A 53,388-nucleotide genomic window follows, 5' to 3' on the forward strand; every position below is an offset into this window, starting at 1 on the left:
GAAGCGCGGGCACGCGGCCCTTTCCGTAAAGGCCGAAGAAGGCCATGAAGAAGGCTAGGATGATCGCCACGATGACCGCGACACCGCGCCCCTGAAGATCGTAGAAGCCTTCCGGCAGCCCCTCGAACTGCGACAGGTGGAAGTAGCCGAGCCGACCGCCCAGCATCGCCGCCGCCCCCGCCACCAGCGCGATCAGCATCACCACCGCATTGCGCGACGATTCCCGGCTGCGCCGCGCCTTGGCGCCGAACTTGTGTTCGTACTTCTTGTGGAACTTCCGCCCGACGACACCCTCGGGTTCGATCTGCTTGCCCTTGTCGATGCGCTTCAGGCGCTCGGCGAAAACCGCCTTCTGGTCCATGGTCCCCGTCTCCCCACGCCATGGGCGTGTACTCCATGCACCCAGTCCCTAGAGGGGGTTTGTGGCCGAATTCGGAACGCGGAGGCAGGAAAATCACGGGGGTGGCGCCACGAAATTGCCGCAAAGCCCGCAGGTCGCGCGTCGGCGCGGCCAGCCGTGGCGCGGGGCCATGGCCACGCCGGGGGGCGACTGCGGGAAGTGTCGGGAAATGCGCCAAAGTCCTAGTCCTTCCCGCCCCAGCGCCAGCGCCATTGGCCGTCGGTATTCCTGCGCACCCACCAGAGGAAACCCAGCGTCAGGACGACGCTGATCCCCATCCAGACGACGAAGCGGGCGATCGACGGCTCCCCCCCGCGCGCAATCGGCCAGAGCAGCCCGAGCCCGACGACCAGCGCCTGCGCCAGCCCGAAGGCCAGGATCGCCGCCCATCCGCGCCAGTCCGCGGGAGCCGCGCCGTAGCCGTGAGTCTTGGGCTTGAAAAGGCTCATCCCTCGGCCCTCGCCAGACTGACCGCCGTGCCCGAGGCCGAGACCATCAGCATGTTGTTGATCACCTCGTAGTCGAGATCGACACCGACGATGGCACCGGCGCCAAGCTGCGCCGCCCGCTCCTCCATCTCGCGGAGCGCGGTTTCCCGCGCGCGGGCCAGTTCCTGCTCATAGGCCGCCGAGCGGCCGCCGACGATGTCGCGCACCTGCGCGAAGAGATCGCGGAAGATGTTGGCGCCCAGGATCGCCTCGCCGGTCACGATGCCGTGGTAGCGGGTGATGCGGTGGCCTTCGACGGAGGGGGTGGTTGTGACGATCATGGACCCGCCCTCAGCTCAGGAGCATCGCGGTGGCGACGCGGCGCACGAAGTCGGCCATGCCCTCCGGCCCCGAGGAGCGGTCCTTGAGGTGGATCGACACGTCGGGCCGCACCGCCGCGATCACGCCGACGAGATCGCCGCGGATGGCATCGTCCAGCCCCGCCCCCATCACGACAAGCGCGATCCCCGGCTCCTTCTGGAGCTGGTCCACCACCTCGCCGTGATCATGCGCACCAAGCCAGCGGATCGGCAGATCCTCCAGCTCATCGGCCAGGTGGCCGACGATTCCGGGCAGCTTTCCCACCAGCAGGACAACCGGTTTCATCACCCGACACTCCCCTCCAGCGAAATTGCGACAAGGCTTTGCGCCTCCATGGCGAATTCCATCGGCAGCGCCTGCAACACCTCGCGGCAGAAGCCGTTGACGACCAGCGCCACCGCCTCTTCCTCGTCCATGCCGCGTGAACGGCAGTAGAAAAGCTGGTCGTCATCGACCTTGGAGGTGGTCGCCTCGTGCTCCACGCGGGAGGAATTGTTCTTCACCTCGATGTAGGGCACCGTATGCGCCCCGCACCGGTCGCCGATCAGAAGGCTGTCGCACTGGGTGTAGTTGCGCGAGTTCTTGGCCTTCGGGTGCATCGACACCAGCCCGCGGTAGGTGTTCTGCGCCCGGCCCGCCGAAATGCCCTTGGAGACGATGCGGGACCGGGTGTTCTTGCCAAGATGGATCATCTTGGTGCCGGTGTCGGCCTGCTGCATGTTGTTGGCGATGGCGATCGAGTAGAACTCGCCCTGCGCACCGTCTCCCCTGAGGATGCAGGAGGGGTACTTCCAGGTGATCGCGGATCCGGTCTCCACCTGCGTCCACATCACCTTGGCCCGCGCCTCGCGGCAGTCGGCGCGCTTGGTGACGAAATTGTAGATGCCGCCCTTGCCCTCCTCGTCGCCGGGGAACCAGTTCTGCACGGTCGAATACTTCACCTCGGCATCCTCGAGGATCACGATCTCCACCACCGCCGCGTGCAGCTGTGCGGTATCGCGCTTGGGCGCCGTGCAGCCCTCCAGATAGCTGACGTAGGACCCTTTGTCGGCGATGATCAGCGTGCGCTCGAACTGGCCGGTGTTCTCGGCGTTGATGCGGAAATAGGTCGAAAGCTCCATCGGGCAGCGGGTGTTCGGCGGGATGTAGACGAAGGAGCCGTCCGAGAAGACCGCCGAATTCAGCGTCGCGAAGAAGTTGTCCGATTGCGGCACGACACTGCCCAGATACTTCCGCACGAGCTCTGGATGCTCCCGGATCGCCTCGGAGATCGAACAGAAGATGACGCCCGCCTTCTTCAGCTCCTCCTTGAAGGTGGTGCCGAGGCTGACGCTGTCGAAGACGGCATCGACCGCGACCTTGCGGCCTTCGGCCGGCGCGGCCGATCCCTCGACGCCGGCGAGGATCATCTGCTCCTTGAGCGGGATGCCCAGCTTTTCGTAGGTCGCCAGAAGCTTCGGGTCGACCTCGTCGAGCGATTTCGGCTTCTCGGCCATGCTCTTCGGCTTGGCGTAGTAGTACTGCGACTGGTAGTCGATCTCGGGATAGTGGAGCATCGCCCAGCGGGGCTCCTCCATCTCCTTCCAGCGGCGGAAGGCGGCAAGGCGCCAGTCGGTCATCCACTCCGGCTCGCCGTTCTTGGCGGAGATGAGCCGCACGATCTCCTCGTTCACGCCCATCGGCGCGAACTCCATCTCGATCTCGGTCTCCCAGCCGTACTTGTAGGCGCCCATGCTCTGGACGGTTTCGACCGTCTCGCGATCGACGCCTTCGCGAACCTCGAGTGCCGTTGCCGCGTCCTGACCCTGAGCCATGTTGATTTCCCGTTCTTTTTCCATGTGTTTCGCGCCTTTCTTCATGCCGCCCGAACGCGCTGCCGCGCCCGCGCCGCGATCCAGGCCTCCGCGAAACGGTCGACCTCTTCCGTCGTCGTCGTCACCCCGAGCGAGACGCGGATGGCTGATGCCGCCTCGCTCTCGTCGAACCCCATCGCCTGCAATACCCGGCTCGCCCGGACTTTGCCAGACGAACAGGCCGACCCGGCCGAAATGGCAAAGCCCGCGAGGTCCATCTGCATGACCTGCGTCTCCCCCTTCCAGCCCGGCGTCATCAGGCAGGTGGTGTTGGGCAGGCGCGGCCCCTCGCCGCCCACCACCCGCGTCTCCGGCGAGGCGTCGCGGATGCGCGCCTCCAGCCGGTCGCGCAGGGCGGCAACCTCCTGCCAGCGCCCGGCCTCCAGATCGGCGCCCGCCGCCCGCGCCGCCGCGCCGAAGCCCGCGATGGCGGCCACGTTCTCGGTTCCCGACCGGCGGCCCTTTTCCTGCCCGCCGCCCCGCAACAGCGGCTCGATGTCGACGCCGTCGCGCACGATCAGCGCCCCCGCCCCCTTCGGCCCGCCGATCTTGTGCGCCGAGAGGATGGCGAAATCCGCCCCCGACCAGGAAAACGCAAAGGGGATGCGCCCCACCGCCTGCACCACGTCGAGCAGCAGCCAGTCGGCCCGGCGCGCGCCGAAGGCCCAGCCCGCCCCCGGCTTCTCGCCCGGATCGGTGATGACGCCGGTCTCGCCGTTGGCCAGCCCCATCGCCAGCGTGTGCCCGTCTGGCCGCCCGCCACCGCTTTGCCAGTGCGCCACGAGGCAGTCATGCGCGGTCGGGTCCACCAGAACGTCATGCCCTTCCGGCAGCCGCGACAGGACCGAGGCCGCCTCGGTCGCGCCCGAGGTGAAGACGACCTCCTGCGGGCGGCAGCCGGCCAGTTCCGCCACCTCCTCGCGCGCGGCCTCGACCAGCGCCTTCGCCGCCCGCCCCTCGGCATGGACCGAGGACGGGTTGCCCACGACATCGAGCGCGCCGACAACCGCCGCCCGCGCCTCAGGCCTGAGCGGCGCGGTCGCGTTCCAGTCGAGATAGACGCGCCCGCTCACCCCCGCCCCCTCTTCTTCTTTTCCCAAGTATCCCCGCCGGAGGCCCGCCGAGCCGGAGCCGCAAGGCGCAGGCGAGAGGAAAGGAATGGCGCGGAACGCGCCGCGATATGGCCCCGGCCGGTCATTCGTCCACCACGTGGAAAAGGGCCGGCACCGCCGGACATGGCTTCAGCTCGTTGCCGATCACATCGGACAGCCGGGTCTGGTGCAGGAAGACATAGACATGCGCAGACAGGCTTTCCCAGAGCCGGTTGGTCATCGACTGCGCGCGGCTGCCCGACACCCCGCCCGAGGCCCCGGCCCCGGTGTGCATGGCGCTCACCGTCTCGTCGACCGCCTGCAGCACCTCGCTCACCCGGATATCCTCGGGCGCGCGCGCCAGCCGGTAGCCGCCGCCGGGCCCGCGCACCGAGTCCACAAGGCCGGCGCGGCGCAGCTTGACGAACAACTGCTCGAGATAGGGCAGCGAGATGTCCTGGCGCTTCGAGATCTCGGCCAGGGAGGTCATCTGGTCGGCCCGCGCGGTGGCGAGATCGGCCAGCGCCACCATCGCGTAGCGTCCCTTGGTCGAGAGTTTCATGCGCGATACCCCAAGAAGATTCCGCAAAGACGTTGACGCGGGGCAAACGGAGCCTTAACTCCCTTTCACCCGGAACCCGGCTCCTTGCCGGTCTTTAGAACAATTCTAGGGTGCCTGAGAGAAACAGTCAAGAAAGGTCTTCCTTCCTGACGCTCCGGCCCCGGTAGGAAAGCAGGCGAAGAACGCGATGCCCGAAGTCATTTTCCCCGGCCCCGAGGGCCGTCTGGAAGGACGCTATCACCCGCAGAAATCGCCCGATGCGCCAATCGCGATCATCCTGCACCCGCATCCCCAGTTTGGCGGCACGATGAACAACCGTGTCGTGCACCGGCTGCACTATGCCTTCCACGAGATCGGATTCACCGTGCTCCGGTTCAACTTCCGGGGTGTGGGCCGCAGCCAGGGCGAATACGACCAGGGCATCGGCGAACTCAGCGATGCGGCCTCGGCACTCGACTACCTGCAGGCGATGAACCCCAATTCCAAGCATTGCTGGGTCGCGGGCTTTTCTTTCGGCGCCTGGATCGGCATGCAGCTTCTGATGCGCCGGCCCGAGATCACCGGCTTCATCTCGGTCGCACCGCCCGCGAACATGTACGACTTTTCGTTCCTGGCCCCCTGCCCGTCTTCGGGGCTGATCATCAACGGCACCGCCGACCGCGTGGCACCGCCAAAGGATACCGCCTCGCTCGTCTCCAAGCTGCGCGAGCAGAAGGGCATCACCATCAGCCACGAGGAGATCGCCGGGGCCGGCCACTTCTTCGAAAACGAGGAAGAGCACATGGCGCCGATGATCGGGCAGGTGCAGGACTACGTCCGCCGCCGGCTGGGCGAAGGCACGCGCTGACATGGGCGTGGTCGAGGACCTGGGCGACGATCTGGCGCAGCGCACGCTGGCCGCGATGGAGGAGATCGGCGACGACCGGTTCTATTTCCAGGTCGCCAAGGTCATCGGCGCGTCTTCCCCCACCCTCGAAGAAGCGTTCCTGACCGCGATGCGCGTCCGCCTGGCCGCGGCGCGCGGGCGCAAGTTCCTCGACGATGCGCTGAAGGCGCGGCGCGGCGGCGGCCCGATCCCGCTCCCCCCGCCGGATGGCGCGGGCGCGGCCGCGGTCTAGCCGCTCCGCGCGAGGCGCGCCGGCGCGCGGAAATCGCGCCCTGCGCAGGCCGCATCGGCGCTGTCGGCCGCGTCCCCGGCAAAGCAGCTTCGCACCATCCACCGCGTCAGGCCCTGCGCCAGGGCCGCATCGCCGATCAGCTTGATCCGGCCGGCGTCGATCTCGGCCTCGAACCGGCTGTGGCCCATCCAGGCCGCCGTGAAATCGCGCAAGGATGCGACGATGTAGAGGTCGACGTCAAATTTCGGATCGACCGAGCAGAGGTCGGTTTCCTCGCCCGGCCGCATGATCAGCCAGTATTTCGCCTCGCTCCCGTCCTCCCGCCGCAGCATGAACTCGACCACGGTGCGGCGGGCAGGCAGGGTGGCGCGGATGATCTTCCGGCGCACGTTCCACATCAGCATCTTGTCGTCGAGCCGGTCGAGCGCGACCCGCGAATCGAGGTTCCGGTGCGCCCATGTCCCCAGGTCGTTGATGATCGGCAGCAGCTCCTGCGCGGCAGGCGTCAACCGGTAGCGGGATTTCCGCGTGCCGGGGATCTCCTCCCGCGCGAGAAGGCCCGAGGCCTCCATCTCGCGCAGCCGTCGCGCCAGAAGCGACGGCGACATGCCCGGCACGCCGCGCTGGATGTCCGCGAACTGGGTCGAGCCCGATCCCATCTCGCACAGGATCAGCATCGTCCAGCGCGGCTCAAGCAGTTCCGCCGCCATCGCCGTCGGGCAGAACAGGTTGTAACTGTGGCTTGCCATGGATCCCCCGCCGATCCTGCGATGGTGCGCCATATGCGTCCGCGCGTCCACTTCTGAAACTGTAGCGATTGCTACAGCCCCTGCACTGGTGCGAAACCTCGCCCTTCTGGCACTCCCCTCCACGGCAACCATAAAGGAGAAGGATATGCCTCTTGTTGATATCGAAGTGATCGAAGGCGTCTTCAGCGCCGAGAAGAAGAAGGAGCTTATCGCGAGGGTTACCGACGCGATGGTCTCGGTGGAAGGCGAGGCGATGCGCGGCGTGACCTGGGTCCGCTTGAAGGAAGTGGGAAGCGGCGACTGGGCCATCGGCGGCCACTGTCTGACCGCCGCGGATGTGAGGGCAATGGCGGCGGAGTAGCGCCGCACCCGGGGCGAGCCCCACCCGAGGCTCGCCCCGCTCGTCCCGCTGGTCTAAACCGGACCGGCGGGGCGAGTCGCCGCGGATCAAGGGGAGGCGGCGAATGGAGACGGGAACACCGGCCGGCGAGGCGGCGGACGACCGCTCTGGCCGTCTGGACGCGCAGTTCGCCTTCCTGATGGAGGCCGACCGGCTGAAGCAGGTGCTGCGCGCGACAACGCTCGCCGACGGGTCGCGGCGGGAAAACTCGGGCGAACATTCCTGGCACCTCGCGCTCTATGCGCTTGTCCTGTCCGATCAGGCCGCGCCGGGCGTCAGCATCGACCGGGTGGTGAAGATGCTGATCCTGCATGACCTGGTGGAGATCGACGTGGGCGACGTGCCGATCCATTCGGCAAACGGCGAAGCCCATGGTTCGGCCGAGGTCGCCGAGGCAGAGGCGCGCGCGGCCGACCGCATCTTCGGCCTCCTGCCCGCCGACATCGGTGCCCCGCTCCGCGCGCTGTGGGAGGAGTTCGAGGCCGCCGAAACCCCCGACGCGGTCTTCGCCAAGGCGCTCGACCGGGTGCAGCCGGTCCTGCACAACATCGCGTCGGGCGGCGGGACCTGGACCGAATACGACGTGACGCTGGAGCAACTCGAAACCCGTGTCGGACGCAAGGTCGCCCTCGGCGCGCCGGGGGTCTGGCGCCACCTTCAGGCGCGCATCGGCACCTTCTTCGGGGGCCGGTAACCTTCGCGCGAGCGGCGCGGTATGCAATGGCATACTGTCTTTCCCGTCCCTGCCTTTTCCGCTAGAAGGCGGTGGACCCCAAAGGCAGCGGAGCGACCCATGTCGAAGATCAAGGTTGAGAACCCCGTCGTCGAGCTTGATGGCGACGAAATGACCCGGATCATCTGGGACTTCATCAAGAAGAAGCTGATCCTGCCCTATCTCGACATCGACCTGAAATACTACGACCTCGGGATCGAGGAACGCGACCGCACCGAGGACCAGGTCACCGTCGATGCGGCGAACGCGATCAAGCGCTACGGCGTTGGCGTGAAATGCGCCACTATCACGCCCGACGAGGCGCGCGTCGAGGAGTTCGGGCTGAAGCAGATGTGGCGCTCGCCCAACGGGACGATCCGCAACATCCTTGGCGGCGTGATCTTCCGCCAGCCGATCCTCTGCCGCAACGTGCCGCGACTGGTGCCGGGCTGGACCAAGCCCGTCGTCGTCGGCCGCCACGCCTTCGGCGACCAGTACCGCGCCACCGATTTCCGCTTTCCCGGCAAGGGCAAGCTGACCATGAAGTTCGTGGGCGAGGACGGCACCGTGATCGAGCGCGAGGTCTTCGACGCGCCCTCGGCCGGGGTGGCGATGGGGATGTACAACCTCGACGACTCGATCCGCGACTTCGCCCGCGCCTCGCTCAACTACGGGCTGAACCTTGGCTGGCCGGTCTACCTGTCCACCAAGAACACCATCCTGAAGGCCTATGACGGCCGCTTCAAGGACCTGTTCCAGGAAATCTACGAGCAGGAGTTCGAGGCCGATTTCAGGGCGAAGGGCATCCATTACGAGCACCGGCTGATCGACGACATGGTGGCCTCGGCGCTGAAATGGTCGGGCGGCTATGTCTGGGCCTGCAAGAACTACGACGGCGACGTGCAGTCCGACACGGTGGCGCAGGGCTTCGGCTCGCTCGGCCTCATGACCAGCGTGCTGATGACGCCGGACGGCAAGGTGGTGGAGGCCGAGGCCGCGCATGGCACCGTCACCCGCCACTTCCGCCAGCACCAGCAGGGCAAGGCGACATCGACCAACTCGATCGCCTCGATCCATGCCTGGACCGGGGGCCTCAGGCACCGCGCCAAGCTCGACGGCAACGCGGAACTGGCACATTTTGCCGAGACGCTGGAGCGGGTGACGGTCCAGTGCGTCGAGGACGGGTTCATGACCAAGGACCTCGCGCTTCTGGTCGGGCCCGACCAGGCCTGGCTGACGACGATGGGATATCTCGAGAAGGTGGACGAATACCTGAACCGAGCGCTGGCCTGAGAGGTTTCGCCGCCTGACGGCGGCGATCCGCCGGGGGGCGCTGCCCCCCGGACCCCCCGGGATACTTGGAAAAAGAAGAATGGGGCTGGGATCAGAGCCGGCGATCGCCGGGGCCCCGGCGCATGCGCTCGAAGCTCATGGATATGTGGGCGCGCTGGATCAGCGCGGCGGAGTGGAGATCGCCCACCTCGAGCGCCATGACGATGTCTTCGACCTCGCGGCGAAAGATCGCGATCTCGGCGGCGAGGTCGAGGCGGTCGGCGAAGACCGACTTCAGCCAGATGCGTGTGGTGCGGAAGTAGAGCCGTTCGCAGATCTCGCGCAGGGGTTCGTTCGCGGTGAGCTTCAGCAGCGCCAGGAAGACATCCATGATCAGCTCGGCGAAGGCGCGCGGGTCGGGATCGGGGCCGAAGCCGCGGGTGCGGGAAAGCAGGGCGGCGAATTCCGCGCGGAGGGCGGCGTCGGGCGGGACCGGGTCGAGCCTTCCGGTCAGTTCGGCCAGTTCGAGCCGGAGACGGTAGGTCTGGGCCAGTTCCTCGACCTCGACATCGGTCACGAAGGTGCCGACACCGTGGACGGACTGGACAAGCCCCTCGCCCTCGAGCCGGGCGAGGACGCGGCGCAGGGGGGTGCGGCTGATCCCGAACTCGGCCGCGAGCGCCTCTTCGGAGAGCCGGGTGCCGGGGGCGTAGTCGAGCAGGCAGATGCGGCTGCGCAGGACCCCGTGCATTCGCTCGAAACGGTCGCGCGCGCTGGCGGGGGCAGATTCGGGGGTGGCTTCGGTCATCGCGGCCGCGCCCCGGCGGTCTGGCGGTTGACGATGTGGACGCCCGCGGCCGAGAGCAGGAAGCCCACGAAGGCCGGCGCCGTGACGGTTTCACCGAGCACCGCCCAGGCCACCGCCATGGCGAGCGGCGGCACGAGGTAGAGCAGCGCCGAGATGCGCGTGGCGTCGCCGCGCTGGAGAAGCGCGATGAAGAGCCCGATCGAGATGATCGAGTTGCCGATCACCAGATAGGCGATGGAGATGATCAGCTCTCCCGTCCAGTCGACCGCCATCGTCTCGGTCAGCATCGCCGCCGGCAGGAGGACGGCGAAGCCGACGACATACTGGACGATGCCGCCCACCACCGGGTCGGTCTTCAGCCCGTGCCATTTCTCGAAAAGCGTGGCCAGCGTGATGCCGCCGAGGGCGGCGAGGGCGAGGGCGACGGCGATCCAGGGGCTGGCGCCCAGCGAGCGGCCCGAGAGGATGACGATGAGGACGCCCGCGAAGCCGAGGACGAGGCCGAACCAGAGGAGCCGCCCGCCGCGGCCGCCGCCGCTGACGAAGGGGGTGAGCGCCGCCACGAGGATCGGCTGCAGCGCCATGATGATCGCGGTGGTGCCGGCGTTCATGCCCCGCTTCATCGCGAGGTAGGCCAGCCCGAAGTAGACACACTGGATCAGGAAGCCGGTCAGTGCGATCGCCCCCCAGTGACGCGCCGAGCCGGGCCAGCGGGTGGCGCGAAGGGCGAGAAACGGCAGCAGCGCCATGACGGCGAGCCCATAGCGGAGCGCGAGCATGGTCAGCGGCTCGATATGGTCGAGGCCCATCTTGGCGAAGGTGTACCCGCCCGACCAGAGCAGCAGGAAGATGTAGGGGGCGGCGCGCCAGAAGGCGGCGACGGCGGGGCTTTCGGGCGCTGAGGCCGACCCGGCGGTCATGCGGAGAGCCTGTCGCCAAGCCCCTCGAGCATCGTCAGGCACTGGCGAAGCTGGTCGAGGGCGAGGAACTCGTCGGGCTTGTGCGCCTGTTCGATCGAGCCCGGCCCGCAGACGACGACCGACATGCCGAGCGCCTGGAAGAGGCCCGCCTCGGTGCCGAAGGGCACGGTGCCGGCACCGTTGGCGCCGGTCAGCGCCATGACGATCGCCTTCGCCTCGTTCTCCGGGACGGGGATCAGGCCCGCGACCTCTCCGATCACCTCGGTGACGATGTCGGCCGCGGGGCTGACGGCGCGCATCCGCGGCAGCAGATCCTCCTCGCAGAAACGTTTGAGGTCGGTCTTGACGAAGTCGGCGTCGCCGGGCTGGACGGGGCGCATTTCCCAATCGATGCGCGCCTTGCCGGGGATGACGTTGTGGGCCACCCCGCCGATGAGCGCGCCGGTGTTGATCGTTGTCCAGGGCGGGTCGAAGGGGCTGGCTGCGGGGGCGCGGGCCTTCAGCCGTTCGCCGAGGTCGACCAGACGGGCGACGTAGCGGACCGCATATTCCACCGCGTTGACGCCGCGGTCGGGGGCGGAGCCGTGGCCTTCGAGGCCGGTGAAGTGCACGCTGTATTCGCAGCAGCCCTTGTGGCCCTCGATCACGCGCATCAAGGTCGGCTCGCCGATGATGGCGACCGAGGGGCGGATCGCACGGGCGGCCAGTACCCCGGCCAGCGCCTGCGCGCCGAGGCAGCCCACCTCCTCGTCATGGGTGAAGGCGAAGTGGACCGGCCGGCCGGTCGCGCGTTCGGCGAAACGGGGTGCCATGGCGACGGCGGCGGCGATGAATCCCTTCATGTCGCAGGTGCCGCGCCCGTAAAGGCGGCCGTCGCGTTCGACCATGGCGAAGGGGTCGGTCGTCCAGTCCTGGTCGGCAACCGGGACCACGTCGGAATGACCCGAGAGGAGGATGCCCCCTGCCCGTTCCGGCCCGATGGTGGCAAAGAGGTTCGCCTTGGTCCCGCCCGGGTCGCGGTGGATCTCGACCCGCGCGCCGGCCGCCATCAGCCGTTCGGCCAGGAACTCGATCATCGCAAGGTTGCTGTCCGACGAAACGGTCGGAAAGGCGACAAGGTCACGCAGAAGGGCGGTCGTCTCGGCGAGCGGGTCCACGTTGCGTCAGTCCTTCACGAAAAGCCGGCGTTCGACCGTGCAGAAGGGTTGGGCGGGGCCGCTCTCGCCGATCAGGATGGTTTCGGTCGTCTCAAGCCCCCAGCTTTCCATCCAGAGCGCGGGCATGAAGTGGAAGACCATGCCGGGTTCCAGCACGGTTTCATCCTCGGCCCGGATCGAGGCGGTGCGCTCGCCCCAGTCGGGCGGATAGCTGAGGCCGATCGGATAGCCCATGCGGCCTTCGCGGTGGATGCCGTGCTTCTTCAGGACCGCCATGAAGGCATTGGCGATGTCGCAGGTGCGGTTGCCCGCGCGCGCGGCGTCGAGGCCCGCGGCGATCCCCTCGATCTGGGCCTTCTCGGCCATGAGCATCTCCGGCGGCGGGGTGCCGAGGAAGACGGTGCGGCAAAGCGGCGCGTGGTAGCGGCGGTAGCAGCCCGAAAGCTCGAAGAACGTGGCCTCGCCCTTGCGCATCGGCGCGCCGTTCCAGGTCAGGTGCGCGGCGGTGGCGTCGATGCCCGAGGGGGTCAGCGGCACGATCGCCGGGTAGTCGCCCCAGAGATCGCCCACCCCGGTGATGCCGGCGTGGAAGATGTCGGCCACGAGGTCGTTCTTCCTGAGGCCCGGTTCGGCCCGCTCGATCGCGGTCGTCACCACCTTGTCGGAGATCCGCGCGGCGTTGCGGATGAAGGCGATCTCCTCCCCCGACTTCACCAGCCGCTGCCAGTTCACCAGCGCGGTCGCGTCGATCAGCGTGGCGCCGGGCAGTTCGGCGGCAAGGACGGCGTGGGCCTTGGCGGAGTAATAGTAGTTCTCCATCTCGACCCCGATCCGGGCCTTGTCGAGCCCGAGCGCGCGGATGTGGCGGGCCAGGTCCTGCATCGGGTGGCGCACGGTCGACTGGACATAGTTGTCGGCGTAGCCGTGGATCGAGTCCGGCGCCATCCAGCAGGTCCGGAGCGCGCCGATGCTGTCCATGTGGCGCCCCCACCAGATCGGGTCGCGGTCATGGGTCAGAAGGACGCCCTGGTGGACGTAGAAGGACCAGCCGTCATAGCCGGTCAGCCAGGCCTGGTTCGACGGGTCGGTGACGAACAGGAGATCAACCCCCGCCCGCACCATCGCCGCGCGGGTCTTCGACAGGCGCCGGGCATATTCGGCGGCGCTGAAGGGGACATGGGTGTCGGGCATGGGATGTCGCCTCAAGATGCTGATTTGTGCACAACAGTATTTGCACTCTAGATTGCCAGCAAGTTTATTCGTGTCGATTTCCGGGTTTCAGCCGCATGCTCAGCAAGATGTGCACAACACTCGCCGGAGAGCCAAGGAAAACACCTGCGGAGCCGAGGCGGGGCACCGACGAGAACGGCCCGATCGGCCGTGGCCGGACCTGTTCCGCCCGTCCAATCGGCGCGGCGGCGAGAGGTGGCGAAGCTGAACGCGGGCGGTGACGGCGCCCATCCGCGCCCGCCCGGGGCCGAGGCAGACACCATCGTTGCCGCAACGGCACGCGCGGTTGCATCGGTATCGGGCGCAGGCTGCGAACGCCCGCCCGACCCTTGCGCCCGTCCGGTCCTTTCCGCTTTTCTTCGAGGGCGAATCCCCTATGCTGGCGGGAAAGAGCAGGAAGGCCCGACATGACGCGATCCATCGACTACGGCAACCTCATGCACCGGGCCATGCGCGGCCTGATCGTCGAGGTGTTGCGTCAGGTGGAACGCGAGGGACTTCCGGGCGAGCACCACTTCTTCATCACCTTCGACACCCGCCACCCCGACGCGGCGCTGGCCGACTGGCTGCGGCAACGCTACCCGGAGGAGATGACGGTGGTCATGCAGCACTGGTTCGACAACCTGCAGGTCGATGACGACGGCTTCTCGGTGACGCTGAATTTCGGCGACCAGCCGGAGCCGCTCTACATCCCCTTCGACGCCATCCGCACCTTCGTCGATCCCTCGGTCGAGTTCGGGCTGCGGTTCGAGGCGCCGAGCGACGATGACGACGACGAGGATGACGACGACGGCGATGGCGGCGACGACGATCCCGCACCGGGCAGCGAGCGTCACGATGCCGAGGTGGTGCGCCTCGACCGCTGGCGAAAGTAACGCGCGCGGTATCCGCCGCACTGTTGCGAAGGTGAGCGACCATGCCCGGTGACCTGCCGTTGTTCCTGGCCCAGCTTCTGCGCAATCCGCGCGAGATATCGGCTGTCGTCCCCTCCTCTCGCATGCTGGCGGCGGCGATGGCCGAAAGCCTCGGGCCGCTCGACGGGCCGGTGGCGGAGTTTGGCCCCGGCACCGGGCGCATCACCCGCGGCCTTCTTGACCGCGGCGTCGTGCCCGCCGACCTGACGCTTTACGAGATGAACGCGGTCTTCAGCGAGCGGTTGCAGCGGGAGTTTCCCGGCGTGCGCGTCCTCAACCGTCCCGCGCAGCAGGCGGCGGAGGATCACCGGGGCACGCTGGCCGCGGTGGTCAGCGGCCTGCCGCTCCTCTCCATCCCCGAACCCGTCCATCGCGAGATCCTGGCCGCCGCCTTCGCGGCGCTGCGTCCGGGCGGGCGGTTCGTGCAGTTCACCTACGGCCCGAAGCCGCCGGTGCGCGAGGATGTGCGCGACACGCTGGGCCTTGTCGCGACGCCGGGGCTGCGCGTCTGGGGCAACCTTCCGCCCGCGCGCGTCTACATCTATCGCCGCGCCGCAGAATTTTGCGCGGCCCCGCAGGGCGATCACGCATTTCGCATTTGAGGCAGGGGCGGAAATCTTCTACTCAGGGGCCGGATTTTGCAGAACGGACCCGAGACATGACCGCGACCCGCACCGAGACCGACAGCTTCGGACCGCTTGAGGTTCCCGCCGACAAGTACTGGGGGGCGCAGACGCAGCGTTCCATCATGAACTTTCCCATCGGCTGGGAAAGGCAGCCGGTCGCGATCGTCCGCGCGCTGGGCGTGATCAAGAAGGCCTGCGCACTGGTCAACATCGCGCAGGGCGACATCGACCCGAAGCTGGGCGAGACCATCGCGGCGGCCGCGCAGGAGGTGATCGAGGGCAGGTTCGACGACAACTTCCCGCTGGTGGTCTGGCAGACCGGATCGGGCACGCAGTCGAACATGAACGCGAACGAGGTGATCTCCAACCGCGCGATCGAGATGCTGGGCGGGGTCAAGGGCTCGAAGAAGCCGGTGCACCCGAACGACCATGTGAACATGGGCCAGTCCTCGAACGACACCTTCCCGACCGCGATGCATGTGGCCATCGGCATGATGGCGCGCGACGTCCTTCTGCCGGGGCTGGAGAAGCTGTCGGCGGCGCTTTGGGCGAAGTCGGAGGAATTCCGCGACATCATCAAGATCGGGCGCACGCATACACAGGACGCCACGCCGCTGACGCTGGGTCAGGAATTCTCCGGATATGCGACGCAGGTGGACAAGGGGATCGCCCGGGTCAAGGCCTGCCTGCCCGACATCTATGAACTGGCGCAGGGCGGCACGGCCGTGGGCACCGGGCTGAACACCCGCGTGGGCTGGGACACGCGCGTGGCGGCGGAGATCGCGAAGATCACCGGCCTGCCCTTCGTCACCGCGCCGAACAAGTTCGAGGCGCTGGCCGCGCATGACGCGATGGTCATGTTCTCGGGCGCCTTGAAGACCGTCGCGGCGAGCCTTTTCAAGATCGCCAACGACCTGCGGCTTCTGGGCTCTGGCCCGCGTTCGGGCCTGGGCGAGCTGATCCTGCCGGAGAACGAGCCGGGATCGTCGATCATGCCGGGCAAGGTCAACCCGACCCAGGCCGAGGCGCTGACCATGGTCTGCGCCCATGTCATGGGCAACGACGCGGCGGTGGGCTTCGCCGGCAGCCAGGGCCATTTCGAGCTGAACGTCTACAACCCGATGATGTCCTACAACGTGCTGCAGTCCATGCAGCTTCTGGGCGACGCGGCCGGCAGCTTCACCGACAACATGGTGGCGGGCACGCAGGCCAACACCGCGCGCATCGACAAGCTGATGAAGGAAAGCCTGATGCTGGTCACGGCGCTGGCGCCGACCATCGGCTATGACGCCGCGACCAAGGTCGCCAAGACCGCCCACAAGAACGGCACCACCCTGCGCGAGGAAGCCATCGCGCTGGGCTATGTCGACGGCGAGACCTTCGACCGCATCGTGCGGCCCGAGGACATGGTCGGCCCCAAGGGCTGAGCCGGATGGCCGAGGTCGTCAACCTGCGCCAGGCGAAGAAGCAGGCGGCCCGCAAGGCCGCCCGCGCCGCGGGGGACGCGAACTCCGCGAAGTTCGGCCGCACGAAGGCCGAGCGAGACCTTCAGGCCGCGCGCACGGAGCAGGAGCGCGCGCGGCTCGACCAGCATCGGCGCGACCAGAACCGGCGCGAGGGGGACGGGGGGGGCGGCGACTGACGGACTTGCCTGCCCGGCCGTCCCGCCCTAGCCTTCGCCCATGTCCCGCCCGGTCAAACGATCCCTCACGCTGCACGGTCACCGCACTTCCGTCTCGCTCGAGGAGGAGTTCTGGCGCGCCTTCCGGCAGATCGCGGCGGACCGGGGCACGGGGCTGAACGCGCTGGCGGCCGAGATCGACGACGGGCGGAGCGGCGACACCGGGCTGGCGACGGCGATCCGGCTTTATGTTCTCGGCGATCTTCAGGCCCGGCTTGCCGCGCGAAAGGGCTGAGACACGGCCAGCACCCTAGCCTGCCCGGTCCGGCGCAAGGGCGCGGCGCGGCAGGAGCACGGCAGCGGGCGCGCGCAAGTCGGCCGCGAAAAGATCGATCAGTTCGGCCCGCGACAGGCGCGCGGGTTCAGTCGAAAACCGGGTTGGCCGCGATGGCCGCAGCGCCGGCACGGCAAGGCGGATGACGGTTTCGGAAAATTCGGCCCAGAGGGCGTGACGGCTTTGCATGACGCTTCCCTCCCCACGAGAGATTGCAGGGCCGGTTGTAGCCTGCGGCAGACGGCGGCGGCAACGCCCTTCGCCCGCCATGGTCAATGACGCGTTGACACCGCCAGCCGGATGCCGTCGCGGGCGCGCACCGTCAGATGCGCCACCGGCACCGGCGGCGGACCGTCGGCGGCAAAGCGGAAGCGGCGCAGCAGGCTTGCCAGGATCAGCGGCCCCTCGACCATGGCAAATCCCGCGCCAGTGCAGACGCGGGGGCCGGCCGAAAACGGGAAGAAGGCCACGCGGGCAGAGGCGCGGCCGGCCTCGTCCTGCCAGCGGCCCGGGTCGAAGTCGTCGGGCCGGTCCCAGAGCCGTTCATGGCGGTGGACATGCCAGGGCGACAGCACGATCTGCGCCCCCTGCCCCACCTCGCGGTCGCGGAACGTGTGCGGGCACGCCGCCTCGCGCACCATCATCGGCACCGGCGGATAGAGGCGGAGCGCCTCGCGGAAGCAGTCGCGGACAAAGCCCAGGCGGGCGATGTCGGAAAAGCCGGGAACCTCGGGCAGCGCGCGGGCCTCTGCCGCCGCGCGGTCTTGCAACTCGGGGTGAGTGGCCAGCAGGTAAAGCGTCCAGGCAAGTGCGGAGGCCGAGGTCTCGTGCCCGGCCAGGAAGAAGATCGCCACCTGGTCGACCATCTCGGCGGCGCTGAAGGTCTCGCCCGTGGCCGGGTCCTTCGTCGTCATGATCTTGGTGGCAAGGTCGTCGGGCGCCGTCCCCGCGCGGACCGCCGCCATCCGATCTTCGGTCAGGCGGGTGATGAGGCGGCGGATGTCGCGGGCGGCGGCGCGGGTGCGGGCGCGGTGCAGGCGCGGCATCCAGCGGGGCAGCGGGATGAAGGCGGCAAGGTTCAGGAGCGGTTGGCTGCGCTGGTAGTCGCGGAACCGGTCGAAGACGGCGCGCGCCACCTCATGCCCGATCGGGATGGAGAAGAGCGTGCGGAAGATCACGTCGGCGGCGGCGTGGCTCATCGCCTCCTCTACCTCGACGACCTGCCCCGCCTGCCCGGCCATCCGCGCCGCCGACGCCTCGGCCGCGGCCAGCATCGCCGGGAAGGTGTCGCGCAGGCGACCGCCCTCGAACGCGGGGTCGATGATCCGGCGCTGGCGCCGCCACTCCTCGCCGTTGGTCAGGAACACCGAGCGGCCGAGCAGCGGGCGCAACCCCTCGGCCACGCGCAGCGATTTGGGGAAGTCGGCCGGGCACTCCTTCAGCACCCGGTCGATCAGCGCCGGGTCATTGCAGAGGTAGGAGCGGAAGAAGGGCGTGCGGAACTCCGCCATCCAGGCGCGGTAGAGCTTGGCGGGCTGCGCAGAGAGGATGTCGGCCCGGAACAGGCGCAGGTAGCGCCAGAGCGACACGCGGTCGGGGCGCGCGGCCGGCTTCGGCGGGGTCATGCCGCTTCCCCGTAGGCGACGATGGCGCGCTCGATCCGGCTTTGCGACGGCGCGCGGCCGGCAAAGCGCGCGGCAAGTGTCAAGGGCCCCGCGGTGATGCGGAAGTAGTCGTAGTCGCCCGGCCGGTCGAAGGCGCAGAGATACTGGAAATGCAGCCGGAAGAAGCGCCAGCGGAGCCGCCGCCAGCGTTCGGGGCTCAGCGTCCGGGTGAAGGCCGCGGACAGGACGAGCGGCCAGCGCTTCTCCGCCCCCGCGGCGCCGACGACCGCCACCGGATCGCAAAGCGCGAAGGTGCAGCCGTCGCCCGGTGCGGTCACGTCGACCCAGGTCAGCTCGTCCCGGCCGGAGAGGTAGCGCAGGTCGCGCCGGAGCCGCGCGGCGCCCGGCAGGACCGCCACCATCGGCACCACCTGCCCGAGCGTCAGGAGCGAGAGCGCCGGCCCGCCCCCCGCAGGCACCCTGCCCCCGCGGATCAGGTCGGCGAGCACCGAGACCGCCAGATGCGCGCCCGAGGAATGGCCGACGACCAGCACCTCGTCCGTCCCCTCCTCGGTAAGGGCAGCGGCGATGCGGGCCTGGAACTCCGCCAGCCGCCCCTCGAGCGCGGGCGGATAGGCGCCCCGGCCGAGCGCCGAAAAGGCGTAGTCGTGCATGAGGTAGTAGGCGAAGAGGCGCCGGTCCCAGCGCCGGAACAGCGCGAGGATCGCCCAGGCGATGGCGCCGGCCGACACGAGCGCCCCAAGGCCCGCGATCCAAGAACCCAAGGGGGCGGCAAGCGCCTGCAGGACGAGGAAACCGCCAAGGGCCGCCGCGCCGGCCACGACCGCCTGAAGCAGCAAAAGCGCGATCGGGTAAAGCGCCGCGATCATCGGCCCCTTCCTGAGCCGCAGAAGCCGGAAGAAGGCCCCGCCCGACAGGTAGACCCAGGCGGTGCGCGCCGCCTGCACATAGGTCGCCGCGATCGAGCCGCCCATCGAGCGGCGCACGATGTCGTCCCAGACCAGAATCTCGACCTCGGCGCGGCTCTCGGCCCCGCCCTCGCGCAGCGTCGCCTGCCAGCGCGCGGCCTGTCCGGGCAGGCCGGCCACCGCAAGATCATAGCCCGAGATGGCGGCCTGTGCCGCGCCTTCGCTGCGGTAAAGCTCGCGGTAGCGGCGGGGCGGAAACGGATCGTAGCCGGGGATGTAGAACACCCGCCGGACCCGGACCCTATCCCTGCCGCCTGCCTGCATCGCACCCTGCTGTTCGTGCCGCCGCGATGCTAGCGGCAAATGCCGGCCAAATTAAGGGCGGCGTGCGCCGCCGTCACAGATCCTGCCCGCCCAGTTGCCGGGCCGCCGCAACCCCCAGTTCGCGGGACACACCGGTGAAGACGCGGTCGAAGGCCGCGAACAGCGCCCGGTTCAGATCCTGCCCCGCCTTGGTGTCGTAGAAGGCGATGTAGCGGTCAAGCTCCGCATCGTCGAGCGGCGCGTAGGAGGTGGCGAGGTAAGAATAAAGCCAGGTCTCGGTCTCAGCGCGGATGTCAGATTCCTGCGCCCAGACCTGGCCCAGGATCTCCTCCTCGGTCAGAGATTCGGGCATCGCGCCCCCCTCGGCAAGGCCGTGGTAGAAGGCCAGGCTGCCGTTCAGCGCGTTGGCGACGTTCGACTCCAGCAGGTCAGCCGAGGTGATGAACGCCTCGATCCGGGCGAGCCTTGGCGCGTCCTCCGCCCGCAGGCCCTCGACCTCGGCCTCGGCCGCCTCGCGCACGCTGTCGTCGAGGAAGGCCCGGCGCGCGGCAATCTCGAGGCCGACGACGCGCGCGCCCTCGGCGCTGGTCAGGTAGTCCACCATGGCGCCGGTGTCGGCGCCCTCAAGCTCCGAGCCGAGCGTGTCGAGAAAGGCCGGATACATGCGCCCGACATCGTAGATCGCCGAAACCTCGGCCCGCCAGCGCGCATTGCCCGCGCCCCCGAACAGGTCTTCGGCGAGCGCGTCGCCATAGGCGATCCCCTCCTCCCGCATGATCGAGAAAAGCTCCGGCAGCGCCAGCGCCTCGGCCAGGGCAGCGTCGGCAGCCTGGGCACCGGCCGACCTGGCGCCGAACGGGGCTGCGCAGAGCGCAAGCAGCAGTGCAAGCGGAAGCAGTACGCGTTGATACATGTCGCAGGTTTCCCGATGGTGCCCTTCACCTAGTCCCTGCCCGCGCCACCCTCAAGGTCAAAGGCGGCGCGGGCCGAAAAAAACGCCCCCGCGCCGGCCCGGCAGGCAACAGCGGCGCCGGTGACGCGCAGGCCGCCAAAATCATGCGCCGGCCGCGATTTACGTATTGCGCTGCCCGAACGGGCCGGATAAACCCCGCCCTCACAACGACCCCCAAGCGCGGAGAGGTGCCGGAGTGGTCGATCGGGGCGGTCTCGAAAACCGTTGTGGGTGCAAGCCCACCGTGGGTTCGAATCCCACCCTCTCCGCCACCCACCCTAAGCGATTGATTTTTCAGGGTTTTTAGCGCGATGTCCACCGGCTCGTTGTCCAGATTGGACCACAAAGAGACCGACAAGGACGACATGCGCTACCTCGTGCAGCCTCGCGGACCCGGGAAGAGCTGGGTGTTTCGTATGCTCACCCCGCCCGATCTCATCGGCCTCCCCAACCCGTGGGACGGCAAGCCGCTGGGGAAGGAAATCAAGAAGGGACTAGCTACCCGCCACCTGCCGGAAGCTCGCAAGCGCCGTGACATCGCGCTGGGAGACATTCGCAGGCTCCAGCGGCAACTCAGCAACGACGATGCTTGGTCGCTTCAATCAGCTATGGCTTGGCGTGAGATGACCGAGGAAGCCCAGCGTAGGCAGGACGGGGAAGACATCGTCGAGGGCTACGATCTGGTGTTGAACGACAGGGTCGAGCAGGCAGCAAGCCAAGGTGTCCCGTCAGCCACGGTGAAACGCTTCATCCGCATTGCTTCGGGCAAGGGCTACCTTCTTACTCTAGCCCATGAGCAATACGTAGACGCCCGCCGCCCCGGCAATCCCTACGGCTACAGCCCGCTCAAGCGGACAACTGTCATGAACCTCGACACGGCGATGAAGCATCTTCGCGCCTTCCTATCGGATGACGCCAATACCGCCTGCATGGAAGACGTCACCCCTGACCTAGCCCGCAGCTTTCGCGACACATACCTCCCCTCCCTGCAAAAACACCGCAGCCCCGAGGGCCTTTCTGCTAAGACCGTGGCCAAGAATGTGACCCTGCTCAAAATGATGTGGGTCTGGGCTGCCGAGAGTGGCCGTCTTCCGAAGAAGCATCGCAACCCGTGGGACTTCCCGAAAGGGATCAGCCGCACGACCAACAGCCAGACAAAGGCCCGCGAGGACTACAGGCCGGAAGAGACCGTCAAACTCCTCAAGGCAACGGAACGCGGTTCAAGGCAGGGTGATGTAGTGCGCCTTGCTATCGCTACAGGCTGCCGCGCAGACGAAATAGCTACCATCAGCATCAAAGACATCAAGGGAGACGGCGTCGGCTTCTACCTTGCGCACGGCAAGAGCAAGAACGCCCTCCGGTTCATTCCCGTCGTAGGGGCCGCCAGAACGCTCCTACAGGCCCGCGTAGCGGCTCATGGTTCATCCGGCAGGGTCTTCCCCGAATGGCCCATCAGACCCGCCTCTGGGAAGGCTGCAGCGGTCTCCCAGTGGTTCACCCGCTTCCGCCGCGAGGTTCTCGGGGTAGAGACCGACAAGCGCCTCGCTCTTCACTCAACCCGCCACACATGGCGCACTGTCGCCCGCCGTGCTGGCGTCAGAGAAGCCGACATCAACGACCTTGGCGGCTGGGCAGGACAACGCACGTCCAGCTCCGTGTATGACCACGGTCTACTTGAGGACCAGTTGGAAGCAGCACAACAGAAGGTATGGGATGAGCTGCAGCGGGCAGGATACCTGGAAGGGTTCTGAGGGATGGATGGAAGTTGACACCCCGCTCACCCCACCTGATCATCTGCGCATGAAAGAACGCATCCTCAGCGAGATCAGACGCCTAGCGGCGGAGAACGGAGGCAAGGCACCGGGACAACGCTTCTTTGAGCAGGAGACCGGCATCAAGAGAGGCCAGTGGCGAGGTAAACTCTGGATCGCTTGGAGTGATGCCATCGCGGAGGCAGGGCTTGCGCCCAACGAAGTGACTGCAGAACTCGACGCAGGGCGTGTCTTGGATTGCTTCGAGGAGGCCTGCCGTCACTTTCAACGCCCGCCCACTTGGGCTGAGTGGCAGTTCTTCGCCCGCCAACAGACTGATTTCGTAGGGGTCCACTCATTCCGACGCGTCTTCGGCGACGCCTTCGGTGCAGTTGTGGCTCTGCGCGAAAGAGCAGTGGAGCGTGGAGACACTGAGCTTCTTTCCATCTTGCCGGAAGCCGCAGCCTCTCCGACTACAAACGATCTTGCGGCATCATTCGTCGGGGCGGAAGGCTGGGTCTACCTCCTCCAATCCGGGGTTCACTTCAAGGTAGGCCGAAGTGACGAGCTAGAGAAGCGTGTGAAGCAAATCAGCATCGCTCTGCCTGAGAGGGTCGTGATGGTCCACGCCATCAGGACCGACGACCCGCCCGGTATTGAGGCCTACTGGCACCGCCGCTTTGCCAGCCGACGCGCCAACGGTGAATGGTTCAAGCTCTCCCCCGATGACTTGAAGGCCTTCAAGCGCCGCAAGTTTCAGTGACCAGCACAACTTGGATGTTGAACCAGGCTCACGAGTTCTCAAGCACTCGGTAGACGGATGTCCTCGCGATCCCAAGCTTGCGGGCGATCTCAGTGGCTCCCAGACCCTCCACCTCATGCATCCGCCGAACTTCTGCAGGGTCGATGGTAGGCTTCCTGCCTTTGTAGACCCCCTCAGCTTTGGCCTTGGCTATCCCCTCCATCTGCCGCTCCCTGCGGAGGTTGGTCTCGAACTCAGCGAAGACCCCCAGCATCTGGAAGAACGCCTTCCCCGCCGCGTTGCTTGTGTCTACAGGCTGCTCCGTCGCCATCAGTGATACCCCCTTGGCTTGGAGCTGACGGGCGATCGACGACAAATCCTCAAGGGAACGGGCCAAGCGATCAAGCCGCGTGACTACCAGCACGTCGCCTCCCCGCATGAACTCCAGCAATGTCTTCAGTTCATCCCTACCGGCAAGCTTGGTGCCGCTACGCTTCTCCTCCCTCACCACGTCGCAGCCAGCAGCCAGCAGCTTCTCACGCTGGAGGGTCAGGTCTTGGTCATCGGTCGAGACGCGGGCGTATCCATACTTCATAGCAGTGTCCTTTTTGGGTCTAGACCCTTGATTGATACTGTTCCGAAATGCCGAAGTCAACCCTAATAGAACACCGAAAGTGTCTCATGCCGGTGACGCTCTGGGGTATACCCAAAGGGAACAGGCTGGCGAGACAAAAGGATCGGGTGGACAGAGGAAGATGGATGCGGTATAGGCTAAGGCACTGGAACCTATGCCACTTTGCATCGGTAGCTGGTGCGCCCCGATCATGAATGGACGCTCACCATGCGCTGCTACGACCTCCCTCTTCCTCTCCTCTGCAACCTCTCGCTGGTGGTTACCCCCTCCGCTCCCCTTGTCAGCCCCCGCTGTGCTGTTGAAGGTGGTGAGCTGGTGGTTCGGTTTGGTCGCCTCACCCTTTTCCTCACCCCGTGGAAGCTTCACTGCAACCAGCCGAGGGGATGACGACCGAGGCGCTGGGTTGGTGATGCTTCCCGCCCAGCCCTACCCAAAGACAAGAAGACCCCGCCGCCACCCAACCCCCGGTAATGGGGGAAGGATCGCTACAGCCTACTATCGGTGAGGCGTTCAGAAATGCGACCCGAAAACATCGCGGCTACGACTTCAGCTTGCCCACGTGATAGCCGAGGATCAGGCCAGACACCCCGGTCACAATCGCGCCGGGCCAGCCTCCAACATCAGCCATGTGCAGACCGTAGAGGCCAGCCAACGCAGCCAGGAACAGAAACAGACCCGTCCAATCATCCTTGGTCATCTACAGCCCGCCTTGCCGAAACACAGGCGCATGAAAGCATCTAACCCACTCAAAAGAAAGCGTCTTCTTCATCGTCTGCACGGGTGTAGCCCAAGTGATCAATGACGCTGGGTAGAAGTCTTCCGCCGCACCTGTCCAGAAGCTCAGCCGCCGCTTCTGGTGATCGCCGAATGAGGTCAGTGAGTGCCGCCCCGTATTGGCGATGCGCTTTGTTCACCAGCCCCTGCCGCCATTCGTCCCGCTGCTCTTCCGTCCACTCCTGCCGGTCATCGCCCTTGTGCATCGTTTGCGCCTCCCACCACGTTCTAGGGGCATCCTCTCCCCGCTCCGCCAGTTCCCGCCGAACCCGCCGCATCTGGGCAACCGTCCCATCAGAGAGGCCACAGGCAGCCACCACTGCGGCCTTCGATTGCTCTCCTTCGACCGTCAACCGCCATGCCCAGTTGGCGCGGTCGTCATAGGTCAGCGGAAGTCTTGCCTTGGCGTTGTCCTGTATGGGGATGAGAAGCGCGGTTCTCGCATCGCAGCGATAGACGAGAGCGTGTATGTGCCTGGCCTTGCCGTGGCGTCGGTGTGCCTCCAGCCGGTGGTGACCATCCGCTACCGTGAGCTTCCCTGTGTCGGGGTCTTCCCAGAGCGCCAGCGGGTCGAACTCGCTTCCATGCTTCAGCACGTCCAACAGGGTGGAAACGTGGGCTTCATTCAGCCCTCCGCCCCTTGGTTGGAAGGTGTCTTCGTCCGTCAGAACACGCTCAATCGGCACCTTGCGCGGCGCTGGGCGGGGCAGACCGCCTTTCTTCTTCGTTGTCATGGGCTTACCGTCGTTTCAGGAGACCGAGCGGGTATGCATTTGCACCCACCAAGGCTTGCATAGCCAAGCCGCCGCTCCTGCTACTGGCTTTGGCTATCGGCCTGCTCTTCTAATGGTGGGCCACAACCCCCCACCCCCTCACAGTGTCCCTGCCCCACCTTCACCACACGGACTACCTGATGCTGATCGCGCGGCTTGCGGCCTTCACGCCCCTCGCGTAAGCTGTTGTCCAAGTGAGACAACAGGCAGAATGGACAACAGGCCGTCGCTTTTATCCTGCAAGATCATAGCCTTATCGGTGTGCGCTCAGGGTTGGCGTAGTCTCCCACCCTCTCCGCCACATTCAGTTGCCGAATCCGTCCAGGGGCCCCGATTGGGGCCTTTTTTCTTTTTGTTTCAAAGGGCGTTGGCCAAGCTATCCGCCCTTCGGAGACTGGACGCTTGACGCAGAACGGGTCTCCGAATGGCCTGCGTCTCTCTTCGAGCGCCCCTCGACGGTCACGGGGCGGCGTTAAACATCCGCGTCTTTCCAATGGGTTGCCGCGTTCATGGGTTCGCCCCGTTCGCGAGATAATCCGGTGACGGAGACTGACACGAAGGCGCAGGGCGGTCAGAAAGACGCCTCCGTGGTGGCCGATCCCCAAGTCCGGCGGAAGCGTCCGAAGCGAGACAGGACCCTGCCGGAAGTCTCTGATGACAAACAGACTTCGCGCCCATAGCCTGGCGCAATGTCGAACGGTCCCTGGACGGATGAAGAGAACGACCTGATCGTCGCGGATTACTTCGCGATGCTGGCCATCGACATCTCCGCGCGCCGCTACAGCAAGGCCGAGCATCGCCGCGCGCTCCTTCCGCTGCTGAACGACCGGTCCGAGGGGGCCGTCGAGTTCAAGCACCAGAACATCAGCGCGGTGCTGAAGGGCCTCGGCGAGGACTGGATCCCCGGCTACAAACCCGCGTTCAATTTTCAGATGACGCTGGTTGATGCCGTGGCGCGGTGGCTGGCGCTGAACCCGGCCTGGCTTGGGCGTCAGCCGGGTTTGCGTCCTGCGGGTGGCATGCGCGAGGCGGCGCAGATCTGGATCGGGCCGCCGCCGACGCTGTCGAACCAGCCGCCTCCGCAGGAGCTGGACCAGATGCTGCACATCGCCCGCAAGTTCGACGTGGCCGGCCGGGACGAGCGCAACCGGGCACTCGGCCGCGCGGGCGAGGAGCGCGTGCTGGCGCATGAACGGGCGGCCTTGCGGACAGCAGGACGGGACGATCTGGCGCGCAAGGTGCGCTGGGTGTCGGAGGAGGATGGCGACGGCGCGGGCTACGACATTGCGAGTTTCGCCCCGGACGGGCTCCCGCGGCTAATCGAAGTCAAGACGACGAACGGATGGGAGCGCACGCCCTTCCACATCACCCGCAACGAACTGGCCGTGGCCGACGAACGCCGGTCGGAATGGCGCATGTTTCGGCTCTGGAATTTCTCACGCGAGCCAAAGGCGTTCGAACTGCATCCGCCACTGGACGCGCATGTCTCGCTGACCGCGACGACGTTTCAGGCGAGCTTTCACTGAGGCTCAGTCGAACACCCGCTCCGGCTGTTCGTGCCACGGCAAGGCCGCGACATCGGTCAGTTTCAACAGGGTCACGGCGGGCACCTCCCGCTTGTAGACCAAGCGCTTGAGGACCCCCGGCGCGAGATAGGCGAGCCGCAGCTGTCGGCTGACATGGCGTTCGGCCAGCCCTACGGCTTTCGCCAGATCGGTCACCGTGTTGAATTCACCAGTCTCCATGCGCCGCCGCCAGCCCCACGCCCTGCCGATGGCGCGCAGGATATGCGGATCCTGTGTCCGGTCTTCGCTGGGCAGATAGGTGGAGGGCGGCATGATCTTCGGCCGACCGTTCTGCTTGCGGACCTTGAGCGGCACGAAGATCTGGATGGACTCGTCGGGTTTCATCATTCCGCCGCCACCTTCTTTCGTGGGGCCATCATGTCGCGCATGACGCCGGAGACGCCGTCGGTCCGGACATCGATGACCAGCCCCTCGGACGTGACGGTGACCCGGCCCACCAGCAACTGCACGATCCGGGTCTGCTCTGCAGGGAACAGCTGGCTCCAGACGTCCTCGAACGTCTGCAGCGCAGAGATCACGTCGGCCTCGGCGAAGGAGTGACCGCGACAAGGGCGGCCGACAGTCCATCAGGGTTACCGATGGTCACCCGCAGCTCGCCCGCCGGCGCATCCAAGCGGCGGACAGTGCCCACCTGATCGTGCAACTCGCGCAACGCATCCCGCACCTGCGGCCAGAGCAGTTCCATCCTTGCGGCATGGACATCCTTAACATGCACTGCGGCCAGAAGATGTGCGCCACCGCGCAGATCAAGGCCAAGGGCGACTAGGCTGGACGGGAGCCACGACGGCCATCGCTCGAGATCGGCCTCGGCCACTCCCGACAAAGCTCCGGTTTCGGCAAGGATGGCAGCGGCATCGTTGTGCCGTTCAACGGTCGGATAAAAGGCATTGGGAAGGGCAAAGAGGATGCCCCATAGACATACGCCCCAGATTAGGAGGCGTTTCCAGAGAAGGGTTCGTGACATGAACTGTCCTCGAACCGGCCGCGCACGCAGCACAGACCGCGTCGGATACCGGAAAATGATGTGACCTTGATTTCCCCGCAGGTCGCCTCGCGACCTGTGAGCACTAGGTTTGGGCGAGCCGTTGGGGGCATTGAGGAGCCGCGCGCCGTGGCGCGGTCCTTGTGCATCAGCAGTCAGGAAATTGGGGGCGCGCGGGGTTCAGGGCGGCTTTTCTCGCCAACGACACAGTGCACACCGGGTGTACAAGGCACCGCCGCAAGCAATACTGCCAGCGCCAAATGCTGGCAGTCGCAGACAACGGTCGTATCCTCCGGATCGCCCGATTGCCGGAAGTCCGGCACGTGCAGCATCTTACCGGCAGAGGTGAGGATGGCTAGAGACTCTACCCCTTGCAGTGCTGCAAGGTTGGCAAGTGCAGGTTGCAGAGACAGATCTCTCGGTCTGGACTGTGCACTTACCCAGACCAGCAGAAGCGACAAAAGCATGATCAAGGCAAATGATGCCCGACCCTGCTGTGCTCCATGTTCTGCCTGCGCTTTCATGTCGCCCTTGTCGCACTGCCAGCGCAGGTCGGCAATGCCAAATGCCTTGTTCACCATGCGACCTGTATTAACTAATTGCCGATCACAGAAAACTGGAGGGACACATCGGCCCTGAGGTCGAGACTCGTTCGCCCGCATGTGCGCCACTAGGCTGCCCGAAACAGCATGTCGCCGCGTCGCGCCGCCACCCGGCACCATCTCCAGAGATGGTCAAATACTTGCTCCGCTAGCTATTTCTTTTTGTGCTCGCCAAGATTGGTCAAGGCTTTGCCCTTCGTGAAGTCGGCTGTTGCAACGACCTTTTCCTTTGCCTTCTTGGGCTTCTTCGCTTCACGGTTGCCGCGTTGCTTGTCACCTTTGGCCATTTCAATTTCTCCTGGTTGCTTCTTCTGACGAAGTGATGCGTGTTTGTGTCCATCAAGAATGAAGTTTTGCATCCCGAGGCCCCTGCACAAGCGATGCTGTCGTTCACATCCTTCCGCCCATTCCACCCATGTCGGACATTTCGCTGCCGGCAGCAGCCTTTTCAGGCTTCTGCGCAATCATGGCTTCGGTCGTGATCAATAGCCCGGCAATGGATGCGGCGTTTTCGAGCGCGATCCGGACGACTTTCGTCGGATCGATGACACCGGCCTTCAGCATGTCGCCGTATTCCTCGGCCTGCGCGTCGAAACCGAAACTCGGGCTGTCATTCTCAATCACCTTGCCAACAACGACCGATCCGTCGACCCCGGCATTTCCGGCAATCTGGCGCAGCGGTGCTTGGATCGCGCGGCGCATGATCTTGATGCCGGCATCCTGATCACCGTTCTCACCCTTCAGCGTCGCCAGCACCTTGCCAGCATGGATCAGTGCCACGCCGCCACCGGGCACGACACCTTCCTGAACCGCAGCGCGAGTGGCATTCAGCGCATCGTCCACGCGGTCCTTGCGCTCTTTCACCTCGATCTCGGTTGCCCCGCCGACCCGGATCACGGCAATGCCGCCGGCAAGCTTGGCCAGCCGTTCCTGCAGCTTCTCCTTGTCGTAGTCCGAAGTGGTCTCCTCGATCTGCGCCCGGATCTGCCTGACGCGCGCCGCGATTGCGTCCTTATCGCCGGCACCGTCGATGATCGTCGTGTCATCTTTGGTGATCGCGACCTTCTTGGCGGACCCGAGCATGTCCATGGTGACACTCTCCAGCTTGGTACCCATTTCTGCGGAAATCACATGACCGCCCGTCAGCACGGCAACGTCTTCCATCATCGCCTTACGGCGGTCTCCGAAGCCGGGCGCCTTGACGGCCGCGACTTTCAGCCCGCCGCGCAGCTTGTTGACGACCAGCGTCGCCAGCGCCTCGCCCTCGATATCCTCGGCTACGATCAGCAGTTGCTTCTCAGCCTGAATCACAGCCTCCAGCAACGGCACCATGGATGCGAGGGATGTCATTTTCATTTCGTGAAGCAGGATGACACAGTCATCCAGCTCGACGATCATCTTCTGAGCATTCGTGATGAAATAGGGGCTCAGATAGCCGCGGTCGAACTGCATGCCTTCGACCACTTTGGTTTCGGTCTCCAACCCCTTGTTTTCCTCAACGGTAATCACACCTTCCATCCCGACCTTGGCCATCGCGTCGGCAATCTGCCGACCGATCTCGACTTCTCCGTTGGCCGAGATGGACCCGACCTTGGCGATCTCGTCGCTGTCGCCGACCGATCTGGACATGGTCTTGATCTCGGCCACCACTGCGGCCACGGCCCTGTCGATTCCGCGTTTCAGATCCATCGGGTTCATGCCGGCGGCGACGGCTTTCATGCCCTCCTTGACGATGGCCTGTGCCAGAACGGTTGCGGTCGTAGTGCCGTCGCCAGCCTCGTCATTTGTGCGGGAAGCCACCTCCTTCACCATCTGCGCGCCCATGTTCTCGAAGTGATCTGAAAGCTCGATTTCCTTGGCGACTGTTACACCGTCCTTGGTGATGCGCGGCGCACCCCAGGATTTGTCGAGGATGACGTTCCGGCCCTTGGGGCCGAGGGTGATCTTGACGGCATTCGCCAGCGTGTTGATGCCTTTCAGCATTCGGTCGCGGGCGTCGGTGCTGAACCGGACTTCCTTGGCGGACATGGTCGGGTGCTCCTGAGAATGAGATTTCGGCGTAGTTGTCGGGGTCAGGCCATGACGCCGAGAATTACGCTCTCCTTCATGATGATGAGATCTTCGCCGTCGAGTTTGATTTCGGTCCCCGACCATTTTCTGGACAGGATCCGGTCGCCAGCCTTAACCTCCATGGCAATGCGCTCGCCATCCTCGTCCCTAGCGCCAGCGCCGACCGCGACGACGTCACTCTCCTGCGGCTTCTCTTTCGCGGCGTCAGGGATGATGAGTCCGCCTGAGGTCTTCGCGTCGCCTTCGATGCGGCGGACGAGAACCCGGTCGTGGAGTGGAGTGAACGACACGTAAGTGCTCCTTCTTCGGATGTCCAAGGGAGCATGGCGATGTTCGGATGAGCTTTGGCACTCGCCATACCGGAGTGCCAATGTTATCGAAATGATGGCTCAGCAGGGCTTCTACAATAGCGCCTCAAGAATATCTCCCTGCTGTAGACCAGTTAGCACCCATTCATTCTCCGGCTCCTCTTCGAAGTTCGACCTCACATGCGGCTAAAAGATTTACCGCCAGTGATAATCGCGTTGATCAAGTCCGCGACGGCTCGGTGACCTTCCGTTTCGAGTTCGGTGCCGACGGCATTCTCATGGGTCGCTGCGGCGTCGCGAAGAATCCCCACGATCTCGTGCTCTGGAAGCAGCCCTCGATCGCTCATGGCAAGCAGCAGCGCCTCGCAAATCGACAAGGCAGCCTGGCCTGCATGCTCGCCTGCGGTGGACATCTGGGTTTCCCTTCTTGGCATCGCGAACCAGGATGGTGAGGCTCGAATGCATCCGCACTTCTCGCAGGAAGTGCTCTATGCTGGACTGATCCAGAGCAGTGTTCGGACCGATTTCCGCTTCTGGGTCATCACGACACGCCAGGAGTCCCATGACATCAGTTGAACAAAGCCCCCTGACCCGAAAGCTCTCAGCCTTCGTCGCCCTGTCTGATGTCGAATTGGCCGTGCTTGAACGCCTGCACCAGCGCCGCCGTACATTCATCGCAGGGCGCGACATGGTGCATCAGGGCCAGTCGGCTCAGGCCGCGTATATTCTGTCCGCGGGCTGGGTCTGTTCCTATAAGCTACAGGCCGACGGAACGCGGCAGATCGTGGATTTCCAGGTGCCTGGGGATTTCCTGGGGTTGCGGAGCGTTCTCTTGCGCACCTCGGATCACAGTTTCGAACCCATCGTGGACATCGAGGCCGCCGAAGTGCTGACGAGCGATCTTCTCGAGGCATTCGCGCGGACCCCTCGCCTGGCGACCTCCATACTCTGGGCGGCCTCGCGGGACGAGGCGATGGTCGTGGAACATCTCGTCGGGATCGGTCGGCGTGATGCGGACGCCCGCATGGCGCATCTATTGTTGGAGTTGAGCTCGAGGCTAATGCTGGTGGGATTGGGGGGCAAGGAGGGGTACGACTGCCCGCTCACGCAGTATCACCTGGCGGATGCACTGGGGCTGAGTGCCGTCCACGTGAACCGCGTCTTGCGAAAGCTTCGCGAGAGCGGACTGGTGACCTTTCGGGACGGCCACGTGACGTTTCACGACTATGGCGGCCTGGTGAAACTTGCCGAGTTCGATGCAGCCTATCTGGACCAGACCGGGCCACTCCTGAAGTGAGAGGGCCGCCCTCCGTTGTTCGGACGGCGACCCCGGTAATCACGTCAGACGATCGGGGTCACGCGAAGGCGTAGGTCGCCGCATCGCGTTCTTTGTTGGTCTCGGCGTCGTTCTTTGCCATATGCGCCTTCTCGGCAGCCCGGTAGTGCTTCAACGCCGCATCCTTCTTCAGGCCGGAGAACGCCTTGTCTCACCCGTCCTTCACGTCATTCATCTTCTCGGCGGTCTCGTTGTGTTCAGGAGCCATTGGGATTGTCCTTTCCTTGACGTTCAGAGAATAAGAAGCGCGCCGACATGCCGACCCTTTAAGGATCGGCATGCCCACACACTACTCGGCTACTCGGAAAAAGATGCACCACCAACTGTTCGGCGGGCACGTCTCACCCAACCGGTTTCGGCGCCTCGACGCACTGACGGAGGTTAGTCCCGGCGCGTGCGGCAGGTCGATTGCCTCTTCGGCTCTCAAGTCACGGCAGTATGCTGGTGGGAAATCCTCAGCCTTTTGTTGTCATCGTTGAGGTAGCTCAAGGCGCAGAGTGCTTTGTAGATGGGCACGTCGGGTTTCTCTGCCGAGAACGGGTAGGTGAGAATGGCGATGCTGCGCCTCTGCGTGACCAGCTCAGCGGTTTCGTTCCATGAATCGAGACCGAGCCGAGCGAATGTGGAGAGGACCGTTACGACAAAGCCGTTCCGGTCTTCGCCGACCGACACATAGAGAAATCGCTCGAACTCGGGCGGATGCGGGTGAGGACATTGGGGTCGACCATAGCCAATCCTTTCCCTGGTTACAGAAGCGCAGATCGCCCCTGTTTCCCGCAGGTTACGTGCGGGTCCGTTTCCGCGCCCTTACACAGTTCAGTGCTGACGGCAGGCCCCAAGCATTTTCAACTGGTGCGGCTCTCGATACTAACATGTGTCAGTGCGCCACGAATTCGCCTTGGGTACAAGAACAGAGATCGTTCGACTGGTCAGCGCCCGAAACCGCGGGCCGAAAACAGTGATGGACGACAGATCTTCCACCATCGCGGAGGCCTGAAATGACCATGCGGTCGACTCAATCTACGGTGACGTTTTCGAACGCGTTCACCTTGCCGGGATACCCGGGCGAATTGCCTGCGGGCGACTACGAGGTTCTTGTCGAAGAAGAGCTTCTCCAGGGGCTCAGCTTCGAGGCTTACCGGCGGACGGCAACCTACCTGACAGTGCGCGGCAGCGGCAGTCATACGGGACGCACCGAGTTCCGCGCGATTTCTGACAATGATCTGAAAAAGGCGCTGGGTCGGGACGCGGCCCTGAGCCAGACCAACAATCACAGCGAAGCGGCGCTTTCCCCGCAGGAGGTTAGAACATGAACACTCCCGAATGGCTCAAGCCCGGTATCTACGGCGCCGCGATCGGCGCGGTTTTCGTTGGCGTGGTCGGCTTCACCTGGGGCGGCTGGGTGACCGGCGGCACCGCGAATGACAGGGCGATGGCGATGTCTCGTGACAACGTTGTCGCCTCCATGGTGCCGGTCTGCCTCGACATGGCGAGCTCCGACCCGGCACGCGCAGTCAAGATGGAGACGATCCGGGACGCCTCGACCTACCAGCGGCGCGACGCGCTCATGGCCGCGGGCTGGGCGACCATGCCCGGAACTGATGCCCCGGATCGGGACATCGCGCAGGCGTGTCTCGCCGCACTCGAACTCTGAACGAGACAGGGCAATTCAACATCAATACGCGGGGTGCGGAACAGATCATGACACATGCGCAAACCCCTGCGCCTCCTGCTTCGGAGGCGACCGATCTCGAGCGGCGCGTACTGGCCCATGAAAGGGTGCTCCAAGCGCTTATCGCCTACATGGCCCGCACCGAGCCACGTTTCATCGACCACCTGCGAGAACGGTTCGTCGAACCGATGCGGATGGCCCGGCACGAACACGATCACCGCGAAACCGACGACTACGCAGAAGAATTCATTCGCGCCGTGATGCTCCTCGGCGACGTGCGCGCGCCAAAGGCTAAGGAGCTGGACGTGACCGAAAATCAACCAGTGCCGCCGGGAAGCAGAGGAGAACAGGTGTCTTCCATGGACCAGCCAGCGCAACGAGGAGGGGTTCAGGTACGCGAAAGAAACGGCATCTGGCAGGTGCAGGTAGATGGCAAGTTTCGCGGCGACTACCACCAGAAGGAACATGCCTTGGCGGCGGCGGCCTTACACAAGTTGTCCCTGCAATGACCGGTATCACCCCACCAAAATTCCCTCAGGAATTCCCGATCCAGGTGGCCGAAAACGAAGGCATGCCGTCGAGATCGAACTTCAAGGGCTCGCCGCCACCTGCCGCGCGCACCCGACGGTTGACCGGAACACTCACGCTTGGGCTATCGAAGACCCGCGCGGCAGCCGACGGACTCCGGTCCGCAAAGGAAGAGCCGATGAGGCACCACAAGGAATCGACGAGACACCCGCTTGCAAGGCTGATCGCGAGGAAGGCAGTCGTGGCCGGAGTGATCGCATCCATGGCCCTCCCCGTCTTCGCGCAAGACGGCACCGGGCCACTGCCGGGCAATGCAGAAGCCCGAAGCTATGGCGGCGGTTGGAACTGCGCGCTTGGTTTCCGGGTGACCGGTGGGGAGTGTGTCGCCATCGACATCCCGGAGAATGCCTATGCAACCGGTCGGTCCTACGGTTCGGGCTGGGTGTGTCGGCGCGGGTACGAAGAAGTGGGAGGGACCGCCTGCGAGGCGATCCCAGTGCCCGAGAATGCCTTCCTGCGATCCTCCGGCCATGACTGGCAGTGCGACCGCGGATACCGACAGGAGCGCGAGACCTGCGTTCCAATCGTCCTACCAGACAATGCCTACCTCACCGACGAAACATCAGGCTCCGGATGGACCTGCGAGCGTGGTTTCACCGCCAGTTCCGACACCTGCGTTCCGATCGCGGTTCCGGAGAACGGGTATCTCACCAACGCGGACTACGGTGACGCATGGGCCTGCGAGAGAGGTTTCTTCGAAATCGATGGCCGCTGCGATCCCGTGGCGCTTCCTGCGAATGCGTATCTCGACCAGGAGTCCTACGGGCCGGGATGGAGGTGCGAACGGGGCTTTGAGGCGGTGGACGATGCCTGCGTCGCGATAGATCTTCCTGCGAACGCCCATCTCGATCGATTGGGAAACCGCTGGAGCTGCGATCGCGGTTTCCAACTCGCGGATGGGGAGTGCGTTATTGGACGATAGATTGCCACGATTCGATCATGTCGGTGGACCGGGCATCCGGATGCGCATCGGTTGTCGCTTGCGCTACAGGCTGACACAACCGACGCCGCTCATTGCCATGCTGAACGTGCACTATTCGCGCTTCGGCGATCTGGAGCGCGCCGACTATCTGGTTACCTCGCCCAGTGTGCCGCTGGAAAGCTATCGCGATGGGTTCGGCAACTGGTGCACGCGAATGGTGGCCCCGGCGGGGGACTTCACCCTGTCCAACGACGGGATCTTCCGCGACACCGGACTGCCTGATCCGACAGCGCCCGAGGCCGAGCAACACGCAGTTCAGGACCTGCCCTTCGAAACCTTGGTCTATCTTCTCGGCAGTCGTTACTGCGACACCGATCTTTTGTCGGAGGAGGCCTGGCGCCTATTCGAGAACACCCCGCCTGGCTGGGCACGCGTCCAGGCGATCTGCGATTTCGTGTACTCCTCGGTCTCGTTCGACTACATGCAGGCGAACGCGACACGCACGGCGTCCCAGACGCTGGCGGGGGGACAGGGGGTCTGTCGGGATTTCGCCCATCTAGCAATTGCGTTCTGCCGGTGCATGAATATCCCGGCCCGTTACTGTACCGGCTATCTGAGCGATATCGGCGAGCCCGTGCCGCATCCGCCCGGCGATTTTGCAGCCTGGATGGAGGTCTATCTCGACGGCCGCTGGTGGGTTTTCGATCCACGCAACAACGTGCGGCGGAAGGGACGGATCCTGATCGCCCGTGGCCGAGATGCTGCGGATGTGCCGCTGACGCAGACTTTTGGGCCGAACACCCTGACGCAGTTCGACGTCTGGACTTGGGACGCAAGACACGACCCAGCCGAGGCGTCGCCTGTTTCTGGCAAATGATGAGTGGCTTCCCGCAGCAGGACAGATGTGTTCGTTCGTCACCGGCTCGCGAGGCCGGCCGTTCTGGCGGCATTCTCGTCATGGTACCCCATGTCACCAATCGTCCTGGAGATTCGATATGACCACTTCGATCAAGACGAATGCCGTATTCCTGCGACCGTTCCAGCTTCCGAGTTTCAACGAAACCCTGCCGCCCGGCGAATACGAGATCGAGACTCAGTTGCTCGAGCCAGCGGACTGGATCGAGCCGGGCGCCTGGGCGTCGTCCGTTCTCGTGCACCTCCATCCGCGCGCCTCGCATCCCGGGCTCGGTCGAACACTCACCGTGCCGCTCGCCGAACTGGAGAGTGCAGTGGCCAAGGACAAGCTCACCGGCAAGGCTCTGACGGACTACTTCCTCGAGGAGATGCTGGCCGACCCGATGATCCGTCTCGTCATGCAGGCGGACGGGGTGGACGAGGCCGAGATCCGAGTCCTCTATTCGGCCCAGCCCCGTACCAGCCAGGAAAGCGCAGGCGGAACGCGCAGCGCCGCCCCACCACGCAAAGGGGCCGAGACGGACGATACCGGACCGCGCGCTGGAAGCGGGCGCCCAGGCATCGGAGAATGACTTGCGGGTCCGCAAAACGACACCACGTCCGACCGCAAGCGGGCCGTGGTGGGGCTTTGGGAGCATTGGCGTGACGGATGACCCGATCGATCTTGACGGTCGCAGGACAGAAGCCGGCCGACATGAGATGGAAATGCGGCGGCGACCTGCGAACGACGCCCCGTCTTCGCCACCTTCGGAGCAACCGCACCTCCGTAGTCTCGAAGACCAGATGTTGGCTGAGCCGGCGCGAACATGGGTCGAGGTGATGGAGAAGTGGCGGTTCCTTCTCGAACGATATTCGGCAACACCGGCGGCCCGCGATGAACGCATTCAGAAACTGATCAGGCGGGCCATCGGAGACATGGAGCGGCTGCGGAAGCGTGAGGAGCGCAAGTGACAATGAAATCAGCAGACGCGGAAATCCAGGTTGTGAGGGCGACAGCCGACATTGCTGCCGAGCGTGTCTGCCTCAGGTGCAGGTCATCCTTCTGGAGCGAGGGGTTCGGTGAGCGGGTATGTTCGAGATGCAAGGGATCTGCCGTCTGGCGCACGGCGATCTACGAGGGTGGCGGACATGGGCGCCGGCGTTCCGGCGGTCGAATGTCGTAGACATCACCGATGCCATCCGTCACCATCACACGCGCGACCAGCTATCGGTATCGCACCGCGGTTTCATTCGGGCCGCAGAGGCTGATGCTGCGTCCGAGGGAGACCCGGGATCTCAGGCTGACATCCTTCGAGTTGGAGATCACTCCCGAAGCCCGCATCGACTGGTTTCACGATGTTGCCGGCAATGCCGTCACGACGGCACAGTTAGACACCAACACGACGATGCTTTCGGTCCGATCGCGCGTGCACGTCGAGACGGCTCGGCAATGGCGACGTCGGCACAGTCACCATCCTGCACGAGCGGGTGCACCAGATCGACCGGCTCAAGGACGAACTTGGATAAGCTATTGTAAAAAAACGGAAATACAGATCCGAAGCCGAACTGCCGGAAGGCCGAGCGAGGTGGAGAAGGTTGGACCGCAGGCCCATCCCCTCCGCCACTCGCCCCCGCGAAAGCGTTCTCCTGATCCCATTGATGCCGGATTTTTCCGTTGTTTTCGAGGGTTATGCGGGAGGGGCTGAGCACTGACCCCGACACTAGGAGGGCTGGAAGCGGTCTCTCAGGGCCGATATTCTCTGGACCTCATGACTGTGCCCGTTTGGTGAACTTCTTATAAGGTGTTGTTGAATAACAAAAAAACCAGCCCCTGAAATTGCTTGGATTTGGGTCGCGTTTAGGACTGCTGCGACCGGGTTCGGAAGTTCTCAAGCCATGGCCCGCTCCAACTTCTGCTTCCGACGCCCCCAGTCGGGCATCACCTTGTCGAGGAGTTCGAAGAAGGCGGCCCCGTGATGAGGCTCTGCCACGTGGCAGAACTCGTGGGTGATCACGTGGTCGATGGCGTCGACCGGCGCCTTCGCGAGGCGGCGGTTCAGAAGCAGGTGCCCTGCCGGAACATGGACCCCCATCGCTGCCGGGTCTGTCGCACGATGAGGCCATTAGGCCCGAATTCCTCGGGATCCGGGAAGAGACCGAGGCAGAGTTCGATCCGCTCCGGAGACTTGATGTGGGCCCGGTCTCGATACCATGCCTCGACCAGTTTGCTCGTTACCTTCGGTCTAGTTGGCCGGTGCGTCTGCACCACGATGAAGCCGCGGACAAGCTACACACCTTGCCGGATCTGGCGCCGGTTGCTACCCGCGTTGCCCCCGGCCTCCAGATGCCGTGATCACGCCTGTTCAGTGATCCATCTTCGTGGGAAGGAAATGCACCTGAAAATTTCGATGTAAGTCTTGTTGAGTGTGAAGGAACTGGCACGGAACAGCCCGCAGCACACGTGTTTGACGGGAAGGTCAGTCTGTTTGTCACAAGACCCATTCTATCGGCAGCAGGCTCATGAGCCATACGATACTCCGTTCCACCGCAGAAGTGTTGGGCTCGTGGTCATACACTTGGGTCGTCCCGTCGGCATGGGTCTCTGTCCAGACCATGGCGCCGTCTGGCGCTGCGTCTACCGCATAGAAGGTCTCCGGACGGTCGAGGGCGCGCGCCATTGCTGTCGCGATGGCGGGACTCTCGACAAGGAAGCCCATCTCGGTGTTGAGGTTGGCCGAGCGCGGGTCAAAGTTGAACGACCCGATAAAGAGGTGTTTGCGATCGACGGAGAAGGTCTTCGCGTGCAGGCTGGACTGAGACCCCGTCAGAATTTGGGTCAGTGAGGCACCTCCTGAGTTTTCGGGGCGCGAGCGCAGTTCCAGAACCTCGGCTCCCGCACGCGCAAGCCGGTCACGATATCCCATCCAGGCGCTGTGAACGACCGGCACGTCAGTTGCCTCAAGCGAGTTCGTCATCAGCCGGACGCGGATTCCCTTCCGAATATACTGTTCGAGCATCTCCGTGCTCGCCTCGCCCGGGATGAGATAGGCCGAGACGAGATCAACGCTCTCCTCGGGTGCCGCGACAAGCTTCGGAAGCAGCCCTACCAGCAGGGCTTCGTCCTCGGCATCGCCCAAACCTTTCGCAGGGTCGTCGCTGACCAGTGTGACTTTCGTCCATTCCATCACGTCTTTGCCCGCTATGATTTGCGACAATACAGGTGCATCAGTGATCGCCTTGGCATAATCAGTGCCGCGTGCGCTCTTCTCAGCCTCGGCCACCGCCGATGCCAGCTCCGCCAGCCCGCCCCGGGACGGCGGGAGGACATCGGCGGCGGCGTAAGACGAACCGCTGCTCCAGTAGGCGTCGAAATCTGCGGAGACGTCCTTCGCCGCTTGGCCGACGGCCAGCACGTCGAAGTCGAAATAGGCGACGCCTTCGCCGTAGGCGAAGTAGATGTCGCCGATATTGCGCCCGCCGATCACCGTTGCGACGCCATCGACCGTCATCGACTTATTGTGCATACGCCGGTTCAGCCGGAAGAAGTCGAAGGCATAAGACAAGAGCTTGGGGCTTCGCATCGTGAAAGGATTGAAGATTCGGATCTCGACATTCTCCATCGCGTTGAGATCAGCCAGGACATTGTCGAGGCTTGGGATGCCGTTGTCGTCGAGCAGCAAGCGCACCCGCACGCCGCGCGCGGCGGCTGCGCGCAACTCTTCGAGGAGAAGCCAGCCTGTCGTGTCGTGATGCCAGATATAATATTGTGCATCGATGGTCTCGTCGGCGGCTCGCGCGAACAGGATCCGCGCCGCGAGCGCATCGCGGCCGTCGGCCAGCGGAACCACCCCACTCATCCCCTCATTCTCCACCATCAGCGGCAGGATGGCGGCTCCGAGGCGTGTGTCCTCACTGGCGGGAAGTGCAGTCGACGAATCGCCCGCCGGGAGTGGCGGGAGCGGATGGGTAAGTCGCAAGGCGGCGATGGCCAGCACCAAGACGATAATGATCGTCGCGAGAAACTTGATAAGCCGCATGACGCATCATCCCTTTCAAGCCGGCGCTTCGCGGTCTTCTGGCACGCGCCGGAAACTTGAAGCAACCTTGGGTGCGCGCATAGCGCATAGCCTTTGTGTTGGCATACAGGATGGCAGCGCCCGCGACTATCGCGATTAGCTGATCCGGCGTGGACCACCTAATTGACAGGATCAATGCACCGCCAAAGAGCCCCGACAAGTTAGCAATATACCCGAAATGGGTAGATGCGTGCGAGAAGAAACAACAGCCTCCTGCTAGAACAGCCACCGATACCGCAGGGGACAGATGAAACTCAACCCAAAAGAGGAACCACTGGCGCATGTCATCGCAATAGCGGTCTTTTCGTTGTTCCTCGCGATATCGGCCAGCATTGGCTTCGCGCAAGGCGATGCGGTCGCGGAAGCGGCGACGGAGGCAAGTCCGGGCTCTATTGCCCAAGTTGGGAGCACACCGCCATATCCCGCGGGTCTCGAAGCCCGGTCCATCAAACTCGAAGATCTTGAATTGCTTCTGATTCCGCTGACGCTGGATCAACTGGGGCCTTTTGCGGCGTCATGGCAGGGCAGAGCAAGAGCAGCCACGCAGGCTGTCGTTGACAAGACGGTCGAGCTTCTTGCGGCGGAAGTTTATGTCACCGCGAAATTGCGTGAGGAGCGTCTTGTGTTGCTCGCCGAGCGTCAGGAGGTCTTCGACAAGCTGATGGCCGAGGTATCGAACCTGGAGGCCAAGGGTGGAGACCCGGCAGAGGTGTCGGTATTGCGCGACTCCGTCAGCGCAATCAGCATTAAGGAGACTTCGCGCCTAACGTTTCAGGAACTGTTCGACAGCGCGTGGAACTGGGTGATCTCGCCCGACGGAGGCGTACAGCTCGGCTTCAGCGTCACGATAATCATTGCATCGTTATTCGATCTCTTCATCGCGGCGAGAATGGTCCGCATCTGGCTCCGGCGCGCCATCCGCCAGGTGCCAAACCTTTCGAAGTTGCTCCGCGATTTCCTTGTCATGGTTGTGTACTGGCTGACTGTATCGGTCGGATTGATGATCGTCCTCGCGGTTCTCGGCGTGAACGTAACGCCGCTGTTCGCGGTTGTCGGGGGCGCTTCCTTCATCATCGCATTCGCGATTCAGGACAACTTGGGCAACCTTGCTGCCGAGCTGATAATCATGATCAACCGTCCTTTCGACGAGGGCGACTATGTGGATGTTGGCGCCACCTCCGGGACCGTGGATTCTGTTTCGATCGCCGCGACCAAGATGATCACGCCGGACAACCGGGTCATCGTGATCCCAAACAGCAAAGTCTGGGGAGATGTTATCACCAACACCAGCGCCAGCGACACCCATCGAGTCTGTCTGATCCCCGCCTTGCGGCAGATCTCCGCGACCGGCGTGCCCTCCTTACCCTGCCTCAGCACGAACGCCTTCTGCCCGTCCGAAAACTTCGATGCCTTCATCGTCCTCAGCTCCTTTCCCAGCCAGGAAAGCGTAGCCGAAAACTCCAGCTTCAAACGGTCCAGTTTCCGGGGTTTAGAGCACCGCCGCCCCTGGGTTCGCGCGGAAGACTACCTGACAGTCTATTGGAACCTGAGGCGTGCTGTTAAGGAAGCTTTCGACGAACGCGGAATCTCGATACCGTTTCCTCAAACTGACATGCATCTACACGTCGCCGACATCGACAGTGTCGGCAAGCATTCTCCTATTGTGGCAGCACTAACGGTCAGACCTGGTGAGCTTCTCTCCGGACTGGGTGGTGAGGTCGGCGAAGACGCGGAGAACAATACACAGAAGCAACCAAGGACCCGGCGGGGACAGCATTCCCGCTATGTCTTCTCGAGTGCCTCTCCGCTCTAGGCGCAAAAAACTTCCCACCAGTCCCTCAAGGCCTGGCATTTCCACTTAAGGTTTCGCTTTCCACCCCTCCTTCACAGGCAATCGAATATGCGACTCGTCGTTCTTACTCTCGCGCTGATAATGGCCCAGGCCGCAACGTCCTCCTCGGCGGAGGCGGATTCGAAATCCATCGAAATCACGGTTTCATATCGGGAGCGCATTGCCCTCCCACCGGACGCGCAACTTGATGTTCAGCTTCTCGATGTATCTCGGGCGGAAATGGCTGCAAAGCTCCTGGCGTCCAAGCGCTTCGCGATTGCAGGCGTTCCGATGGCCGTGAGCTTGAGCTATGATCCAAAAATCATCGACAAACGATCGCGCTATGCTCTTGTCGCCGTCATATGGTCTGGTGAAGATCTGATTTTCAGGTCCACACAGCTGTACCGCGTCTTTGACGGCGCCGATATGCGACAGGTGGATATCCTGCTCACCATGTGGACAAAAGATGATCGAATCGCCACCGCCATTCCCCGATCCATATCGGGCATCTTGTGGGGCGTCACTGAAGTCGCAGGCAAGCCATGGTCTAATGACGACCCTGCAACACTGGCAATTGACGATGAAATGAATTTCTCGATCTTCGGCGGATGCAATCGGTTCACCGGGCAGCTAATCCTTTCGAAAGGCCAGATCTCTTTTCCGGGGAGTTTCGCGGGGACGCTGATGGCCTGTCCCGATCAAGCAGAGGGTCTCGAACGGAGCTTTCTTGAGGCCCTGCGCCGGGTATCCGGTTACGTGCGATACGGCGCCGGTCTCGTGATGACTGATGTTAACGGAAACGCCTTGGTTCACTTTGAGGAACGACTCGAATAGCGACTTTTACCCGATCCACCTCCCGAGCTGGGCCCGACGGCTGAGTGCGTCTTACACTTCCGTCGTACCCCCGGCACCGAGCGTGAAAGGCGCGCCCGGAAGATCCAGTATGATCGGACTTGCAATCACCCGGCAGCCTAACCGTCAATCACTTGGTGAAGATGCTTCGCTCGGGTAGTCTGGCTTTGCGAGACTGCGAAGAAGGCCGGGAGGTCCAGACGCATGTTGCCACGTTCGATGACACGCGCTTGGATCGAAGAACGCCTCGACGTGATCCATCCTGCTCACGTCGCCGGTTTCGTGACGCTCATGACGGAACTGCGCAGGCATTTTGACGGCGATCTCGAAGCATTACTCGTCCTCGCCTGCATTTCAGCCAGAGTCAAAGGTGAAGGCTGGCAAGCGTCATTGCTGCATGGTGAACAGCAGCAGACAAGAAATACCCCGACAAACGCACTGTCGATTTCTCACTGCACCGGAATCCCGCGTGAAAGCGTTCGGCGGCGGATCCGCGCACTTGAAGAAAAGGGCTGGATCGAGCGCGACAGCGACGGGAACTGGGGTCCGACATTGGTAGCAGCAAAGGATCTCAGGCCCGCTACCGAGGCGACGATCATCTACCTCAAGACAATCCTTGGCGCCGCTGTCGAGGCGCAAAGAAATCGGCCCGACTAGATTTCGCAGCAATTGCAGGGCGACCATGGCGCACGCCACCCGCCAATCGTGACCTTGTCGGCGATCGAGAGACCTAGTGGCCCGGGGCTCGACGAAGTGTTCCGACTCCGACCGATCCAATCGGCTCATTCACGACAGTGAGCCGGGGAGAAGGTCAGATGACACGCAGCCCAGAGACTTATCCGGGTTGAGTCCCGGATACCCAAATCGGGCAACAAGGCTCTTGTTACCTGTTGCCCTTCACGACCTAACATGAGGCCTTTGATATGCGCGTTCCGGGGAGGACGACATGCGGCAAGGGCGGATGGCGCTATGTTTGGCGTTAACGGTTCTTCTGGGAATTCCTAGGCTTGTGGCCTTTCCGGATCCTGCGGCAGCGCAGGGCGTGGGTGGAGTGGATTCATATACCAACCAGCTTGTCGAGCGAGTTACGGTACGGATCGCGAACCCGAGCTCCGACGGCGCGTTAAATTCTCGCGTCGAGGACCAAGTAAGGACGCTTCTGAGCCTGTTTCCTGGGGACCGCTTTTCGGAAGAGCGTCTTGCCTTCCAGCTTTCCCAAGCTCGTCGAATCAAGGATGTCGCCTCCACGGACTATGAGGTGCAGTTCGGAGCGCGTAACGGCCTGGAGGTCGTTGTCGAGGTCACCTTGGGGGACGTTTCCGCTGAGGGGCGCGGACTGGCGTTCGGCGGAGACTTTCCGACTATCTACGACAGGAATGGCACATACGTCCGTTTCAAGCTCGACCTCCTCGGTCTCTACTATGCGAACAATAACGCCTGGTATGGCCGGCCTGATGCCATGCTTGCCGACAATCCGCTCGTGCAGGGAACGCCCGCGGGCGAGGGCTGGGACCAGTGGCTCGAGACCTATGCGCACTATGGGATATACGGCATTACTCCTATCGCCCCGCAGACGTACTTGTACGGCGGACTCAGCGCTATCACGGCGGGTTCAGCTGGACAGGAGCTCTTCACCGACAAGAGCCGAAGCTACACCGGGATTGAGGATGCCTACTTAGGCGTGGTTGGCGGGAGCACGGACGCTCGGGGCAACCGGCTTGCCTACAACCTGACTTTCGGTCGCCAGCGCTTCACGCTTGCGGACGGCTTCCTCATGGCAAACACAGCGGCTAACGGCCAAGAGCGCGCGGCACTTCAGGCAAACGCGCGGTGGGCTTCGGATTTTCTGGCGCTCGCGCAGCTCCGCTACAACGACACCAAGTTCGAGCTGTTCTACATCGATCCGGACGAGCTTCCCGCGATTGACAGCAATACGACCTACCTCGGCGCAAATGTCGAGATGAAGCCAATGGATGGGCTGACACTTGGGGCCGCCTACGTCACCTCTCCCAGCTCAAATTTCAGCTATTTCTCGCCTGTCGGTGGCATCGCTGGGACACGGGAGGGCTTAAAGGTCTATGACGCACGGTTGAGCTACAGTCCGAACCCATCTGGCCAGGCGGGCCCGTTCTTCGGCGCAGAATATGCAGTTCAGCGGAATAAGAACTTCGATATGGACGCAAGGGCGGGTTGGGCCGAGGCAGGCTATTCCTGGCCGCAGGCGAAGTGGTCGCCTACCGTGAGTTATCGCCTGTCGATGTTCAGTGGCGACGATCCGGCGACGGCGACCTACGAGCGCTGGGACCCGATTCTGTCGGGTGGAAACGGCCAGCAGTGGGTGCAGGGCGCGAACCATTTCAAGGTCGTCCAGAACAGCAACGTGCTCGCGCACCGAGTCCAGGCCAGCTTCCGACCGAGCCCCAAGGTGGAAATCGTTCCACAACTCTGGGCGTTCTACGCAGACCAGGAGAACAACATCGGGGGCAACCCTGCGCTGAGCTTTCTTGACGGCGAGGAATACGGCTTCGAGGCGAACGTCACGGCCAAGTGGTTCATAAACCGCAACACGTACGTTCACGGGCATCTTGCCTACACGATACCGGGCGACGCAGCGAAGTCGGCGCTCGGAGGAGACGCGAAGAACTGGCTGAGCGCCATGGTCTTCTTCCGCTACGCATTTTGATAATCCAGGAGAAAGCAATCATGTACAGACGAGACCTGCTGAAGGGAATCGGCGGCACCGCTGCCCTAGGCGGCATTGCGGCGACGCGAGCTTCGGCTCAGCAAGAAGCAACGTTGGCGGACGTCGGCCCTTATGCGCAGCCGTGGGATCCAGCGGACCCGAACATTCCCGAGCGGCGCGACATCGCACCGATGCCGGACGACTATCACACGCCCGGCCGTTTCGCTGGCAAGACGGTGATCGTCACGGGCTCGGCTCGTGGCATGGGGCTTGGGGCAGTCTGGCGGCTGGCACGGGAGGGCGCAAATGTCGTCGGCGTGGATTGGCTCGAAGAGCAGGGCAAGGCCGCGATGGACGAGGTCGCCGCCGCGGGGTTCAACGTCCGCTTCGTTCCCGGGGACGTCAGCGATGATGCTGTGTGCGCACGCATGGTTGAGGTCGCCATTCAGGAGTTCGGTGGATTGGACGCCGCGCTGAACAATGCGGGGGTCATGGACGGCGTGTATTCCGGGGCCCCCATCGACTACGAGTCGCAGAAGGAACTGGTCTTCGCGTCAGTCCACGAGGCCACCGACGAGTACTGGGACAACGTGTTCCGCACGAACGTGAAGGGCGTGTTTCTTTCGATGCGCCATGAGCTCCGGCAGATGATCGCCCAGGGGCGTGGCGGATCGATTGTCAACGTGGGTTCCATTGCCGGTATGACCGGCCTTGCCGGTAACCCGGCCTATGTCGCGTCGAAGCACGCGGTCAACGGGCTGACCCGCAACGCGGCACTCGATTACGCGCCATATGGAATCCGCGTGAATTCGGTCAACATGGCGGCGACCGACACGCCTATGGTCGCGCGGGCGGGCGCGCTTGTCGCTGCGCAAAGCGCGGCCATCGGATCCAAGAACCCTGGTATGGGACGGATCAAGATCAAATCGATCCAGGCCTATGCCAACCAGAACGCCCGTTCGGCGACTGTTGCCGAACAGGTTAGCATGATGTGCTACCTCCTCTCACCCGAGGCAGGCAACATGACGGGCGCCACCTATGCGACCGATGGTGGGTGGACGGCCTACTAAAGCCAGAGCATCCAGTGTCCCGGCCACGTTGCAGGGACCCAAGAGAGCAGGGGCGGGCGCTTCGGAAGCGCGCCGCCCCGTCATCGGCAATCTCATCCTATGCAAAGGTGATAGAACATGCGCTTGCCTATCTTGGACCTCGCTCTGATTCTCGCGGTTATCTCGATACTGTCCGCGACATCGGCGCAGGCCCAATCGCCGGAGCCACGCGTTGTTGTTCCGGACGTGCCCGGTGGTGCCGTCGTGTCGGGTTGCTACCGGGCTGATAGGCACTTGTACGGCCCCTACATTCTGAACTTTTGCCTCAGGGCAGGCGGGCGCGGCACCTACTCCGTTCGAGCGCCGGAGCTTGCCTGCGATGGCCGGCTCGTATGGCAAGCCACGGGAGACACAGTCAACATCACCCTGAGGCGGCAATCCTGCAACCGGGGACGTGCCTGGGCCGCGGCAGAGGTTACGTGTCGTCCGCGGAGCCTGCTGAGCGCGATCCTCGACGAACTGATCCGTGACTTGGTCGGACGTGATGGTCAGCGCCCCCGCGTCGTTTTGCCCGACAGACCGACTGTTGGCCGTCTGAATTGCACCTACTACCCTACTGTGAACGCGGCCGCGCCGCGCCAGTTCTTCGCAAATCGGAGCCTTGTCGAGCCAAGGTGAGGCCCGGTCCCTCCCTCTGTCTCTCTTTTAGTCCGCCCGCACCTCGATCAATCCCCGAGCGGAACACGATACCATCGTTCGGGGCTCGAGCGAGCGGCGGAGATACAGCGGTGTTGCTAACAGGTACCGGCAGCCTGCGATCCCTCATTCTCCGAGAGGGATGCGATAGGGGCCAATCACCGAGTTGAAGAGCATTTCGCGATTCTCGAGGAATTGTAGTATCGCGTACTGTTCGGATACGCCGCGATGCTCGGCAATGGTGAACGGCAGGGTTCCGGTGCGGCCGCGAGGCCTTTGCCGATGGATTGCGCAGGCGACCTTTGGATGAAGAGCAGCAAAATGACAGGCCCGGTACCAAAATTTGTATGGTGCGTTGGGGTGACCCTTTTGTTTCTCGCCGGGCCACTCTCGTTTGGAGCACCGCCGGCAATCGCCGAGGGAAATCAGGCCGAACGTGGTGTTCCATACTTGACCCTGCGCAACGTGACCGGGGACACTGATCCTGCGAGATTTTACGGCGAGGAACGCAGTGGTCTCACAGCGGGCAGGTGCCATATCGGACAGCGTCGGCTCGACATCCTGTCGCCGGTGGCCAAGGCTGCTCCTTTCTACATCCCTGAGGAAATCCTGCGCGTTGCGGCAGTACGACCGTTGCCGCTGGATCAGGTTCTGGATTCACTAGAGCAGGGTGCGGACCTCGCCAGGCCTGTGCTCTACACCCACGGCTTCTACATCGACTTCGAGAAGGGCTGCCGCAGAGCCACCGTCCTGCAGGAAAACGCCAAGCTACAAGGCAGGTTCCTTTGGTTCAGCTGGCCCTCAGACGGCGGTCTGCTGAACTATATCCACGACGAGGCCGATCTGTACTGGAGCGTTCCCGACCTTGCGTCTATGGTAGCCGGGCTCGAGAAACGCTTCGGGCCGGCAAACGTTGACCTTGTTGGCCACAGCCTCGGAGCGCGCGGGATCGTCCTCGCGATTCATGACGTTGCCGCTCAGTATCCCGAGGTCCGTTTGGGCAATGTCGTATTGCTCGCGCCTGATATGGACTTCGAAATATTCTCGCGGCTCCTGCCACGGATTCGGCCGATCGTGAGCAGCATCACCGTCTATGTATCCGATGCTGACCGACCGCTTGCCCTTTCCGAGCAGGTTCACGGATACCCGCGCCTAGGGCAGGCCGGAAATGCCGTGGAAAGACTGGAAGGCGTGGAGGTCATTGATCTGAGCGATCTGCAGGTCCAAAGCGTAACCGGGCATCTCTACCACATCTACAATGAAGAAGTAGGGGCCGATATTGACCAATTGCTAAACGAAGGGAAGCACGCTGCAAAGCGACGAAACTTGTCCCAATTGGGGGGCAATCTTTGGCGGATGCAGCGGTCAGAATGAATTTTAGCCACCGTGTCTAGTTCTCCGAAACTTCGACGAGATCATCTCCGTGCCAGAGGTTCGCAACGCGCAGAGTGGCCAGGTTGGAGTGTCTCCGGTGAGACATGAGAGACCCAATCCGATCTTCGCGATGCAGAGCCTTGGCGCAATATGGATGGCCGTGTGTTTTCAGCGCAGGGCCGTAATGCGGTGCGGCTCTGATCACAGAGCATCGATCGATCTGCTTCATTGTTGTTCCCACTCGACCGGAAACGGCTCCAGCACCCGTGCCAGCGTCACCTCCGGCCTCTGCCTGCCGTCCAGGATCTCCTGAATGATGCCGGGCGCGAGCAGTGTCAGGCGCAGAACGCGGGTCATGTAGGACGGCGCGATGCCCTCGCGCTCGGCCAGTTCGGCGATGGTGGCGAACTCGCCCGACTCCAGCATCCGCTTCCAGCGGAAGGCGCGCGCCAGAGCCTTGAGGAGCGTGTTGTCAGCCCGCCGCGGTTGCGTGGCGTCCTCGGGCAACAGCATCTCCTTCCGTCCGCCACGTTTCACGACGCGGAACGGCACGTGGAGCGTCACCGTCTCGGGGATTGCGGTCGTTCGGGTCACGCCGCTTCTCCGATCCCGCCGGCCAGCATCTCGCGCGCGAGGCCGCCGAGGCCATCCACGCGCAGCCGGACGTTCAGGCCGTCAACGCCGATATCCACGCGCTCGACCAGCAGCGCCACGATGCGCGCCTGTTCAGCAGGGAAGAGTTCGTCCCAAAGCGGATCCAGCTGCTGCAGGGCCTCGCGGGCGTCTGCCTCGGTGAAGTCGTCATCATGGCCGCGTGCCGCCTTCCACGTCCCTGCGACGATCTCCGGCTGGCGGAACACGACGCGCAACTGGTCGATGACGGCCGCCTCGATCTCGCCCGCGGGCACGCGGCCAACCGGACAAGAACCCGCGCCATGCTTCAGCACCGTCTGGCTGACATGGTAGCGGTAGAGCTTGTCGCCCTTGCGGGTGTGGGTCGGAGAGAAGGCCGCACCATCGGGACCGAAGAGAATCCCCTTCAGCAGCGCAGGCGTCTCGGCGCGGGTCGGTGGCCAGTAGGTAGGACATTACAAGCTTGTCGATGACCGCCATGTCGATCCGCTTGAGCATGAGCTTGCGCAGATTGGTGAGGTCGTCCGGCGCGGGAACTGCCCGGATCCAGCCGGTTCCGGCCTTTTCGTCGAACTCGTCCGTATTGGCATAGCCAAGGACCGTGCCAACCTTGAGCTTCTGCTCGCCGATGTCGTCGATGCTCTTCCACTCCACCGGCGCATCGACATTCTCGGCAAACCCCAATGGCCCCGTTCCGATCGGGTCAGAGGGCACGAAGCCCTCCACATGGCGGCAGTGGTATCCCGGATAGTAGGCGACGATCGCGTCGTCGTCCTTCGCATCCGAGATCGCGCGCTTCCACGGCAGGACACGGACCTCGGTCTCAAGTCCGGCTGCAGCAAACGCCTGCTTCACCACCTCGGTAGTCGCGCCGCCCTTCGGCAGATCGGCCGAGGTATAGGGCGGCCACTCCAGCGTGGTGACCGTGACGGCCTCTGCCATCGCGGAACCACTGACAAGCGGCTGGAGAAACGTCGCTGCGATCAGCAGTGCAAGCACCCGAAGCGGGCCCGCCCCCGATCGCTCGCCTGTGGATGGGGTCACTGGAAATCCCTCCGAGCGTCGCCACATCTTGCTGTCCGGAAGAACCGAGCTTCTTTCGGGCGCGTACTGCCCGGTTCGAGTGGTTCGGTTCGGGCCCAAATTCGTGGACGACATGCCACTTTCCCCTTCTGAAACCCGTGCCCGAAATGTGCGGAGAAAATGTTGCAGGAGTGTTTGATTTTCCCAGTTCGCGGGTCACTGTTTCAGAATTCGCCACAGGCCTGACATCCCCTTTCACAGGACCGACGCACCCGTCTAGAGCGACGGGTTTCCAGCTTTTGGGCAGATCGGACAAACGAAGCGAGAACCGCTTGGAGGTTTGTCAGCTTGGCCGAGAAGGCGCTGACCGCGGTCATCCAGGAGGCTTACGTCCAGGGCATCCCGACGCGGTCCGTGGACGATCTGGTCAAGGCGATGGGCATGTCGGGGATCAGTAAGAGCCAGGTCTCGCGGCTCTCCGGTGTGAAGTTCATCGCCTGCAACATGCCTGAGGCCAATGACCTGACCGTGGGCATCATGGCGCTCGTCGCCCAGCAGGAACGCAAAGCCATCAGTCGCCAGACGGAGGAGATGCCGGCGGTGGCCAAGGCGCGCGGGGTGAAGCCGGCAAGCCCAATGGCGCCGCGGTGCTCAGGCGGGCTGGGAAAGGTGGGACCGCGCTGCGAGCCACGGCTCCGCCAATGCTGCAGCTTCGCCCGGAACCTTGGACCTGTCCTCGACGACATCCGATTGTCCGGGCATACCTCGCCGCGGGCCATTGCCAAAGAGTTGACCGCGCGCGGGATCAGGACAAGGCGCGGAGGCCGGTGGAATGTGGGGGATGTCAAAGGGCTGCTGGCAAGGGCAAGCGCATGGAACCCGTCGGGTTCCGAAGTCCGCCGTCAGGCTGTCCCGATCCGTTGCTCTCGCTGAATGGCACGGCATTCACACCATGTGTTGCCGGGCGCAGGGTTCAGGGAAAAGGCCGCCGGTTCTCACCGGGAACAGGTCCCTGAGATCTGACGATCAGGGCACAGGCCCGCCAAACAGCGCTTCATCGGAAATCTCGAGCCGTGCAACCAGCAGGCTGCAGTTCAGGGTGTCGCTGAGAGATGCCGTGACTGACCCTTTCAACCACCTGGCCATCGCCCCCTGCTTGTGATGCCCGACGACAACCAGGTCAGCGGCGCTTTCCTGCGCTGCCTTGCAGATCTGCTCTGTAGGGTCGCCCCTTTCCAGTCGCGCCTCGGGGACAAGGCCCATTCGGATCAGACGTGCCTTGCCCTCATCAAGGATCTTCTGGAATTCCTCCGTCCGGTCCGGCGGAATGTAGACCGCACTGCCATCGCCGGCGACAAATTCGGGCGTGGGTTCCACGACGGCCATCAGCACGACGCGCGCTCCACAGACCTGGGCCAGCCGCGCGCCTTCGCGCAAGGCGAGGCGTCCCTCGATGGATCCGTCATACGCCAAGAGGATCGTGCGATACATGGCTGCCTCCGACATGCTGCCGCATCTCAGGACTGAATGTACCATAAGCCCGCGGTTCTCGCGGAACAATTGCCGCACTCCGCGGCTGGGCGACGGTCATCACGCTGCCTGGTGCTTTTCAAAAGGTGAAATGCAGGTCTGCCTCGGTTCCGGCCTATCGGCAACATCCCTGCGCAAGAGCTCATGAACCGGCTGGCGGCTCATGAGACGAGCCCGACGTTTCAGCAATTGCCGAAACGGAGATTGACAACCCACAGTCGCTGGAACGGCGCGAGGAGAGGGGATGGTCCTCGACGCGCAGGGCCGTCAGCTTGGCCGCATGGTGGGGGGCTTGGGTCCCGCCCGAGGGCAATTATCTCGTCGCGGGCAGGTAGGCTGCCATTGTTTGCCGGCGTAAGTCAGGTAAAGAAGGGGCCTTTCAGACCCACGTCGGACACGATGAATGGGAGACAGTGCTGCCGGAGTTCGTGTTTCGAAACAAGAATCTGATCCCGTGGCGGCGCAATTAATGTTGATCGGCCTCCGGCAAGTCCGGGATGTCTTGCTCAGAAGCCGTGGCGGTTCAGCACGGCTTCGATCATGCGCCGTTTCTCGATATCTCGGATCGGGAATGCCAGCGAGTAATCTCGCGCCGAAACATCCGGACGCCGCGACCGGGCGGCCTCGGCCCAGTGTCGGGCCAGCACAGGTACTTCAGCCAAATCGAACGCCGCAGCGGCGATCATGGCGATCAGATGATGCGCCCCCGGAGCAGATGCAGCTTTTGCTGCCCATTCGGCCGCAGCGGCATAGTGCCCCTGTTGGATAAGCATTTGCGCGCGCACGCCGTACATGCCGTAAAGCAGAGGATCGAGCGGGCTAAGCTCCAGCGCGGAGTCCACCGCCCGATTGCTGGCCGTCGCGTCACCCAGCAGCATGGCGGTGAAGCCGGATGCGTAAAAGCCATGAGCATAATTCGGGTTGATCTCGGTCGCGCGCGATAGCCAGCGCTGTGCCATCTCCACCTCACCGGTTAGCCAATGGGCGCGACCCATGGTGAAGTTCACGAACGGGTCGAGCGGGTCCAGTTCCAGCCCGCGCTCGGCATGATGCAGCGCAGCCCGGCTCGCCGCCCGAACGTCGGGGACGATCCGCAGGAAAGCCTCAATGAAGCTGGTAAAGGATAGCCCCGCCTGCGCCCGCGCGAAACCGGGGTCCAATGCAACGGAGCGCTGGAAATGGCCCTTGGCGGCGGCATTGTCGCTGTCGGTGAAGCGATACAGATGGCGTAGGCCGAGGTGAAAGCTGGCCCAGGCATCAAAGGCAGCGGACCCGCTCAGTTCGGCGTGGCGCGCCTCGTTCTCGGGCACGCGCAATTCCAGTGCCGCGATGATCCGCATGGCGATCAGGGCGCGCAGTTCGGCCAAGGCATCCAGCCGCCGCGTGATGCAGTCCGCCCAGATCACCTCGGAATTCTTGCAGTCGGTCAGTTCCAGAGTCACCGCGACGGTGCCGACGCCCGCCTCCATCACCCCCGACAGCACGTATCGGGCCCCGAGCGAGCTGGCGACCAGATCGAAATCCGCCCCGTGCCGAAAGCGAAACGAAGAGCCGCGGGCGATCACCGCGATCCAGCGCAGACGCGAGAGGGCAAGAATAACCTCGTGCGGAATGGCCTCGGC

At 64.0% G+C, this 53,388-nt stretch carries 59 protein-coding genes, 1 tRNA gene and 4 pseudogenes (2 of these 64 cut by a window edge); 30 read left to right on the forward strand and 34 right to left on the reverse strand.

Annotated elements, in window-relative coordinates; all coding sequences use genetic code 11:
• From N5I32_RS05185 to iscR, 7 genes are all read right to left on the reverse strand, one after another.
• Positions 1–361: the 5' portion of a hypothetical protein gene (locus N5I32_RS05185; protein ID WP_261494331.1), read on the reverse strand. It extends 143 nt beyond the left edge of the window; 361 of the gene's 504 nt are visible here — the first part of the coding sequence; the start codon lies at positions 359–361; its stop codon lies beyond the left edge, outside the window.
• Between the two features lie 221 nt (positions 362–582).
• Entirely contained in the window at positions 583–849 is a 267-nt protein-coding gene (locus N5I32_RS05190; RefSeq protein WP_261494332.1) for a hypothetical protein, read from the reverse strand.
• Complete coding sequence (locus N5I32_RS05195) at positions 846–1,169, reverse strand: heavy metal-binding domain-containing protein (RefSeq protein ID WP_261494333.1); 324 nt, start codon at positions 1,167–1,169, stop codon at positions 846–848. The genes N5I32_RS05190 and N5I32_RS05195 overlap by 4 nt, the downstream gene beginning before the upstream one ends.
• A 10-nt stretch (positions 1,170–1,179) precedes the next feature.
• A complete protein-coding gene (locus N5I32_RS05200; protein ID WP_261494334.1) occupies positions 1,180–1,494 on the reverse strand; it encodes a hypothetical protein in 315 nt (104 codons plus the stop codon).
• A complete protein-coding gene (gene sufB / locus N5I32_RS05205; protein WP_261494335.1) occupies positions 1,494–3,023 on the reverse strand; it encodes a Fe-S cluster assembly protein SufB in 1,530 nt (509 codons plus the stop codon). The genes N5I32_RS05200 and sufB overlap by 1 nt, the downstream gene beginning before the upstream one ends.
• Before the next feature lie 41 nt (positions 3,024–3,064).
• Entirely contained in the window at positions 3,065–4,135 is a 1,071-nt protein-coding gene (locus N5I32_RS05210; protein ID WP_261494336.1) for a cysteine desulfurase family protein, read from the reverse strand.
• A 121-nt stretch (positions 4,136–4,256) separates the two neighbouring features.
• Positions 4,257–4,715, reverse strand: coding sequence for a Fe-S cluster assembly transcriptional regulator IscR (iscR, locus tag N5I32_RS05215; RefSeq protein WP_261494338.1), 459 nt, complete (start codon positions 4,713–4,715; stop codon positions 4,257–4,259).
• A gap of 187 nt (positions 4,716–4,902) precedes the next feature.
• Between iscR and N5I32_RS05220 the strand changes: the two genes are divergently transcribed.
• Both N5I32_RS05220 and N5I32_RS05225 read left to right on the forward strand, forming a co-directional pair.
• Positions 4,903–5,562, forward strand: a complete 660-nt coding sequence (locus N5I32_RS05220; protein WP_261494339.1) for an alpha/beta hydrolase — start codon at positions 4,903–4,905, stop codon at positions 5,560–5,562.
• Position 5,563: 1 nt separating this feature from the next.
• On the forward strand, positions 5,564–5,833 hold the full coding sequence (locus N5I32_RS05225) for a hypothetical protein (RefSeq protein WP_261494340.1): 270 nt from the start codon (positions 5,564–5,566) through the stop codon (positions 5,831–5,833).
• Here the strand turns inward: N5I32_RS05225 and N5I32_RS05230 are convergent.
• Positions 5,830–6,582, reverse strand: coding sequence for a winged helix-turn-helix transcriptional regulator (locus N5I32_RS05230; RefSeq protein ID WP_261494341.1), 753 nt, complete (start codon positions 6,580–6,582; stop codon positions 5,830–5,832). The two genes, N5I32_RS05225 and N5I32_RS05230, sit on opposite strands and share 4 nt — an antisense overlap.
• 145 nt (positions 6,583–6,727) lie before the next feature.
• On the opposite strand from N5I32_RS05230, the gene N5I32_RS05235 reads away from it, so the two are divergent.
• The 3 genes from N5I32_RS05235 (at position 6,728) to N5I32_RS05245 (ending at position 8,987) form a co-directional block, all read left to right on the forward strand.
• On the forward strand, positions 6,728–6,943 hold the full coding sequence (locus tag N5I32_RS05235) for a tautomerase family protein (protein WP_261494343.1): 216 nt from the start codon (positions 6,728–6,730) through the stop codon (positions 6,941–6,943).
• A 103-nt stretch (positions 6,944–7,046) separates the two neighbouring features.
• Positions 7,047–7,676 carry an HD domain-containing protein gene (locus tag N5I32_RS05240; RefSeq protein ID WP_261494344.1) on the forward strand — a complete coding sequence of 210 codons (630 nt, stop codon included), beginning with the start codon at positions 7,047–7,049 and terminating at the stop codon, positions 7,674–7,676.
• A 99-nt stretch (positions 7,677–7,775) separates the two neighbouring features.
• Positions 7,776–8,987: an NADP-dependent isocitrate dehydrogenase gene (locus N5I32_RS05245; protein WP_261494345.1), complete on the forward strand. Its 1,212-nt coding sequence runs from the start codon at positions 7,776–7,778 to the stop codon at positions 8,985–8,987.
• 91 nt (positions 8,988–9,078) lie between these two features.
• Here N5I32_RS05245 and N5I32_RS05250 read toward each other — a convergent pair whose 3' ends face one another.
• The 4 genes from N5I32_RS05250 to N5I32_RS05265 are packed head-to-tail and all read right to left on the reverse strand — an operon-like array spanning position 9,079 to position 13,042.
• On the reverse strand, positions 9,079–9,774 hold the full coding sequence (locus tag N5I32_RS05250) for a GntR family transcriptional regulator (RefSeq protein WP_261494346.1): 696 nt from the start codon (positions 9,772–9,774) through the stop codon (positions 9,079–9,081).
• Complete coding sequence (locus tag N5I32_RS05255; protein WP_261494347.1) at positions 9,771–10,694, reverse strand: DMT family transporter; 924 nt, start codon at positions 10,692–10,694, stop codon at positions 9,771–9,773. The genes N5I32_RS05250 and N5I32_RS05255 overlap by 4 nt, the downstream gene beginning before the upstream one ends.
• The gene (gene argE / locus N5I32_RS05260) at positions 10,691–11,851 is read right to left on the reverse strand and encodes an acetylornithine deacetylase (RefSeq protein ID WP_261494348.1); all 1,161 of its coding nucleotides are present in this window, start codon (positions 11,849–11,851) and stop codon (positions 10,691–10,693) included. The genes N5I32_RS05255 and argE overlap by 4 nt, the downstream gene beginning before the upstream one ends.
• Before the next feature lie 6 nt (positions 11,852–11,857).
• Positions 11,858–13,042, reverse strand: a complete 1,185-nt coding sequence (locus N5I32_RS05265; RefSeq protein WP_261494349.1) for a M24 family metallopeptidase — start codon at positions 13,040–13,042, stop codon at positions 11,858–11,860.
• A gap of 446 nt (positions 13,043–13,488) precedes the next feature.
• Between N5I32_RS05265 and N5I32_RS05270 the strand changes: the two genes are divergently transcribed.
• Genes N5I32_RS05270 through N5I32_RS05290 form a run of 5 tightly spaced genes read left to right on the forward strand, consistent with a single transcriptional unit; the run spans position 13,489 to position 16,537 of the window.
• The gene (locus N5I32_RS05270; protein ID WP_261494350.1) at positions 13,489–13,956 is read left to right on the forward strand and encodes an SspB family protein; all 468 of its coding nucleotides are present in this window, start codon (positions 13,489–13,491) and stop codon (positions 13,954–13,956) included.
• Positions 13,957–13,997: 41 nt separating this feature from the next.
• On the forward strand, positions 13,998–14,597 hold the full coding sequence (locus tag N5I32_RS05275) for a class I SAM-dependent methyltransferase (protein ID WP_261494351.1): 600 nt from the start codon (positions 13,998–14,000) through the stop codon (positions 14,595–14,597).
• Between the two features lie 56 nt (positions 14,598–14,653).
• On the forward strand, positions 14,654–16,048 hold the full coding sequence (gene fumC, locus N5I32_RS05280) for a class II fumarate hydratase (RefSeq protein ID WP_261494352.1): 1,395 nt from the start codon (positions 14,654–14,656) through the stop codon (positions 16,046–16,048).
• Between the two features lie 5 nt (positions 16,049–16,053).
• Positions 16,054–16,263 carry a DUF4169 family protein gene (locus N5I32_RS05285; protein ID WP_261494354.1) on the forward strand — a complete coding sequence of 70 codons (210 nt, stop codon included), beginning with the start codon at positions 16,054–16,056 and terminating at the stop codon, positions 16,261–16,263.
• Positions 16,264–16,303: 40 nt separating this feature from the next.
• Positions 16,304–16,537 (forward strand): ribbon-helix-helix domain-containing protein, encoded by a 234-nt coding sequence (locus N5I32_RS05290; protein WP_261494356.1) that lies wholly within the window; start codon positions 16,304–16,306, stop codon positions 16,535–16,537.
• 15 nt (positions 16,538–16,552) lie between these two features.
• Here N5I32_RS05290 and N5I32_RS05295 read toward each other — a convergent pair whose 3' ends face one another.
• The 4 genes from N5I32_RS05295 to N5I32_RS05310 all read right to left on the reverse strand — a co-directional run bounded on the left by N5I32_RS05295 (position 16,553) and on the right by N5I32_RS05310 (position 20,346).
• Entirely contained in the window at positions 16,553–16,765 is a 213-nt protein-coding gene (locus tag N5I32_RS05295; protein ID WP_261494357.1) for a hypothetical protein, read from the reverse strand.
• An 83-nt stretch (positions 16,766–16,848) separates the two neighbouring features.
• Positions 16,849–18,201 (reverse strand): cytochrome P450, encoded by a 1,353-nt coding sequence (locus tag N5I32_RS05300; RefSeq protein WP_261494358.1) that lies wholly within the window; start codon positions 18,199–18,201, stop codon positions 16,849–16,851.
• Complete coding sequence (locus N5I32_RS05305) at positions 18,198–19,433, reverse strand: hypothetical protein (RefSeq protein ID WP_261494359.1); 1,236 nt, start codon at positions 19,431–19,433, stop codon at positions 18,198–18,200. The genes N5I32_RS05300 and N5I32_RS05305 overlap by 4 nt, the downstream gene beginning before the upstream one ends.
• 73 nt (positions 19,434–19,506) lie before the next feature.
• Positions 19,507–20,346 carry a hypothetical protein gene (locus N5I32_RS05310; protein ID WP_261494360.1) on the reverse strand — a complete coding sequence of 280 codons (840 nt, stop codon included), beginning with the start codon at positions 20,344–20,346 and terminating at the stop codon, positions 19,507–19,509.
• Positions 20,347–20,567: 221 nt separating this feature from the next.
• On the opposite strand from N5I32_RS05310, the gene N5I32_RS05315 reads away from it, so the two are divergent.
• From N5I32_RS05315 to N5I32_RS05325, 3 genes are all read left to right on the forward strand, one after another.
• Positions 20,568–20,657, forward strand: a tRNA-Ser gene (locus N5I32_RS05315).
• Between the two features lie 39 nt (positions 20,658–20,696).
• Complete coding sequence (locus N5I32_RS05320) at positions 20,697–22,136, forward strand: tyrosine-type recombinase/integrase (RefSeq protein WP_261494361.1); 1,440 nt, start codon at positions 20,697–20,699, stop codon at positions 22,134–22,136.
• 7 nt (positions 22,137–22,143) lie between these two features.
• Complete coding sequence (locus tag N5I32_RS05325) at positions 22,144–22,899, forward strand: GIY-YIG nuclease family protein (RefSeq protein ID WP_261494362.1); 756 nt, start codon at positions 22,144–22,146, stop codon at positions 22,897–22,899.
• 28 nt (positions 22,900–22,927) lie between these two features.
• On the opposite strand, the gene N5I32_RS05330 is transcribed toward N5I32_RS05325, so the two are convergent.
• The 3 genes from N5I32_RS05330 to N5I32_RS05340 all read right to left on the reverse strand — a co-directional run bounded on the left by N5I32_RS05330 (position 22,928) and on the right by N5I32_RS05340 (position 25,020).
• Positions 22,928–23,473 (reverse strand): recombinase family protein, encoded by a 546-nt coding sequence (locus N5I32_RS05330; RefSeq protein WP_261494363.1) that lies wholly within the window; start codon positions 23,471–23,473, stop codon positions 22,928–22,930.
• Between the two features lie 577 nt (positions 23,474–24,050).
• Entirely contained in the window at positions 24,051–24,209 is a 159-nt protein-coding gene (locus N5I32_RS05335; RefSeq protein ID WP_261494364.1) for a hypothetical protein, read from the reverse strand.
• A gap of 49 nt (positions 24,210–24,258) precedes the next feature.
• Positions 24,259–25,020, reverse strand: a complete 762-nt coding sequence (locus tag N5I32_RS05340) for a hypothetical protein (protein WP_261494365.1) — start codon at positions 25,018–25,020, stop codon at positions 24,259–24,261.
• A 728-nt stretch (positions 25,021–25,748) separates the two neighbouring features.
• Between N5I32_RS05340 and N5I32_RS05345 the strand changes: the two genes are divergently transcribed.
• The gene (locus tag N5I32_RS05345) at positions 25,749–26,585 is read left to right on the forward strand and encodes a protein NO VEIN domain-containing protein (protein WP_261494366.1); all 837 of its coding nucleotides are present in this window, start codon (positions 25,749–25,751) and stop codon (positions 26,583–26,585) included.
• Between the two features lie 3 nt (positions 26,586–26,588).
• Here the strand turns inward: N5I32_RS05345 and N5I32_RS05350 are convergent, their stop codons facing one another.
• From N5I32_RS05350 to N5I32_RS05385, 8 genes are all read right to left on the reverse strand, one after another.
• A complete protein-coding gene (locus tag N5I32_RS05350; protein WP_261494367.1) occupies positions 26,589–26,972 on the reverse strand; it encodes a hypothetical protein in 384 nt (127 codons plus the stop codon).
• On the reverse strand, positions 26,969–27,163 hold the full coding sequence (locus N5I32_RS05355; RefSeq protein WP_261494368.1) for a hypothetical protein: 195 nt from the start codon (positions 27,161–27,163) through the stop codon (positions 26,969–26,971). Before N5I32_RS05355 ends, N5I32_RS05350 begins: the two co-directional genes overlap by 4 nt.
• The gene (locus N5I32_RS05360; RefSeq protein WP_261494369.1) at positions 27,160–27,609 is read right to left on the reverse strand and encodes a preprotein translocase subunit SecD; all 450 of its coding nucleotides are present in this window, start codon (positions 27,607–27,609) and stop codon (positions 27,160–27,162) included. The genes N5I32_RS05355 and N5I32_RS05360 overlap by 4 nt, the downstream gene beginning before the upstream one ends.
• Before the next feature lie 173 nt (positions 27,610–27,782).
• Positions 27,783–28,208: a hypothetical protein gene (locus N5I32_RS05365; protein ID WP_261494370.1), complete on the reverse strand. Its 426-nt coding sequence runs from the start codon at positions 28,206–28,208 to the stop codon at positions 27,783–27,785.
• A 173-nt stretch (positions 28,209–28,381) separates the two neighbouring features.
• The gene (locus N5I32_RS05370; protein ID WP_261494371.1) at positions 28,382–28,588 is read right to left on the reverse strand and encodes a hypothetical protein; all 207 of its coding nucleotides are present in this window, start codon (positions 28,586–28,588) and stop codon (positions 28,382–28,384) included.
• A gap of 31 nt (positions 28,589–28,619) precedes the next feature.
• Positions 28,620–30,257 carry a chaperonin GroEL gene (gene groL, locus N5I32_RS05375; protein WP_261494372.1) on the reverse strand — a complete coding sequence of 546 codons (1,638 nt, stop codon included), beginning with the start codon at positions 30,255–30,257 and terminating at the stop codon, positions 28,620–28,622.
• Positions 30,258–30,301: 44 nt separating this feature from the next.
• Positions 30,302–30,589: a co-chaperone GroES gene (locus N5I32_RS05380; protein WP_261494373.1), complete on the reverse strand. Its 288-nt coding sequence runs from the start codon at positions 30,587–30,589 to the stop codon at positions 30,302–30,304.
• 194 nt (positions 30,590–30,783) lie between these two features.
• Complete coding sequence (locus N5I32_RS05385; protein ID WP_261494374.1) at positions 30,784–31,020, reverse strand: hypothetical protein; 237 nt, start codon at positions 31,018–31,020, stop codon at positions 30,784–30,786.
• Positions 31,021–31,169: 149 nt separating this feature from the next.
• Between N5I32_RS05385 and N5I32_RS05390 the strand changes: the two genes are divergently transcribed.
• From N5I32_RS05390 to N5I32_RS21325, 9 genes are all read left to right on the forward strand, one after another.
• On the forward strand, positions 31,170–31,904 hold the full coding sequence (locus N5I32_RS05390; RefSeq protein WP_261494375.1) for a Crp/Fnr family transcriptional regulator: 735 nt from the start codon (positions 31,170–31,172) through the stop codon (positions 31,902–31,904).
• A gap of 1,037 nt (positions 31,905–32,941) precedes the next feature.
• Positions 32,942–33,256, forward strand: coding sequence for a hypothetical protein (locus tag N5I32_RS05395; RefSeq protein WP_261494376.1), 315 nt, complete (start codon positions 32,942–32,944; stop codon positions 33,254–33,256).
• Positions 33,253–33,597, forward strand: a complete 345-nt coding sequence (locus N5I32_RS05400; RefSeq protein WP_261494377.1) for a hypothetical protein — start codon at positions 33,253–33,255, stop codon at positions 33,595–33,597. The genes N5I32_RS05395 and N5I32_RS05400 overlap by 4 nt, the downstream gene beginning before the upstream one ends.
• A gap of 47 nt (positions 33,598–33,644) precedes the next feature.
• Positions 33,645–34,124, forward strand: a complete 480-nt coding sequence (locus N5I32_RS05405; protein ID WP_261494378.1) for a hypothetical protein — start codon at positions 33,645–33,647, stop codon at positions 34,122–34,124.
• Positions 34,121–35,125, forward strand: coding sequence for a hypothetical protein (locus tag N5I32_RS05410; protein ID WP_261494379.1), 1,005 nt, complete (start codon positions 34,121–34,123; stop codon positions 35,123–35,125). The genes N5I32_RS05405 and N5I32_RS05410 overlap by 4 nt, the downstream gene beginning before the upstream one ends.
• Before the next feature lie 34 nt (positions 35,126–35,159).
• Positions 35,160–36,002: a transglutaminase-like domain-containing protein gene (locus N5I32_RS05415; RefSeq protein ID WP_439648191.1), complete on the forward strand. Its 843-nt coding sequence runs from the start codon at positions 35,160–35,162 to the stop codon at positions 36,000–36,002.
• A 118-nt stretch (positions 36,003–36,120) separates the two neighbouring features.
• Positions 36,121–36,612 carry a hypothetical protein gene (locus N5I32_RS05420; RefSeq protein WP_261494380.1) on the forward strand — a complete coding sequence of 164 codons (492 nt, stop codon included), beginning with the start codon at positions 36,121–36,123 and terminating at the stop codon, positions 36,610–36,612.
• 70 nt (positions 36,613–36,682) lie between these two features.
• Entirely contained in the window at positions 36,683–36,991 is a 309-nt protein-coding gene (locus N5I32_RS05425) for a hypothetical protein (protein WP_261494381.1), read from the forward strand.
• Positions 36,992–37,212: 221 nt separating this feature from the next.
• Positions 37,213–37,725: a transglutaminase N-terminal domain-containing protein gene (locus tag N5I32_RS21325; protein WP_369414251.1), complete on the forward strand. Its 513-nt coding sequence runs from the start codon at positions 37,213–37,215 to the stop codon at positions 37,723–37,725.
• Positions 37,726–37,908: 183 nt separating this feature from the next.
• Here N5I32_RS21325 and N5I32_RS05430 read toward each other — a convergent pair whose 3' ends face one another.
• Both N5I32_RS05430 and N5I32_RS05435 read right to left on the reverse strand, forming a co-directional pair.
• Positions 37,909–38,112 (reverse strand): YgjP-like metallopeptidase domain-containing protein, encoded by a 204-nt coding sequence (locus N5I32_RS05430; RefSeq protein ID WP_261494382.1) that lies wholly within the window; start codon positions 38,110–38,112, stop codon positions 37,909–37,911.
• Positions 38,113–38,508: 396 nt separating this feature from the next.
• Positions 38,509–40,056, reverse strand: coding sequence for a phospholipase D family protein (locus N5I32_RS05435; RefSeq protein ID WP_261494383.1), 1,548 nt, complete (start codon positions 40,054–40,056; stop codon positions 38,509–38,511).
• Positions 40,057–41,095: 1,039 nt separating this feature from the next.
• Between N5I32_RS05435 and N5I32_RS05440 the strand changes: the two are divergent.
• Positions 41,096–41,374: pseudogene (locus tag N5I32_RS05440) on the forward strand (mechanosensitive ion channel family protein); the annotation flags it as partial.
• A gap of 32 nt (positions 41,375–41,406) precedes the next feature.
• Here the strand turns inward: N5I32_RS05440 and N5I32_RS21330 are convergent.
• Positions 41,407–41,511, reverse strand: a pseudogene (locus tag N5I32_RS21330) (transposase); the annotation flags it as partial.
• Positions 41,512–41,995: 484 nt separating this feature from the next.
• On the opposite strand from N5I32_RS21330, the gene N5I32_RS05445 reads away from it, so the two are divergent.
• The 5 genes from N5I32_RS05445 to N5I32_RS05465 all read left to right on the forward strand — a co-directional run bounded on the left by N5I32_RS05445 (position 41,996) and on the right by N5I32_RS05465 (position 48,580).
• Positions 41,996–42,760: a YbaY family lipoprotein gene (locus N5I32_RS05445; RefSeq protein WP_261494384.1), complete on the forward strand. Its 765-nt coding sequence runs from the start codon at positions 41,996–41,998 to the stop codon at positions 42,758–42,760.
• A 222-nt stretch (positions 42,761–42,982) separates the two neighbouring features.
• Entirely contained in the window at positions 42,983–43,435 is a 453-nt protein-coding gene (locus tag N5I32_RS05450; protein WP_261494385.1) for a helix-turn-helix domain-containing protein, read from the forward strand.
• Positions 43,436–43,724: 289 nt separating this feature from the next.
• Positions 43,725–45,461: an alginate export family protein gene (locus N5I32_RS05455; RefSeq protein ID WP_261494386.1), complete on the forward strand. Its 1,737-nt coding sequence runs from the start codon at positions 43,725–43,727 to the stop codon at positions 45,459–45,461.
• A gap of 20 nt (positions 45,462–45,481) precedes the next feature.
• A complete protein-coding gene (locus N5I32_RS05460; protein WP_261494387.1) occupies positions 45,482–46,531 on the forward strand; it encodes an SDR family NAD(P)-dependent oxidoreductase in 1,050 nt (349 codons plus the stop codon).
• Positions 46,532–47,434: 903 nt separating this feature from the next.
• A complete protein-coding gene (locus N5I32_RS05465) occupies positions 47,435–48,580 on the forward strand; it encodes an alpha/beta hydrolase (protein ID WP_261494388.1) in 1,146 nt (381 codons plus the stop codon).
• Positions 48,581–48,805: 225 nt separating this feature from the next.
• Here N5I32_RS05465 and N5I32_RS05470 read toward each other — a convergent pair whose 3' ends face one another.
• The gene (locus N5I32_RS05470) at positions 48,806–49,174 is read right to left on the reverse strand and encodes a hypothetical protein (protein ID WP_261494389.1); all 369 of its coding nucleotides are present in this window, start codon (positions 49,172–49,174) and stop codon (positions 48,806–48,808) included.
• Positions 49,171–49,647: pseudogene (locus N5I32_RS05475) on the reverse strand (recombinase zinc ribbon domain-containing protein); the annotation flags it as partial. The gene N5I32_RS05470 and the pseudogene N5I32_RS05475, both read right to left, overlap by 4 nt.
• A 940-nt stretch (positions 49,648–50,587) precedes the next feature.
• Between N5I32_RS05475 and N5I32_RS05480 the strand changes: the two are divergent.
• Positions 50,588–50,713: pseudogene (locus N5I32_RS05480) on the forward strand (transposase); the annotation flags it as partial.
• A gap of 549 nt (positions 50,714–51,262) precedes the next feature.
• Here N5I32_RS05480 and N5I32_RS05485 read toward each other — a convergent pair.
• Positions 51,263–51,727, reverse strand: a complete 465-nt coding sequence (locus N5I32_RS05485; protein WP_261494390.1) for a universal stress protein — start codon at positions 51,725–51,727, stop codon at positions 51,263–51,265.
• Positions 51,728–52,272: 545 nt separating this feature from the next.
• On the reverse strand, positions 52,273–53,388 hold the 3' portion of the coding sequence (locus N5I32_RS05490; protein WP_261494391.1) for a winged helix-turn-helix domain-containing protein. The gene runs 408 nt beyond the window's last position; the window shows 1,116 of its 1,524 coding nt (coding positions 409–1,524); its start codon lies off the right edge, out of view; its stop codon occupies positions 52,273–52,275.

The organism is Albidovulum sediminis (assembly GCF_025380365.1).
Taxonomy (GTDB): Bacteria; Pseudomonadota; Alphaproteobacteria; order Rhodobacterales; family Rhodobacteraceae; genus Albidovulum; species Albidovulum sediminis.

Excerpts from the sequence above, each read along its gene's own strand:
- N5I32_RS05270 (WP_261494350.1), top strand. The coding sequence starts at position 13,489 with ATGACGCGATCCATCGACTACGGCAACCTCATGCACCGGGCCATGCGC.
- iscR (WP_261494338.1), bottom strand. The coding sequence starts at position 4,715 with ATGAAACTCTCGACCAAGGGACGCTACGCGATGGTGGCGCTGGCCGAT.
- N5I32_RS05360 (WP_261494369.1), bottom strand. The coding sequence starts at position 27,609 with ATGTCACGAACCCTTCTCTGGAAACGCCTCCTAATCTGGGGCGTATGT.
- N5I32_RS05340 (WP_261494365.1), bottom strand. The coding sequence starts at position 25,020 with ATGACAACGAAGAAGAAAGGCGGTCTGCCCCGCCCAGCGCCGCGCAAG.
- N5I32_RS05320 (WP_261494361.1), top strand. The coding sequence starts at position 20,697 with ATGTCCACCGGCTCGTTGTCCAGATTGGACCACAAAGAGACCGACAAG.
- N5I32_RS05305 (WP_261494359.1), bottom strand. The coding sequence starts at position 19,433 with ATGCAGGCAGGCGGCAGGGATAGGGTCCGGGTCCGGCGGGTGTTCTAC.
- N5I32_RS05255 (WP_261494347.1), bottom strand. The coding sequence starts at position 10,694 with ATGACCGCCGGGTCGGCCTCAGCGCCCGAAAGCCCCGCCGTCGCCGCC.
- N5I32_RS05230 (WP_261494341.1), bottom strand. The coding sequence starts at position 6,582 with ATGGCAAGCCACAGTTACAACCTGTTCTGCCCGACGGCGATGGCGGCG.
- N5I32_RS05455 (WP_261494386.1), top strand. The coding sequence starts at position 43,725 with ATGCGGCAAGGGCGGATGGCGCTATGTTTGGCGTTAACGGTTCTTCTG.
- N5I32_RS05295 (WP_261494357.1), bottom strand. The coding sequence starts at position 16,765 with ATGCAAAGCCGTCACGCCCTCTGGGCCGAATTTTCCGAAACCGTCATC.
- N5I32_RS05300 (WP_261494358.1), bottom strand. The coding sequence starts at position 18,201 with ATGACCCCGCCGAAGCCGGCCGCGCGCCCCGACCGCGTGTCGCTCTGG.
- N5I32_RS05445 (WP_261494384.1), top strand. The coding sequence starts at position 41,996 with ATGCGACTCGTCGTTCTTACTCTCGCGCTGATAATGGCCCAGGCCGCA.
- N5I32_RS05200 (WP_261494334.1), bottom strand. The coding sequence starts at position 1,494 with ATGAAACCGGTTGTCCTGCTGGTGGGAAAGCTGCCCGGAATCGTCGGC.
- sufB (WP_261494335.1), bottom strand. The coding sequence starts at position 3,023 with ATGGCTCAGGGTCAGGACGCGGCAACGGCACTCGAGGTTCGCGAAGGC.
- N5I32_RS05310 (WP_261494360.1), bottom strand. The coding sequence starts at position 20,346 with ATGTATCAACGCGTACTGCTTCCGCTTGCACTGCTGCTTGCGCTCTGC.
- N5I32_RS05405 (WP_261494378.1), top strand. The coding sequence starts at position 33,645 with ATGACACATGCGCAAACCCCTGCGCCTCCTGCTTCGGAGGCGACCGAT.
- N5I32_RS05435 (WP_261494383.1), bottom strand. The coding sequence starts at position 40,056 with ATGCGGCTTATCAAGTTTCTCGCGACGATCATTATCGTCTTGGTGCTG.
- N5I32_RS05290 (WP_261494356.1), top strand. The coding sequence starts at position 16,304 with ATGTCCCGCCCGGTCAAACGATCCCTCACGCTGCACGGTCACCGCACT.
- N5I32_RS05240 (WP_261494344.1), top strand. The coding sequence starts at position 7,047 with ATGGAGACGGGAACACCGGCCGGCGAGGCGGCGGACGACCGCTCTGGC.
- N5I32_RS05460 (WP_261494387.1), top strand. The coding sequence starts at position 45,482 with ATGTACAGACGAGACCTGCTGAAGGGAATCGGCGGCACCGCTGCCCTA.
- N5I32_RS05190 (WP_261494332.1), bottom strand. The coding sequence starts at position 849 with ATGAGCCTTTTCAAGCCCAAGACTCACGGCTACGGCGCGGCTCCCGCG.
- groL (WP_261494372.1), bottom strand. The coding sequence starts at position 30,257 with ATGTCCGCCAAGGAAGTCCGGTTCAGCACCGACGCCCGCGACCGAATG.
- N5I32_RS05195 (WP_261494333.1), bottom strand. The coding sequence starts at position 1,169 with ATGATCGTCACAACCACCCCCTCCGTCGAAGGCCACCGCATCACCCGC.
- N5I32_RS05400 (WP_261494377.1), top strand. The coding sequence starts at position 33,253 with ATGAACACTCCCGAATGGCTCAAGCCCGGTATCTACGGCGCCGCGATC.
- N5I32_RS05370 (WP_261494371.1), bottom strand. The coding sequence starts at position 28,588 with ATGCAAAACTTCATTCTTGATGGACACAAACACGCATCACTTCGTCAG.
- N5I32_RS05485 (WP_261494390.1), bottom strand. The coding sequence starts at position 51,727 with ATGTATCGCACGATCCTCTTGGCGTATGACGGATCCATCGAGGGACGC.
- N5I32_RS05345 (WP_261494366.1), top strand. The coding sequence starts at position 25,749 with ATGTCGAACGGTCCCTGGACGGATGAAGAGAACGACCTGATCGTCGCG.
- N5I32_RS05465 (WP_261494388.1), top strand. The coding sequence starts at position 47,435 with ATGCTCGGCAATGGTGAACGGCAGGGTTCCGGTGCGGCCGCGAGGCCT.
- N5I32_RS05330 (WP_261494363.1), bottom strand. The coding sequence starts at position 23,473 with ATGAAGTATGGATACGCCCGCGTCTCGACCGATGACCAAGACCTGACC.
- fumC (WP_261494352.1), top strand. The coding sequence starts at position 14,654 with ATGACCGCGACCCGCACCGAGACCGACAGCTTCGGACCGCTTGAGGTT.
- N5I32_RS05225 (WP_261494340.1), top strand. The coding sequence starts at position 5,564 with ATGGGCGTGGTCGAGGACCTGGGCGACGATCTGGCGCAGCGCACGCTG.
- N5I32_RS05275 (WP_261494351.1), top strand. The coding sequence starts at position 13,998 with ATGCCCGGTGACCTGCCGTTGTTCCTGGCCCAGCTTCTGCGCAATCCG.
- N5I32_RS05285 (WP_261494354.1), top strand. The coding sequence starts at position 16,054 with ATGGCCGAGGTCGTCAACCTGCGCCAGGCGAAGAAGCAGGCGGCCCGC.
- N5I32_RS05350 (WP_261494367.1), bottom strand. The coding sequence starts at position 26,972 with ATGATGAAACCCGACGAGTCCATCCAGATCTTCGTGCCGCTCAAGGTC.
- N5I32_RS05410 (WP_261494379.1), top strand. The coding sequence starts at position 34,121 with ATGACCGGTATCACCCCACCAAAATTCCCTCAGGAATTCCCGATCCAG.
- N5I32_RS05220 (WP_261494339.1), top strand. The coding sequence starts at position 4,903 with ATGCCCGAAGTCATTTTCCCCGGCCCCGAGGGCCGTCTGGAAGGACGC.
- N5I32_RS05390 (WP_261494375.1), top strand. The coding sequence starts at position 31,170 with ATGACATCAGTTGAACAAAGCCCCCTGACCCGAAAGCTCTCAGCCTTC.
- N5I32_RS05385 (WP_261494374.1), bottom strand. The coding sequence starts at position 31,020 with ATGTCCACCGCAGGCGAGCATGCAGGCCAGGCTGCCTTGTCGATTTGC.
- N5I32_RS05420 (WP_261494380.1), top strand. The coding sequence starts at position 36,121 with ATGACCACTTCGATCAAGACGAATGCCGTATTCCTGCGACCGTTCCAG.
- N5I32_RS05430 (WP_261494382.1), bottom strand. The coding sequence starts at position 38,112 with ATGGGGGTCCATGTTCCGGCAGGGCACCTGCTTCTGAACCGCCGCCTC.
- N5I32_RS05325 (WP_261494362.1), top strand. The coding sequence starts at position 22,144 with ATGGAAGTTGACACCCCGCTCACCCCACCTGATCATCTGCGCATGAAA.
- N5I32_RS05365 (WP_261494370.1), bottom strand. The coding sequence starts at position 28,208 with ATGGTGAACAAGGCATTTGGCATTGCCGACCTGCGCTGGCAGTGCGAC.
- N5I32_RS05265 (WP_261494349.1), bottom strand. The coding sequence starts at position 13,042 with ATGCCCGACACCCATGTCCCCTTCAGCGCCGCCGAATATGCCCGGCGC.
- N5I32_RS05235 (WP_261494343.1), top strand. The coding sequence starts at position 6,728 with ATGCCTCTTGTTGATATCGAAGTGATCGAAGGCGTCTTCAGCGCCGAG.
- N5I32_RS05395 (WP_261494376.1), top strand. The coding sequence starts at position 32,942 with ATGACCATGCGGTCGACTCAATCTACGGTGACGTTTTCGAACGCGTTC.
- N5I32_RS05335 (WP_261494364.1), bottom strand. The coding sequence starts at position 24,209 with ATGACCAAGGATGATTGGACGGGTCTGTTTCTGTTCCTGGCTGCGTTG.
- N5I32_RS21325 (WP_369414251.1), top strand. The coding sequence starts at position 37,213 with ATGCCATCCGTCACCATCACACGCGCGACCAGCTATCGGTATCGCACC.
- N5I32_RS05450 (WP_261494385.1), top strand. The coding sequence starts at position 42,983 with ATGTTGCCACGTTCGATGACACGCGCTTGGATCGAAGAACGCCTCGAC.
- N5I32_RS05250 (WP_261494346.1), bottom strand. The coding sequence starts at position 9,774 with ATGACCGAAGCCACCCCCGAATCTGCCCCCGCCAGCGCGCGCGACCGT.
- N5I32_RS05245 (WP_261494345.1), top strand. The coding sequence starts at position 7,776 with ATGTCGAAGATCAAGGTTGAGAACCCCGTCGTCGAGCTTGATGGCGAC.